Source organism: Roseovarius sp. B-10 (genome assembly GCF_056859295.1).
Window position 1 is genome coordinate 1 of sequence record NZ_JBSXOE010000021.1, and the last position, 56,712, is coordinate 56,712.

The 56,712-nt window shown below is 65.9% G+C and carries 53 protein-coding genes (1 of these 53 only partly in view); 22 read left to right on the forward strand and 31 right to left on the reverse strand.

All coding sequences use genetic code 11. The features are described from left to right. Window positions 1-162 precede the first annotated feature (162 nt). The 7 genes from AC13D8_RS03190 to AC13D8_RS03220 all read right to left on the reverse strand — a co-directional run bounded on the left by AC13D8_RS03190 (window position 163) and on the right by AC13D8_RS03220 (window position 7,412). Window positions 163-732: a thermonuclease family protein gene (locus tag AC13D8_RS03190; protein ID WP_482967586.1), complete on the reverse strand. Its 570-nt coding sequence runs from the start codon at window positions 730-732 to the stop codon at window positions 163-165. 426 nt (window positions 733-1,158) lie between these two features. After that, on the reverse strand, window positions 1,159-1,632 hold the full coding sequence (locus tag AC13D8_RS03195) for an Hsp20 family protein (protein WP_129434996.1): 474 nt from the start codon (window positions 1,630-1,632) through the stop codon (window positions 1,159-1,161). Between the two features lie 143 nt (window positions 1,633-1,775). Then, the gene (locus AC13D8_RS03200; protein ID WP_482967587.1) at window positions 1,776-2,597 is read right to left on the reverse strand and encodes a trypsin-like serine peptidase; all 822 of its coding nucleotides are present in this window, start codon (window positions 2,595-2,597) and stop codon (window positions 1,776-1,778) included. Next, a complete protein-coding gene (locus AC13D8_RS03205) occupies window positions 2,594-3,391 on the reverse strand; it encodes a trypsin-like serine peptidase (protein ID WP_482967588.1) in 798 nt (265 codons plus the stop codon). Before AC13D8_RS03205 ends, AC13D8_RS03200 begins: the two co-directional genes overlap by 4 nt. A 52-nt stretch (window positions 3,392-3,443) precedes the next feature. Further along, window positions 3,444-4,778 (reverse strand): glycolate oxidase subunit GlcF, encoded by a 1,335-nt coding sequence (glcF, locus tag AC13D8_RS03210; RefSeq protein WP_482967589.1) that lies wholly within the window; start codon window positions 4,776-4,778, stop codon window positions 3,444-3,446. 12 nt (window positions 4,779-4,790) lie between these two features. Then, complete coding sequence (gene glcE, locus AC13D8_RS03215; RefSeq protein WP_482967590.1) at window positions 4,791-5,918, reverse strand: glycolate oxidase subunit GlcE; 1,128 nt, start codon at window positions 5,916-5,918, stop codon at window positions 4,791-4,793. Between the two features lie 60 nt (window positions 5,919-5,978). Further along, window positions 5,979-7,412, reverse strand: a complete 1,434-nt coding sequence (locus AC13D8_RS03220; protein WP_482967591.1) for an FAD-linked oxidase C-terminal domain-containing protein — start codon at window positions 7,410-7,412, stop codon at window positions 5,979-5,981. 119 nt (window positions 7,413-7,531) lie between these two features. Between AC13D8_RS03220 and AC13D8_RS03225 the strand changes: the two genes are divergently transcribed. The 3 genes from AC13D8_RS03225 to AC13D8_RS03235 are packed head-to-tail and all read left to right on the forward strand — an operon-like array spanning window position 7,532 to window position 9,078. Further along, window positions 7,532-7,942: a CopD family protein gene (locus tag AC13D8_RS03225; RefSeq protein ID WP_482967592.1), complete on the forward strand. Its 411-nt coding sequence runs from the start codon at window positions 7,532-7,534 to the stop codon at window positions 7,940-7,942. Between the two features lie 5 nt (window positions 7,943-7,947). Continuing rightward, window positions 7,948-8,673, forward strand: a complete 726-nt coding sequence (locus AC13D8_RS03230; protein WP_482967593.1) for a DUF599 domain-containing protein — start codon at window positions 7,948-7,950, stop codon at window positions 8,671-8,673. A 36-nt stretch (window positions 8,674-8,709) separates the two neighbouring features. Beyond that, window positions 8,710-9,078, forward strand: a complete 369-nt coding sequence (locus AC13D8_RS03235) for a hypothetical protein (RefSeq protein ID WP_482967594.1) — start codon at window positions 8,710-8,712, stop codon at window positions 9,076-9,078. Between the two features lie 19 nt (window positions 9,079-9,097). Here AC13D8_RS03235 and AC13D8_RS03240 read toward each other — a convergent pair whose 3' ends face one another. Next, window positions 9,098-10,339, reverse strand: coding sequence for an META domain-containing protein (locus AC13D8_RS03240; protein WP_482967595.1), 1,242 nt, complete (start codon window positions 10,337-10,339; stop codon window positions 9,098-9,100). A 73-nt stretch (window positions 10,340-10,412) separates the two neighbouring features. Beyond that, on the reverse strand, window positions 10,413-11,885 hold the full coding sequence (locus tag AC13D8_RS03245; RefSeq protein WP_482967596.1) for an NAD-dependent succinate-semialdehyde dehydrogenase: 1,473 nt from the start codon (window positions 11,883-11,885) through the stop codon (window positions 10,413-10,415). Between the two features lie 87 nt (window positions 11,886-11,972). On the opposite strand from AC13D8_RS03245, the gene AC13D8_RS03250 reads away from it, so the two are divergent. Together AC13D8_RS03250 and AC13D8_RS03255 are read left to right on the forward strand one after the other, a co-directional pair. Next, complete coding sequence (locus AC13D8_RS03250; RefSeq protein ID WP_482967597.1) at window positions 11,973-12,758, forward strand: alpha/beta hydrolase; 786 nt, start codon at window positions 11,973-11,975, stop codon at window positions 12,756-12,758. Between the two features lie 88 nt (window positions 12,759-12,846). After that, window positions 12,847-14,133, forward strand: coding sequence for a DUF2793 domain-containing protein (locus tag AC13D8_RS03255; RefSeq protein ID WP_482967598.1), 1,287 nt, complete (start codon window positions 12,847-12,849; stop codon window positions 14,131-14,133). On the opposite strand, the gene AC13D8_RS03260 is transcribed toward AC13D8_RS03255, so the two are convergent. The 10 genes from AC13D8_RS03260 to AC13D8_RS03305 form a co-directional block, all read right to left on the reverse strand. Next, the gene (locus AC13D8_RS03260; RefSeq protein WP_482967599.1) at window positions 14,134-15,582 is read right to left on the reverse strand and encodes a mannose-1-phosphate guanylyltransferase/mannose-6-phosphate isomerase; all 1,449 of its coding nucleotides are present in this window, start codon (window positions 15,580-15,582) and stop codon (window positions 14,134-14,136) included. Window positions 15,583-15,605: 23 nt separating this feature from the next. Continuing rightward, window positions 15,606-16,574 (reverse strand): GDP-L-fucose synthase, encoded by a 969-nt coding sequence (gene fcl, locus AC13D8_RS03265; RefSeq protein WP_129434968.1) that lies wholly within the window; start codon window positions 16,572-16,574, stop codon window positions 15,606-15,608. A 5-nt stretch (window positions 16,575-16,579) separates the two neighbouring features. After that, complete coding sequence (gene gmd / locus AC13D8_RS03270; protein WP_482967600.1) at window positions 16,580-17,701, reverse strand: GDP-mannose 4,6-dehydratase; 1,122 nt, start codon at window positions 17,699-17,701, stop codon at window positions 16,580-16,582. A gap of 9 nt (window positions 17,702-17,710) precedes the next feature. Then, on the reverse strand, window positions 17,711-18,484 hold the full coding sequence (locus AC13D8_RS03275; RefSeq protein WP_482967601.1) for a glycosyltransferase family 2 protein: 774 nt from the start codon (window positions 18,482-18,484) through the stop codon (window positions 17,711-17,713). Between the two features lie 140 nt (window positions 18,485-18,624). Then, window positions 18,625-19,797, reverse strand: a complete 1,173-nt coding sequence (locus tag AC13D8_RS03280; protein ID WP_482967602.1) for a glycosyltransferase family 4 protein — start codon at window positions 19,795-19,797, stop codon at window positions 18,625-18,627. Then, complete coding sequence (locus tag AC13D8_RS03285; protein ID WP_482967603.1) at window positions 19,798-20,922, reverse strand: hypothetical protein; 1,125 nt, start codon at window positions 20,920-20,922, stop codon at window positions 19,798-19,800. It lies immediately after the preceding gene. Window positions 20,923-21,125: 203 nt separating this feature from the next. Further along, window positions 21,126-22,349, reverse strand: a complete 1,224-nt coding sequence (locus tag AC13D8_RS03290; protein ID WP_482967604.1) for a lipopolysaccharide biosynthesis protein — start codon at window positions 22,347-22,349, stop codon at window positions 21,126-21,128. Between the two features lie 95 nt (window positions 22,350-22,444). Then, window positions 22,445-23,563, reverse strand: a complete 1,119-nt coding sequence (locus AC13D8_RS03295) for a glycosyltransferase (RefSeq protein ID WP_482967605.1) — start codon at window positions 23,561-23,563, stop codon at window positions 22,445-22,447. Next, a complete protein-coding gene (locus AC13D8_RS03300) occupies window positions 23,564-24,595 on the reverse strand; it encodes an SDR family NAD(P)-dependent oxidoreductase (protein ID WP_482967606.1) in 1,032 nt (343 codons plus the stop codon). Window positions 24,596-24,600: 5 nt separating this feature from the next. After that, entirely contained in the window at window positions 24,601-25,749 is a 1,149-nt protein-coding gene (locus AC13D8_RS03305) for an NAD-dependent epimerase/dehydratase family protein (RefSeq protein WP_482967607.1), read from the reverse strand. A 418-nt stretch (window positions 25,750-26,167) separates the two neighbouring features. Between AC13D8_RS03305 and AC13D8_RS03310 the strand changes: the two genes are divergently transcribed. The 4 genes from AC13D8_RS03310 (at window position 26,168) to modC (ending at window position 29,180) form a co-directional block, all read left to right on the forward strand. Continuing rightward, window positions 26,168-26,539 carry a winged helix-turn-helix domain-containing protein gene (locus AC13D8_RS03310; protein WP_482967608.1) on the forward strand — a complete coding sequence of 124 codons (372 nt, stop codon included), beginning with the start codon at window positions 26,168-26,170 and terminating at the stop codon, window positions 26,537-26,539. Between the two features lie 68 nt (window positions 26,540-26,607). Next, entirely contained in the window at window positions 26,608-27,387 is a 780-nt protein-coding gene (gene modA / locus AC13D8_RS03315; protein WP_482967609.1) for a molybdate ABC transporter substrate-binding protein, read from the forward strand. 1 nt (window position 27,388) lies between these two features. Then, window positions 27,389-28,066, forward strand: coding sequence for a molybdate ABC transporter permease subunit (modB, locus tag AC13D8_RS03320; RefSeq protein ID WP_104020261.1), 678 nt, complete (start codon window positions 27,389-27,391; stop codon window positions 28,064-28,066). A gap of 4 nt (window positions 28,067-28,070) precedes the next feature. Beyond that, entirely contained in the window at window positions 28,071-29,180 is a 1,110-nt protein-coding gene (gene modC / locus AC13D8_RS03325; protein WP_482967610.1) for a molybdenum ABC transporter ATP-binding protein, read from the forward strand. 7 nt (window positions 29,181-29,187) lie between these two features. On the opposite strand, the gene AC13D8_RS03330 is transcribed toward modC, so the two are convergent. The 5 genes from AC13D8_RS03330 to AC13D8_RS03350 form a co-directional block, all read right to left on the reverse strand. Further along, complete coding sequence (locus AC13D8_RS03330; RefSeq protein ID WP_482967611.1) at window positions 29,188-29,973, reverse strand: hypothetical protein; 786 nt, start codon at window positions 29,971-29,973, stop codon at window positions 29,188-29,190. Beyond that, on the reverse strand, window positions 29,970-30,233 hold the full coding sequence (locus tag AC13D8_RS03335) for a spike base protein, RCAP_Rcc01079 family (protein ID WP_129434728.1): 264 nt from the start codon (window positions 30,231-30,233) through the stop codon (window positions 29,970-29,972). The genes AC13D8_RS03330 and AC13D8_RS03335 overlap by 4 nt, the downstream gene beginning before the upstream one ends. 235 nt (window positions 30,234-30,468) lie before the next feature. Further along, entirely contained in the window at window positions 30,469-33,273 is a 2,805-nt protein-coding gene (gene polA, locus AC13D8_RS03340; protein WP_482967612.1) for a DNA polymerase I, read from the reverse strand. Next, a complete protein-coding gene (locus tag AC13D8_RS03345; RefSeq protein ID WP_482967613.1) occupies window positions 33,270-34,481 on the reverse strand; it encodes an AAA family ATPase in 1,212 nt (403 codons plus the stop codon). The genes polA and AC13D8_RS03345 overlap by 4 nt, the downstream gene beginning before the upstream one ends. A 73-nt stretch (window positions 34,482-34,554) precedes the next feature. Beyond that, on the reverse strand, window positions 34,555-34,734 hold the full coding sequence (locus tag AC13D8_RS03350; protein WP_482967614.1) for a zinc-finger domain-containing protein: 180 nt from the start codon (window positions 34,732-34,734) through the stop codon (window positions 34,555-34,557). 74 nt (window positions 34,735-34,808) lie between these two features. On the opposite strand from AC13D8_RS03350, the gene AC13D8_RS03355 reads away from it, so the two are divergent. Further along, window positions 34,809-35,744 (forward strand): ABC transporter ATP-binding protein, encoded by a 936-nt coding sequence (locus tag AC13D8_RS03355; RefSeq protein WP_482967707.1) that lies wholly within the window; start codon window positions 34,809-34,811, stop codon window positions 35,742-35,744. Window positions 35,745-35,759: 15 nt separating this feature from the next. Here AC13D8_RS03355 and pyrF read toward each other — a convergent pair whose 3' ends face one another. After that, the gene (pyrF, locus tag AC13D8_RS03360) at window positions 35,760-36,461 is read right to left on the reverse strand and encodes an orotidine-5'-phosphate decarboxylase (RefSeq protein WP_482967615.1); all 702 of its coding nucleotides are present in this window, start codon (window positions 36,459-36,461) and stop codon (window positions 35,760-35,762) included. Between the two features lie 205 nt (window positions 36,462-36,666). On the opposite strand from pyrF, the gene clpB reads away from it, so the two are divergent. The 4 genes from clpB to cobD all read left to right on the forward strand — a co-directional run bounded on the left by clpB (window position 36,667) and on the right by cobD (window position 42,093). Next, entirely contained in the window at window positions 36,667-39,285 is a 2,619-nt protein-coding gene (gene clpB / locus AC13D8_RS03365; protein ID WP_482967616.1) for an ATP-dependent chaperone ClpB, read from the forward strand. 70 nt (window positions 39,286-39,355) lie between these two features. Then, a complete protein-coding gene (locus AC13D8_RS03370; protein WP_482967617.1) occupies window positions 39,356-40,174 on the forward strand; it encodes a propanediol utilization protein in 819 nt (272 codons plus the stop codon). Beyond that, a complete protein-coding gene (gene cbiB / locus AC13D8_RS03375) occupies window positions 40,171-41,109 on the forward strand; it encodes an adenosylcobinamide-phosphate synthase CbiB (RefSeq protein ID WP_482967618.1) in 939 nt (312 codons plus the stop codon). The genes AC13D8_RS03370 and cbiB overlap by 4 nt, the downstream gene beginning before the upstream one ends. Before the next feature lie 6 nt (window positions 41,110-41,115). After that, window positions 41,116-42,093: a threonine-phosphate decarboxylase CobD gene (gene cobD, locus AC13D8_RS03380; protein WP_482967619.1), complete on the forward strand. Its 978-nt coding sequence runs from the start codon at window positions 41,116-41,118 to the stop codon at window positions 42,091-42,093. 346 nt (window positions 42,094-42,439) lie between these two features. Here the strand turns inward: cobD and AC13D8_RS03385 are convergent, their stop codons facing one another. Both AC13D8_RS03385 and AC13D8_RS03390 read right to left on the reverse strand, forming a co-directional pair. Beyond that, window positions 42,440-43,210, reverse strand: coding sequence for a beta-keto acid cleavage family enzyme (locus AC13D8_RS03385; RefSeq protein WP_482967620.1), 771 nt, complete (start codon window positions 43,208-43,210; stop codon window positions 42,440-42,442). Next, window positions 43,207-44,529, reverse strand: coding sequence for an aspartate aminotransferase family protein (locus AC13D8_RS03390; RefSeq protein ID WP_482967621.1), 1,323 nt, complete (start codon window positions 44,527-44,529; stop codon window positions 43,207-43,209). The genes AC13D8_RS03385 and AC13D8_RS03390 overlap by 4 nt, the downstream gene beginning before the upstream one ends. A gap of 103 nt (window positions 44,530-44,632) precedes the next feature. Here AC13D8_RS03390 and AC13D8_RS03395 point away from each other — a divergent pair, with 103 nt between their 5' ends. The 4 genes from AC13D8_RS03395 to AC13D8_RS03410 all read left to right on the forward strand — a co-directional run bounded on the left by AC13D8_RS03395 (window position 44,633) and on the right by AC13D8_RS03410 (window position 49,680). Then, window positions 44,633-45,496 carry a MurR/RpiR family transcriptional regulator gene (locus tag AC13D8_RS03395; RefSeq protein WP_241691182.1) on the forward strand — a complete coding sequence of 288 codons (864 nt, stop codon included), beginning with the start codon at window positions 44,633-44,635 and terminating at the stop codon, window positions 45,494-45,496. Window positions 45,497-45,537: 41 nt separating this feature from the next. Then, complete coding sequence (locus tag AC13D8_RS03400) at window positions 45,538-46,506, forward strand: TAXI family TRAP transporter solute-binding subunit (protein ID WP_482967622.1); 969 nt, start codon at window positions 45,538-45,540, stop codon at window positions 46,504-46,506. 121 nt (window positions 46,507-46,627) lie between these two features. Continuing rightward, window positions 46,628-49,252, forward strand: coding sequence for a TRAP transporter permease (locus AC13D8_RS03405; protein WP_482967623.1), 2,625 nt, complete (start codon window positions 46,628-46,630; stop codon window positions 49,250-49,252). After that, window positions 49,249-49,680, forward strand: coding sequence for a universal stress protein (locus tag AC13D8_RS03410; RefSeq protein WP_129434706.1), 432 nt, complete (start codon window positions 49,249-49,251; stop codon window positions 49,678-49,680). The genes AC13D8_RS03405 and AC13D8_RS03410 overlap by 4 nt, the downstream gene beginning before the upstream one ends. Before the next feature lie 322 nt (window positions 49,681-50,002). Here the strand turns inward: AC13D8_RS03410 and AC13D8_RS03415 are convergent, their stop codons facing one another. Then, entirely contained in the window at window positions 50,003-50,656 is a 654-nt protein-coding gene (locus AC13D8_RS03415) for a peroxiredoxin (protein ID WP_482967624.1), read from the reverse strand. Window positions 50,657-50,788: 132 nt separating this feature from the next. Between AC13D8_RS03415 and AC13D8_RS03420 the strand changes: the two genes are divergently transcribed. The 4 genes from AC13D8_RS03420 to AC13D8_RS03435 are packed head-to-tail and all read left to right on the forward strand — an operon-like array spanning window position 50,789 to window position 54,925. Then, a complete protein-coding gene (locus tag AC13D8_RS03420; protein WP_482967625.1) occupies window positions 50,789-52,231 on the forward strand; it encodes an aldehyde dehydrogenase family protein in 1,443 nt (480 codons plus the stop codon). Between the two features lie 4 nt (window positions 52,232-52,235). Beyond that, window positions 52,236-52,991: a glycosyltransferase family 25 protein gene (locus AC13D8_RS03425; protein ID WP_482967626.1), complete on the forward strand. Its 756-nt coding sequence runs from the start codon at window positions 52,236-52,238 to the stop codon at window positions 52,989-52,991. After that, complete coding sequence (locus AC13D8_RS03430; protein ID WP_482967627.1) at window positions 52,910-53,830, forward strand: alpha-1,2-fucosyltransferase; 921 nt, start codon at window positions 52,910-52,912, stop codon at window positions 53,828-53,830. The genes AC13D8_RS03425 and AC13D8_RS03430 overlap by 82 nt, the downstream gene beginning before the upstream one ends. Window positions 53,831-53,878: 48 nt before the next feature. Further along, window positions 53,879-54,925 (forward strand): phosphotransferase, encoded by a 1,047-nt coding sequence (locus AC13D8_RS03435; protein WP_482967628.1) that lies wholly within the window; start codon window positions 53,879-53,881, stop codon window positions 54,923-54,925. A 62-nt stretch (window positions 54,926-54,987) separates the two neighbouring features. Here the strand turns inward: AC13D8_RS03435 and AC13D8_RS03440 are convergent, their stop codons facing one another. The 3 genes in view from AC13D8_RS03440 to AC13D8_RS03450 are tightly spaced (at most 43 nt apart) and all read right to left on the reverse strand, a layout consistent with a single transcriptional unit that may run on beyond the window. Then, entirely contained in the window at window positions 54,988-55,632 is a 645-nt protein-coding gene (locus AC13D8_RS03440; RefSeq protein ID WP_482967629.1) for an RluA family pseudouridine synthase, read from the reverse strand. 43 nt (window positions 55,633-55,675) lie between these two features. Beyond that, window positions 55,676-56,596, reverse strand: coding sequence for an alpha/beta fold hydrolase (locus AC13D8_RS03445; RefSeq protein ID WP_482967630.1), 921 nt, complete (start codon window positions 56,594-56,596; stop codon window positions 55,676-55,678). Next, on the reverse strand, window positions 56,578-56,712 hold the end of the coding sequence (locus AC13D8_RS03450; protein WP_482967631.1) for an ornithine cyclodeaminase family protein. Its footprint extends 783 nt past the window's final position; the window shows 135 of its 918 coding nt (coding positions 784-918); its start codon lies off the right edge, out of view; the stop codon is at window positions 56,578-56,580. The genes AC13D8_RS03445 and AC13D8_RS03450 overlap by 19 nt, the downstream gene beginning before the upstream one ends.

Below are 56,712 nucleotides of genomic sequence, written 5' to 3' on the forward strand. Positions count from 1 at the left end.
GACACGCTCTAACTCCTTGATTCGCATGTTCAAGGAGCTCAAAACCGGTTCCCACTTTTGAGCAACATGCTCTAAAAGCCACCCCCGGGTGGCTTTCTGCATTCAGGACCCCCGAATGAAGGCAACGAAAAGCCGGGTGAATAGCCTGGCTCCGGCGCAACACTAACGCCAGCGACGGCACAGACCTTCACCGATCATCACACTTGCAATGTCCTGCCCACTCGCCAGCCGACAGCTGCCAATCCAGCGATCATAGCTGCGTTCCCCGGTCAGGCTGCAGGTGACGCGCTCGCTAGATACCAGCGCCTTCATCCGCCGTGTCGCAATGTGTCCTGCGATGGTGCCGGACTCGCCGCAGTCCAAAGTGGCAATGCGGATTGGACGTCCGTCAACTTCGATTGTGTCACCGTCCCTGACGTAGGTCACGTGTCCGTAGGAAGCGCCGCCATTGCCCGGGCTACGTCGGCTGATGGCGAGGCCGCCACGTCTGTGCATCGCATCCCCACCGTGCAGTGCCCGCGGCCGCATGGAGGTCGGTGCGCCTTCGAAAGGGGCGCCGACGTTAGATACCCACCAGCTTTGTTCCAGAGCGGTGTGCTTTAGATAGTTGCCCAAAGCCACCACTGCGGCAAACAGGCTTAAGATCAGCAGGCGGGTGGGTAGGAAGCGGCGGACGCGTCGCCGCTTTCTAAAGGGAGTGACGGTTCCCCTGTCTTTGAGCCTTGATGCCATGAGCCGACATTAATCAAGAATCTGGCCAATTTTTGACCGGCGTCGAAGATGCCCGGCGGCTTCGATCCGTGGACGCACCATGCCCGTCAGCAAAAAGATTGCGATTCCGATAGGAGAGGGTAGTCGAGCGCAGCCCGGCTGAGTTGGGAAAACGTGACACATGATCCGAAAGTCGCCGGTTCCAATCCGTTTCCCGCAACCAAGGACATGGAAAACATCAAGACCTCACCAGAATAAGGCGCGCGGAACGCGGATCAGATCTGGTTCCATCTCAATGGCATCCGGGAGAATGGTGCGGCAAGACGCATGTTCAGCCTGGTTTCAGCCGGTTGCGCAACGGGCTCGGTATTCCGAGCCCGAGCAGACTGGCAACGAAAAGGCCCGGCGAGGCATCCCTTGCCGGGCCATCAGTGCGAGGCGCAGGCTTCAGTTCACCTTCTCGGCGTCGATCACGTCCTGTTCGCGGGCCGTGTCGGCGCTTGCGATGGCGATGCGCCGCGGCTTGAGCGCCTCGGGCACCTCGCGCACCAGATCGACATGCAGCATGCCGTCGGCGTGGCTCGCACCGGTGACGCGCACGTGATCGGCAAGCTGGAAGCGCCGCTCGAACGCGCGCGTGGCAATGCCGCGATGCAGGTAGGTGCGTTCGCTCTCGTCATCCTCGCTCTTGCGGGCCGAGACCACGAGCGCCCCGTCTTTGACCTCGACCGTCAGGTCGTCGGCCGAAAACCCCGCGACGGCGATCGAGATGCGATAGGCGTCGTCGTCGGTCTTCTCGATGTTGTAGGGCGGATAGCTCGGCTGGCTCATGTCGCTCGCCATTACGCGATCCAGAAGATCGGCAATCTGGTCGAAACCGACAGTGGCCCGGTAGAGCGGTGCAAGATCGAAATTGCGCATGGGTCATCCTCCTTTGAGCGATACCAATGTTGGCGGCCTTCCCCTTGGAGACAGGCCAGTTGCGCCCCGGCCCGTCATCCGGCCCCGGGGCATCATGGATTTGGGAAACGCCCGCGCGCCTGTCAAGAGGGGAGCGGTGCGGCTCAGGGTCGGGCGAAACGCGCGCCGGTACCGCGCCGGCCCTCGCCCGCCTGTACCCGCTTGAAGCCGGGATTGGCGGTCGCCATTCCGGCGGTGGCGGCGCGCAGGTCGCGCTTGAGACCGGTGACGAGATCGGGCAGGTCCATGCCATAGGACAGGCGTTTGCCCTCGACGCGGCTGCCGCCGCTCACCAGCGACAGGATACGCGGGCGGCCGCCATGTGGGGCCAAGACCGGCGCGCCGGAGGAGCCGAAGATCACGTCGCAGTCTAAGGCCATGATTCCCTCGGCGCGCCACAGCATGTTGCACCGGCGTTGCCATGACGGGGCGCTGTCGCGGTCGCGCCCGTAGGAGACGACGCTAATCTGCGCGCCGTCGCGGGGCCGGTCATGGATGGCGAAAGGGGCGGCCACGGCACTGTTGATCGGGGTCGCGAGCCGCAGGAGGGCGGCGTCGTTGCGGATGTTGGCGGCGCTCATGCCGCCGCGCGGATCGTAGCCTTCTGCAGCCACGTAGCCCATCACCCCGGACTCGGCGATCGCCTTGCCGTCGCGCAGCCCGGCGCGGAACCGGATCGTATCGGCGGCCACGGGTCGCCCGGAGCGGCCAAAGACGCAATGCGCCGCCGTCAGCACCTGATCGGGCGCGATGAGCACCCCGGTGCAATAGCCCTCGCGCCCGATATCGACCCGGCCTATGGCCTCCCAGCCAAAGAGGTCGTCGCGGTCGGTGAGGCGGGTGAGCCCGCTCGACTGTGCCGCCGCCCCGCCCGCCCACAGGCAGAGCGCCGCCAAAAGTGCAAGTATTCGTCGCGGACTGCTCATGGCCGCTCGAATTTTGCGCCGGTGTCGCGCCGGGTGCCGGAGGTGAAGGTCTTGGGGGCGGCATCCTGAAACACCCCCTGTCCGGCCTCGAGCGCCGTGCGCAACGTGTCGAGCGGCGCCAGGAGCTGCGTGCCCAGCGACACCTTGCGGCCCTCGACCTCGGCCATCGCCGAGACCACCGAGACGATCCGTGCGCGCCCGCCCTCGAAGCTGAAGACCGGCGCGCCGGAGGCACCGAAATCCACATCGCAGGACATGATGAGCACGCCCTGCTGCCGCGCCATCACGTTGCACTCTTGCTGAAGCGACGGGGCCTCGGCGCGGCCCTTGGCGTAGCTCACCACGCCGATGCGCTGTCCCTTGCGGGGGCGGCGATCGGTCTCGAACGGGGTGACGCGGGTGTTGCGGATCGGGTGATGAAGCTCGAGCAGCGCCACGTCGTTGCGCACGCGGTCCGCAGTCACGTCCGCGTCAAAGCGATAGTCGGGATGCAGCACCGCACGGCGCACCGTGCGATAGGCGGCCGCGCGCCCGTTGCGCCAGCCGGCCTTGAACTCGATTCGTGCAGGGTCGATCCGTTTGCCTGTGGCGCGATCATGCAGGCAATGCGCCGCCGTCAGCACCAGATCGGGGGCCACCAACGCACCGGTGCAGAAGCCGCGCCCGGCCAGTTCGAGCCGCCCGACCGCCTCCCACGCGCGGGCGGCGTCGCCCGCGTCGAGCCGCTCGAGGCGGCTGTCCTGCGCGGCGAGCGGCGTGGCGAGCAGGGCGAGTAGTGCGAGGCTGCGCAGCATGATGTCTCCGGCGGTTCAGTCCGGTATCGGTTAACAGCCGTTTCGGGCCAGATTATGACCGGCTTGCGCGCAGGATCGGCACGCCTGCCATACCGTTTTCCGCCTGCGCCAGCGCGGGCGGCTGCGGCCCGCCGGTGGCCCAGTCCAGCAGTTCCACCGTGTGCACCACCGGAATGCCGGTGCCCGAGCCGATCTGCATCATGCAGCCGATATTACCCGCGGCGATGACGTCCGGGCGCTTGGCCTCGAGCGTGCGGACCTTGCGGTCCTTGAGCTGCTTGGAAATCTCCGGCTGCATCAGGTTGTAGGTGCCCGCCGAGCCGCAGCACAGGTGGCTGTCGGCGGGTTCCACCACCTTGAACCCGGCGCGCTTCAGCAAGTCCTTGGGGAAGGTCTTGATCTGTTGGCCGTGTTGCAGCGAACAGGCGGCGTGATAGGCGATTGTAAGGCCCTTTTCCTCGCCCTCTGGAAGGTCTAGCTGCATCAGCAATTCGCTCACGTCCACTGCGATCTCGCTCACCCGCGCGGCATCGTCGGCCAATGCTTCGTGGCGGAACATGTGGCCGTAATCCTTGACGGTGGTGCCGCAGCCCGAGGTGTTGATGACGATGGCGTCCAGCCCCTCGCCATTCATCTCGCGCGCCCAGGCTCGGATGTTCTTCGCGGCCGTCGCGTGGCTCTCTTCGGTCTTGCCCATGTGATGCGTCAGTGCCCCGCAACAGCCCGCCCCCTCGGCCACCACCACCTCGCAGCCCAGCCGGGTGAGCAGCCGGATGGTGGCGTCGTTGATATCGGTGTTGAGCGCGCGCTGCGCGCAGCCCGTCATCAGCGCCACGCGCTTCTTGCGTGCGCCTTGCGCGGGGAAGGTTTGCGGATCGTCGTTGCGGCTGACGGGCGGCACCTGTTTGGGTGCCATCTCCAGCATCGCGCGCAGCCGCGCATCGGGCATCAGCCGGGCAAAGGGCCGCCCGATCCTGGCCCCGAGAAGCGCCACGCGAAACCGCATCGGATAGGGGAGGATGCGCGCCAGGATCCAGCGCAGCATCCGGTCGCCCAGGGGGCGCTGATAGCGCGCCTCGATATATTCGCGCGCCTGATCGACCAGGTGCATGTAATGCACGCCCGAGGGGCAAGTCGTCATGCAGGCGAGGCACGACAGGCAGCGGTCGATATGCCTGACCGTCTTCTCATCGGGCACGCGGTCGTTCTCGAGCATGTCCTTGATGAGGTAGATGCGACCGCGCGGGCTGTCGAGTTCGTCCCCCAGCACCTGATAGGTCGGGCAGGTCGCGGTGCAGAACCCGCAATGCACGCAGGAGCGCAGGATCTCGTTGGCGCGGGCGATTTTCGGGTCGGCCAGTTGCTCGGGCGTGAACTCGGTCTTCATTCCGTCGCTCTCCTACGCCTCGGCCATCAGGCCGGGATTGAGGATGCCGCGCGGATCGAAACGCCGCCGCAGCCCGGTCTGAAGCGCGGCCACCGGCGCGGGCAGCGGCGGAAACGCGTCCGTCCCCGCACCGCGCACCCGTGTTGCATGGCCGCCGCGCTTCGCCACGGCCTGCCGTATCGCCGTCTTGCCCGTGTCTTCGGGCACCAGCAGCCAGACGAGCCCGCCGCCCCAGTCATAGAGCGCCTCGGCACCCGGCAGGGCGGCGACGATCCCCGGCGCGTCGGTGGGCTTGACCGAGAGCCGCCAGACGTCTCCCGCGCGCCCGTGGAACGGCGCGACGTCGCGGATATGCCGCCAGCCGGCGGCGGTGCGGTCCGGGTCGGTCTCGAGCGTGAAGGTGCCGGAATCGCCCAGCAGCTTTTGCATCTCCCTAGCCCGATAGGCAACCGAGTCCGCGAACCCTTCGAGCCGGATCATCGTCATCGGCGCGCCATCAAGACCGTGTTGCAGATGCGCGGCACCGCTCGCCTCGTAGGGCGAGCCCAGAGCGCGACACAGCACCTGAATGGCGGTGGCGTCGTCCAGCCCCTCGCAGAGCAGCACACCGGTGGCGCGGGGACGCGGGAGCACCTTGAGCGCCACCTCGGTCAGCACGCCCAATGTGCCGTAGCTGCCCGCCATCAGCTTGACCATGTCGTAGCCGGTCACGTTCTTCATCACCCGGCCGCCATTGCGGACGATGCGCCCCTGCCCGTCAACGAACCGCACCCCCAGCAGGAAATCGCGGCAGGCCCCGGCCTGAACGCGGCGCGGTCCGCTGACATTGGCGGCCACCACGCCGCCGATGGTGGGCGTGCCCTCGGTGCCCAGCAACCCGCGATGGTCCATCGGCTCGAAGGCGAGCCGCTGCCCCTCGGCCTCGAGCGTGGCCTCGATCTCGGCAAGCGGTGTGCCCGTCCGCACCACGAGGGTGAGCGCGCCGGGTTCGTAAAGCTCGATCCCTGTCATCGCCGATGTCGAGAGCCGCGCACCGTTCGATGCGCCGCCGATGGGCCGCGTGCCGCCGCCCTCGACGCGCAGCGGGCCATCGGCCTCCTTGATGATCGTGGCAAGCTCTGCCTCTGTCTCGGGTGTCATGCGGTTTCTTCTTGGTAAAATACTCTGGTGGTCCGGGGGAACCCCTCGGCCTGCGAAGGGTCAGGCGGCGCGCCGCGTGCCCGAGACGTCGAGTGGAAACACCTTGGCCGGGTTCAAGAGCCATTTCGGGTCGAACACGTCCTTTACGTCCATTTGCGCGGAAAGGTCGTCGGCCCCGTACTGATGCGCCATCAGGTCGCGCTTCTCGATCCCCACGCCATGCTCGCCGGTGAGGCAGCCGCCGACTTCGACGCAGAGCTTGAGGATTTCCGCCCCGAAGGCCTCGCAGGTTTCCAGGTCTCCTGGCTTGTTGGCATCGTACAGGATCAGCGGGTGCATGTTGCCGTCGCCTGCGTGGAACACATTGGCCACGTCGAGGCCGAACTCTTGGCTCATCTCGCCAATCCGGCCCAGTACGTGGGGCAGGGCGCTCACCGGGATGGTGCCGTCGAGGCACATGTAATCGCCAAGTTGCCCCATCGCGCCGAAGGCGGATTTGCGCCCCTTCCAGATCGCCGCGCTCTCTTCGGCCGAACGGCTCTGGCGCAATTCCACCGGGTCGTGGCGGCGGGCGATGTCCTCAATCAGCGCGAGCTGCTCGTCGATTTCGGGGTCCGAGCCTTCGACCTCCACGATCAAAAGCGCTTCGCAATCGGGGTATCCGGCATGGGCGAAATCCTCTGTCGCGCGGATGCAGGGGCGGTCCATGAACTCGATCGCCACGGGCAGCACGCCCGCCTTGATGATGTCGCTCACGCAGGCGCCCGCGACCTCGCTCGAATCGAAACCGATCAGCACCGGGCGCGCGCCCTCAGGCTTGCGCAGGATGCGCAGCGTGGCCTCGGTTACCACGCCAAGCTGACCCTCCGAGCCGCAGACGAGACCCAGCAGATCATAGCCGCCGGCGTCGAGATGTGCGCCGCCGAGTTCCACCACCGTGCCGTCCATCAGCACCATGGTCACGCCCATAAGGTTGTTGGTGGTCACCCCGTATTTGAGGCAATGCGCGCCGCCTGAATTCATCGCGATATTGCCCGCGATGGCGCAGGCAAGCTGTGAGGACGGGTCGGGCGCGTAGAAAAACCCCTCTTCCTCCACCGCGCCGGTGACGCTGAGATTGGTGCGCCCGGTCTGTACCCGGATGAAGCGATTGTCGTAATCGGTTTCCAGAACCTCGTTCATCCGCGCCACGCCGACGATAACACTGTCGGCGGTGGGCAGCGCGCCGCCGGCAAGCGAGGTGCCCGCACCGCGCGGCACCACCGGCACGCCCATTTCGTGGCAGATGGCCAGTGCGTCGGAGACCTCTCGCGTCGAGGCAGGCAGGAGCACGGCGAGAGGCGGACATTTATAGGCGGTCAGCGCGTCGCATTCATAGGCGCGTGTTTCCACCGGATCCTCGATCACGGCATCGCGCGGCAGAACCTTGCGCAGGCGCGCCACCAGTTCCGCCTTGCGGGCGAGAATGTCGGGGTTCGGCTCGGGCATTTGCATGGGGTGCTCCTAAAATTGGTAAAACTATATAACCAATTTGGCCTGTCCGCGAGTCCTTTTTTGCCGCGGGCCGCGCGGCAGACCTTGCGCAGGCACACCACCTCGGGCAGTCATCGCACATGGAGTGGGTCAAGATCATCCATATTCTTTGTGTCATGGGGTGGATGACCTCCATCTTTGCCGTGCCGCGCGCGCTCATCTACTGGCGCCGCGAGTGGGACCGGCTGGGCGAATTCGGGCCGCTGGGCGATCTGACCATCCGGCTCTACCGGTTCTCGCTGGGTCTTGGCGTGATCGCCATCGCCACGGGCCTCTATCTCGCGCACTGGCTGGGCTGGCCGGGCTGGACGCATCTCAAGCTGGCGCTGGTACTGGCGCTGGCGGCGCATTACGGCTGGACCGGGCGGCTGGTGCTGCGCGCGCGTAACGGCACGTTTACCGAGAGCGACCGCTTCCTGCGTATCTTCAACGAAGTCAGCGTCTTGGGCGCAATCGCGGTTCTCTGGGCCGTGGTCGTGCGACCGTTTTGAGCGCCATGACGGATATCCTCAACGACGCGCTCGGGCATTTCGCGCCGCTCGATCTTGCCGCCTTCCTGATGCTCGTAATTGCATGGTCGGGGGTGACGCTGCTGATCGAGCACCCGCCACGCCGGCTTCCCTCGACCTCGAACCTCATGGCACAGTATCGCCGCGAATGGATGGTGCAATTCGTCGCCCGAGACCCGCGCATCTTCGATTCGCAGATCATCGGGCAGCTGCGTCAGGGCACCTCGTTCTTTGCCTCGGCGACGCTCATCGCCATCGGTGGCACGCTGGCGCTGCTGGGCGAGGTGGAGCGGCTGATCGGGTTGGCCGACGACCTGTTGACCGGTACGGCGCCAGTGATCGTGTGGGAGGTCAAGATCCTCGTGATCGTCGCCTTTCTCGCCAACGCCTTTCTCAAGTTCGTCTGGGCAAATCGACTGTTCGGCTATTGCGCCGTGATGATGGCGGCGGTGCCGAACGATCCCGCCGACCCGGCGGCGCAGCCGCGCGCGCAGAAGGCGGCCGAGATCAACATTACCGCCGCGCGGGGCTTCAACCGCGGGTTGCGCGCGCTCTATTTCGCGCTGGCTGCGGCGGCGTGGCTGTTCGGGGCGGTGGCGCTGCTGCTCGCGGTGGCGGTCACGCTCATGGTGCTGTTGCGGCGCGAATTCGCCTCGCACTCGCGCGCTGTGCTGATGCGCCCCGAGGGCGATGGGAAAGACACACGGACGTGAGTGCATTCGCGGCACGGACCGCGTATGATGCCGCGTATGAGACAGATCGCGTTCCCCCTCGCCGCGGCGGTGGCCGTTTCCGTTGCCGTCCCCGCGCTCGCGCACGAGCCTGATATCCTCGAGGCGGTGGCCATCAAGTCGGGCATGTCGTGGCGCGTGGATGTCACGCTGGAGCATCCCGATACCGGCTGGGATCACTATGCCGACGGCTGGGAAGTGCTTGATGCCGATGGCAAGCGGATCGGTTACCGGCTGCTGCATCATCCGCACGTGAACGAGCAGCCGTTCACTCGCTCGCTCACCAATCTCGATCTGCCCGACGGCACGCGTAGGATCCATATCCGCGCGCATTGCTCGGTCGATGGATGGGGCGATAAAACCTTTCGAGTCGATATCGACCCGTAATATGGGCGCGCACTCTTGTTCAGGGTCGCGCGGCATCGATCAGGACGGTCTGGCGATCCTCGGCCAAGAGCCGCAGCCGTCCGCGTATGTCCACATCGAACGCCATGACCTGTTCAAGTGCGTCAAGCATCCGCCGTTCCTGTTCCATCAGCGGCTCGGGGCAGGCCATCATGGTGCTGGCCATCGGCCCGAAATGCAGACCCTCGCCCGACAGGCTGAACCCACCGGCGATGCGGTTGCAGCCACCGCTGCCCGCCACGCGCCCGGCATCGAGAAAGTTCAGAGACAGGCGGTCCGGCTCGATCAGTGCGGCATCGCCGAGGGCGGTAATCTGCCACGCGCCGCCGGTAAGCAGATCGGCAGGATCGCCACCGCAGCCGCGCAGTTCCCGGTCGCCGAGCGCAAGGTACGCGGTATCGGGATAGGGCATGCCGGTGGCGTCGTCGTGACACAGATGCTCTTCGACGCGCAGGCGGGCATCGGCCCCGGACAGGTCGAATTCATACCCGCCGGGCATGGCACGCGCCTCGGGGCGGGGTGTCTCTCGCGTGATTTCGCCGTAGTCAGCCACGATCTCGGCGGTTTGTCCGTCAAGCGAGACGTACCAGCCCGGTTCGTTTCCGCGCACGCGGTACGGGCGTTCGGCGGGCGGCCGCACCTTGTCGCACTCGGGCAGGTCGCGACCGTTGAGCCGGACCATTGCCGCGTCACCCTTGCTCCAGAAGCTCGTGCCGGGCTCGTCCACGGCGTCATAGCGCCCCCCCGAGGCCGTCTCGACCTGAACCAAGGGAATGTCGCGGCCCTCGGCGCGCAGCGCCACCTCGTCGCCCAGCATGCCCATCGACACACTTACGTCACCGCAGATGAAATCCGTGGCGAAGGAGAGAGGACTCACGGGATTGAGGAACAACTCGCCCAGCGCCACCGGCTCCGCGCCCGCGGCGAAGGGCACGCCCTTGATGATCCACCTCGGCGCGCCGTTCACCTCGATCAGCGCCCGCACCGTCCCCGAGAGCCCAAGCGGCACTTCGACAGTGAAGCGGCGCGGCATTTCTAGCCCGTCGCCCGCAAACTCGGTCTCGCCCAGCGTTACGCCAAACCGGCCCTCAGCGCGCACCATCGCCCGCGCGCCGGGTGGCAGGGCGATCTTTTGCTGGTACGTGAGCGCGCCGGTCACGACGCGTGATTCCGCCGCCTCTTCCGCAGACGACGCGGCCACGCAGATCGTCAGGCCAAGGGCTAGGGAAAGGAACCGAATCATGACCGCTTCTTTCGAGATGACGCCACGCGCACAGCGTAGCGTCACTCCGGGTCCGGCCAAAGCGACGATTTTTCTACACGCTCATACAGACATATTTCATTTCGAGGAATTCATCGATGCCGTGGTGGCTGCCTTCGCGGCCCAGGCCCGACTGCTTGACCCCGCCGAACGGGGCTACCTCGGTCGAGATGATGCCGGTATTGACGCCAACGATCCCGTATTCCAGTGCCTCTGCCACCTTGGTGACGCGGCCCAGATCCTTGGCGTAGAAATACGAGGCGAGGCCAAATATCGTGTCATTGGCCATGGCGATCACGTCATCCTCGTCCTCGAAGCGGAAGAGTGGCGCGAGGGGGCCGAAGGTCTCGTCGGTGGCAATCAGCATGTCCTGCGTCACATCCGCGAGGATCGTGGGCGGCAGGAAATGACCCGGCCCCTGCGCGGGCGTGCCGCCACCCATCACCACCTTTGCGCCCTTGGCGGTGGCGTCTGCGACGTGCTCCTGCACTTTCTCGATGGCGTCGGCATTGATGAGCGGTCCCAGCGTCGTGCCGTCCTCGAACCCGTCGCCCATCTTGAGCTTTTCCACCGCCGCCTGGAGCTTGGCGGCGAACGCGTCGTAGACGCCCGATTGCACGTAGATGCGGTTGGCGCAGACGCAGGTCTGGCCGTTGTTGCGGAACTTGCACAGGATCGCGCCCTCGACCGCCGCATCGAGATCGGCATCGTCGAAGACGATGAAGGGCGCGTTGCCGCCCAGCTCCATCGAGCATTTCATCACCTGGTCGGCGGCCTGCCGCAGCAGGATGCGCCCCACCTCCGTGCTGCCGGTGAACGTGAGCTTGCGCACGCCCGGGTTCTCGCAGAACTCCTTGCCTACGTCGCTCGCACTTGACGACGGCACGATGTTGAACACGCCCGCCGGGATGCCTGCGCGCTCGGCCAGAACGCCCATCGCCGTGGCCGAAAGCGGCGTTTCCGTCGCGGGCCGCCCGATAAAGGCACAGCCGGCGGCAAGCGCGGGGGCGGCCTTGCGGGTGATCATCGCGTTGGGGAAATTCCACGGCGTGATCGAGGCGGCGACGCCGATAGGTTGCTTGATGACGGTGATGCGCTTGTCGCGCTGGTGGCCGGGTATGGTCTCGCCATAGATGCGCTTGGCCTCTTCGCCAAAGAACTCGATGAACGAGGCGCCATAGGCGATCTCGCCCTTGGCCTCGGCCAGCGGCTTGCCCTGCTCGGCGGTCAGGATCACGCCGAGATCGTGCTGGTTCTCCATCATCAGGTCAAAGAACTTGCGCAGTACCGCCGCGCGTTCCTTGCCGGTCCATTTGGCCCATTCCTTCTGCGCCGCCTCGGCGGTGGCGATGGCATGGGCCACTTGTGCGCGGCTCAGATCGGCGACGTTGGCGATCACGTCGCCACGGGCAGGGTTGGTGACCTGAAATGTGCCGTTGTCGCCATCCACCCACTGCCCCCCGATATAGGCCTTCTCCGCCAGCAGGGCGGGATCGTTCAGCATGGATTTCAGGTCGGTCGTGGTCATGGCGCGGTCCTCTTGCGATGTCGAATGCTCTCGCAAAGCCAAAGCAGCTTGGGCTAGGAATGTCTAGGGCCAGAGAGGGGCAAAGGGATGAGCGAACTGGACAACGCCTATGCGAACGTGCCGAACATCCCGGGCGGCGCGCAGTATCCCGCGCGCTGGACCGTGGCGGCAGAGGCGTTTCGCGTGCGGCATGCGGGGCAGGCGGAACTTGGCTTGCCTTATGGCAAGAGCGAGCGGCAGGCGCTCGACCTCTTCCACCCCGTGGGCACGGCGCGGGGGCTGTGTGTCTTTGTGCATGGCGGCTACTGGTTGCGCTTCGACCGCTCGTTCTGGTCGCATCTCGCGGCTGGGCCGCTTGCGCGCGGCTGGGCGGTGGCGATGCCGTCCTACGATCTCTGCCCCGAGGTGCGCATCGCCGACATCACCCGCCAGATCGCGCAGGCGGTGACGATGGCAGCAGACCGCGTGGCAGGGCCGATTGCGCTTGCCGGGCATTCGGCGGGCGGGCATCTCGTGGCGCGCATGGCGGTGCCCGGCGTGCTGCCAGCCGAGGTGGCGGCGCGGCTCCGTCACGTCGCACCAATCTCGCCGGTCTCGGACCTGCGCCCCCTCTTGCGCACCTCGATGAACGAACAGCTCCGGCTCGATGAGCCCGCGGCAGAGGCCGAGAGCCCGGTGGTCATGCGCCCCCTTCCGGTGCCGGTCTCGGTCTGGGTCGGTGGCGATGAATTGCCCGCCTTCCTCGACCAGGCGCGCTGGCTGTCCGAGGCGTGGGGCGCGCCGCTTGAGGTCGCGAGAGGCAAGCACCATTTCGACGTGATCGAAGCGCTGGGCGATCCGGCAAGCGCGATGGTGGCGCGGCTCTCGGGCTGAGCAGCGCGCGCGGCGTTCACGGACTGGCAAGATATCGCTCCAAGATTGGGCGCGTCCCGAGAGATGCCCCAAAACCCGGAGTGCCCCAATGCCAGATACCTCACCGCGCCTGTCGCTGCCCTTCATCCTGCCCTCGCAGGCGCAGAAACACGTCACCCATAACGAGGCGCTGACCCGGCTCGATATCGCGGTGCAACTGGCGGTCGAAGGAATCGGCGCGGCCACGCCCCCGGCCCTGCCCGGGGCCGGGCAGGTCTGGGCGCTCGGGCCTTCGCCTTCCGGGGTTTGGGCCGGGCAGGCGGGGATGCTCGCCGCCTTCGTCAACGAAAGCTGGCTGTTCGTCGCGCCGGGCGAGGGGTGGCTTGCCATCGACAAGAGCGACGGGCGGCTCTTTCGCCATGCGGGCGCCGAGTGGGTGCCGCTGTCTTCGCCGGGTCTGGAGAACCTTGACGGGGTGGGCATCAATGCCGGCTTTGACACCACCAACCGGTTCACCGTCTCGGCACCCGCCACGCTTCTCAACCACGAGGGGGCGGGGCATCAACTCAAGATCAACAAGGCCAGCGCTGCCGACACCGCAAGCCTCTTGTTCCAGACGGGATTTGGCGGGCGCGCCGAGATGGGGACCAGCGGCAACGACGATTTTGCCATCAAGGTGAGCGCGGACGGGGCGGCCTGGGTGACGGCGCTGAGCCTTGACGCCGCCACCGGCCTCGCCACCGGCGCGGCGGTGCAGGCGGACGCGGGCGACGCGGTGCCGGGGCGACTTCTGACCACTGGTGCCTTTGGCTGGGGGCAGGACGGGGCAGGGGCGGTGCCGGTGATGGCCGATCTCGACGACCCGGCGCAGCCCGCAGGCAGCTTTGCCGTGGATGGCACCACCCTCGGCCCGCGCCCCGCGGGGGCGACAGCAGGGCTGTGCCTGTCGATGCGGCTCGGTGCGGACGACCTCGCGCAGATATTCATCGGCGCCGATGGCGCGGCGCTGGCGTTTCGCACCCGTTCGGGCGGGGCGTGGGGTGCGTGGCAGGCGGTGCATGGTGCGCACAACGTCAACCGCAGCACCGGACCAGATGGCGAGGCGCTGCGCTATCCTGACGGCACGCAGATCTGTCGCCACACGCTCACCCTTGATGCCCCCGACACCGCGCACGGCGCGCTCTTTGCCGGGGCGGCGGAAACGGCATGGAGCTATCCCGCCCCCTTCGCGCCGGGCACGCGGCCCACGGTTTCGGCCAGTGCCACCACCGCATCCGGTGTCTGGATCGCCACGCGGGCGGGGGACGAGACGGCGGGGCATTTGCGCGCGATGGCGGCGCTAAGCCAGCCGGGCGCGCCAGAGGTCACTGTGACGGCGATCGGGCGCTGGGCCTGATTACCCCTTGGCCCCTTGCCCGCGGGCATAGACATCCTCGTATCGGATGATGTCGTCCTCGCCCAGGTAAGTGCCGGTCTGCACCTCGATCAGCACCATCGGCACCTTGCCGGGGTTTTCCATCCGGTGGACCGCGCCCAGCGGGATGTAGACCGACTGGTTCTCGCTCACGAGCGTTACCGTGTCGTCGATGGTTACGCGGGCGGTGCCCTCGACGACGATCCAGTGCTCGGACCGGTGGTGATGGCTTTGCAAGCTAAGCGCCGCACCGGGATTGACATGGATGCGCTTGACCTGGAACCGTCCGCCCACGGAAAGGCTCTCGAACCACCCCCAGGGGCGGTAGTCGCGCGGCAGGGTCTCGGCCTGCTTGGCCCCTTGCGCCTTCAACGCGGCGACGGCCTGTTTCACGTCCTGCGCACGGTCCTTGTGGGCCACCAGCACCGCGTCGGGCATGGCCACGGCGATCACGTCGCTCAGGCCGATACCCACCAGTGCCTGCTGTTCATCCTCGGCGCGCAACAGCGTATCGGTGCAGTCGATGGCGGTGGCCGGGCCCGAGGTCACCACGCCGCCCGCGTCCGGCCCGCTCTCGCGCCACACGGCGTCCCAGCCGCCGAGGTCCGACCACGCGCCGCCAAAGGGGACAACGGTAAGGTTCTCGGCCTTCTCCATCACCGCGTAATCCACGGAGATGTCATCGCATTCCGACCAGGGTGCAGGCGCGAGCCGCAGGAAATGCAGGTCGCGTTCGGCCTCATCGAAGGCGCGCGTCACGGCGGCGAGCAGCCCGGGTTGATGGCTCTCGAAGGCAGACAGGATCGTGCCGGTGGCAAACAGGAAGATGCCCGCGTTCCACAGGTGCATCCCGCCCGATAGCAGCGCCTCGGCGGTTGCCGCGTCGGGTTTCTCGGCAAAGCCCTTGAGCGGCTGCGGCACCGGGGCAAAGCCGTTTTTTGGCGCTTCGCTCAGTGCGAGCCACCCATAGCCCGTCTCTGCCCTGTCGGGGCGGATACCGAATGTCACGATCTGTCCCGCCTCGGCCGATGGGACCGCCGCCATGACAGAGGCGCGAAACGCCTCCGCGTCCGGGATCACGTGATCCGAGGGTGCGACCAGCATCAGTGCGCCCGGCGCGCGCGCATGCAGCTCCAGTGCCGCGGCCAGAATCGCGGGGGCGGTGTTGCGTCCCTCGGGCTCGATCAGCGTGGCGGCGGCGGCGACCTCGACGGCGGCCAACTGCTCGGTCACGACAAAGCGGTAATCCGACCCGGTGACGATCGCGGGTGCGGCAAAGCCGGGGCCCGACAGACGCCGCGCCGAGGCCTGAAACAGGCTTTCCTCGCCCGTGAGCCGGGTGAACTGCTTCGGATAGCTCTTGCGCGACAGCGGCCAGAGCCGCGTGCCCGATCCGCCGCAGAGCAGAAGCGGGTGAATATCCTGTGTCATCCTTGCGTCCTCCCTGCCGCGTCTCAGCCGCGAAACCTGTCGAGGTTTTCCAGAAACCACCGATACGTGTCCGCGACGCCCTGTTCCAGCCCGATCCTTGCGCGCCAGCCCATATCCGCCAACCGGCTCACATCCATCAGCTTGCGCATGGTGCCGTCGGGTTTCGTGGGGTCGGTGGTGATCCGCCCGTCGAAGCACGTCACACGCGCCACCATCTTCGCGAGGTCGAGGATGGCAATATCCTCGCCGGTGCCCACGTTGATGTGGCTCAGCATCGGCTGCGTGTTGGCGTCATAGCGGTCCCTGTCGAGGTCCAGCACGAAGAGCGATGCCTCTGCCATGTCATCGACGTGCAGGAATTCGCGCCGTGGCCGCCCGGTGCCCCAGATCGTGACCTCCTCGCGGCCCGCCTCCGCCGCCTCGTGAAAGCGACGGATGAGGGCGGGCAGGACGTGGGAATTCTCGGGGTGGAAATTGTCGCCGGGGCCGTAAAGGTTGGTTGGCATGACCGAGCGGTAATCGGTGCCATGCTGCCGGTTGTAGCTCTCGCAAAGCTTGATGCCCGCGATCTTGGCGATGGCGTAGGGCTCGTTGGTGGGCTCCAGCGGGCCGGTGAGCAGCGCATCCTCGCGCATCGGCTGCGGAGCCTCGCGCGGGTAGATGCAGGACGACCCAAGCTGCAACAGCCGACGCACACCTGCCGCGTATGCCTGATGGATCACGTTGCATTCGATCATCAGGTTTTCGTAGATGAAATCGGCGGGGTAGGTGTTGTTGGCATGGATGCCACCCACCTTCGCGGCGGCGAGGATCACCACGTCGGGGCGCTGATCGGCCATGAACGCCGCGACCTGCGCCTGATCGGTCAGGTCAAGCTCGGCATGGGTGGCGGTGATCAGGTTGATCTCCTCCCCCGCCGCGCGCCGCGCCTCCAGCCGCCGCAGTATCGCGCCGCCCACCATGCCCCTGTGCCCTGCCACGTAGACGCGCATCGCGATCACCCGTTCTCGAAACTGACCGGCATGTCCATGCCGTGTTCCCTGAGCAGCGCGTGCCGCCGTGCGGTGCGCAGGTCCTCTTCAACCATTTCGGCGCACATTTCGCGCGCCGTGATCTCGGGTACCCAGCCGAGTCTTTCCTTGGCCTTTGTGGGATCGCCCAGCAACGTCTCCACCTCGGCGGGACGGAAATAGCGCGGGTCTATGCGCAGGATCACGTCCCCGGGCTTGACCGCCGGGGCCTTGTCACCCGCGATGTCCGTGACGGTGGCGATCTCGTCCACCCCCTCGCCCGAGAAGCTGAGTGAAATGCCCAGCTCCTCCGCAGTCCAGCGGATGAACTCGCGCACCGAATACTGCTTGCCGGTGGCGATCACGAAATCCTCGGGCGCGTCCTGTTGCAGCATCATCCACTGCATCCGCACGTAATCTTGTGCATGGCCCCAGTCGCGCAGCGCGTCGATATTGCCCATGTAGAGACAGTCCTCCAGTCCCTGCGCAATATTGGCCATGCCGCGCGTGATTTTGCGGGTAACGAAGGTCTCGCCGCGGCGCGGGCTCTCGTGGTTGAACAGGATGCCGTTGCAGGCATACATCCCGTAAGCCTCGCGATAGTTGACGCAGATCCAGTAGGCGTAGAGCTTGGCCACGGCGTAGGGCGAGCGCGGGTGGAACGGTGTCGTCTCGCGCTGCGGGGTCTCCTGCACAAGCCCGTAAAGCTCGGATGTCGAGGCCTGGTAGAAACGCGTCGTCTTCTCCATGCCGAGGAAGCGGATCGCCTCGAGCAGGCGCAGCGTGCCGATGGCGTCCACGTCGGCGGTGTATTCCGGCGACTCGAAGCTCACCGCCACGTGGCTTTGCGCCCCGAGGTTATAGACCTCGTCGGGCTGCACCTCGCTCAGGATGCGGGTGAGGTTGGAGCTGTCGGTGAGATCGCCGTAATGCAGCCTCAGCCGTTGATGGTTGGAATGCGGATCCTGGTAGATGTGGTCGATCCGCGCGGTGTTGAACAGCGAGGCGCGGCGCTTGATGCCGTGCACCTCGTAGCCCTTTTCCAGCAGAAACTCTGCCAGATACGATCCGTCCTGTCCGGTGATGCCGGTGATGAGTGCCTTTTTCATGGGATTATCTTACCTTGCCTGAACATCTTTGCCACGGTCGCGCCGCATGAATTGTGATACCTTGCCGACGTTCTTGGCCGCCAGTACCCCTATACCCCCGATCCCGTGCCGACGGATGGCGCACAGGTCCTCGCGGCTCTTGCGAAGGATGCGGCCCAGCGAACGATTGCTCTCGCCGCCGACGCGCATCCGCACCAGGACGTCCGGTATGTAAGCCAATTCCAGTTCGGCCCTGACCAGCCAGCGCAGGATGGCTTCGTAATCGGCAGCGATACGAAATCCGGTGTCATAGGCATCGTGCTTGTCGAAGACCTCACGACGCAGAAACAAGGTCGGATGCGGTGGCATCCACCCCTTCCTCAACAGGACCGGTCGGTAGGCACCCGAACGCCAATAGCGGATCACGCGATCGGGATTGGTGCGGGCGACATATTCCAGATCGCCGTACACACCATCCATGCCGCCACTGTCGAAGATACTTGCCACCCGCGACAGCACGTCGTGCCGCGCAAAAAGGTCGTCCGTGTGCAACACCCCGACGACAGAGCCATCCGCCCGCGCGATCCCCTTGTTCAGGGCGTCATAGATGCCCTCGTCGCGTTCGCTGAACACTCTGATCGCCGGGCTGTCAAAGCCTTTGGCGATGGCGCAGGTATCGTCATTCGAGGCGCCGTCGATGACGACAAGTTCCTTGTCGGAATGGTCCTGCGCGAGGAAAGACCCGATGGCCCGGCCGATGGTGGCCTGCGAGTTGTAAGCGGCCATGATGATGGAGATTTTCACGTCCGCCCCTTTCCTGTTTCACTGCGTCGTTTGAATCAGCACATACCGCCCCGGAGCGAGCACGTCCATGTCCGTGCGGTCGAAACAGGCGGTCGTGCGGTCGATATCATCCTCAACGTAACGAACATCCGCCCGAGCCCTCACGATCCCGTTCCATCCGTTGCCGATGCGCCATTCTCCCTAACACGCTGATAAATCCCAAGCGTCAGCCCGGCAATCTCCTGCGGTTGGAATGCCATTGCCGTCTCGCGCCCATCCGCGCCCATCCGGGCCCGCCGGTCCGGGTCGTCGAGCAGCCGCGCGATGCGGTCGGCCATCGCCGCATCGTCGCCCACGGGCACGATGAACCCGGCCTCGCCATCGCGGACATGGCGGGCCACGTCGCCGACATCGGTGCTGACCACGGGGCGCGCCATTGCCATCGCCTCCCAAAGCGCCATACCCCAGCTTTCGGATAGCGAAGGGCAGACATAGACATCGGCGCGTGCCAGGAATGGCCGCACATCCGAGCGGCCGCCGACGAAATGGATGCTGTCGAGGCCAAGGTTCCGGGCCAGCGCCATCAGCCTGCGGTGATACGCGCGCTGGCGATCGAAGATCGGGCCGACGATCACCGCCTGGACCCCATGCCCGAGGCTGCGCAATCGCGCCGCGGCACGGATAAATGTCTCAAACCCCTTGATCGGGTTGACGTTGCCGACCGTAACCATGACCGGACCGTCACCGAACCGGGCAATCGCTTGCTCATCTCCGGGGCAGGGTGCGTCGGGGTGAAATTCATGAACGTCAACCGGTGGCGGAACAAAGGCAAATGGCCTGTCCGCGCCCACGTATCGGCCATAATACGCCCTGACCCTTCGGGATGTGTAGATGAATCCCCCCGCCCAGGGAGCGACCCTCCGGAACAGCGCGTGCACCCAGCCGGGCATCAAGCTGTCATTGAGGTGCCAGACCGAGGGGATGCCAGCCAGCCGCGCCGCGATCACCGCCTTCACCTGCCAGCTACCGCCCGACGCGTGCACGAGATCGACCCTCTCGCGGCGGAAAAGCTGCACGAGGCGCCACACCTCCCAAGGCGAGAACAGGGCATAAGCCAGCGCCGCGCGCCATTCCCTGGTGATCCGGGTGAGCGGGAGGACACGATAAGGCACACCATGACGCGCGCACATCTCGCGAAACGGGGTGGAATTGGCCCGTGGCATGACGATCAGCGTCTCGGCCCGGTCATTGAGCGCCGCCGCCACCCGCACCATTCGCACCTGCGGCCCACCAAGTTTGCCTTCCTCAATGACGTTGGCGATGCGCAGATTCATTCAACGAACGCCTGACATAAACCGGAACCTCGTTGAAAAACGTATGGCCTCATACACAAGTATTGCCGGATAAAGTGCGAGCATCGCTGTGCTCAGGTCTCCCCGAAAAAACATCGGTGTCATTCCGGTGAACAAGACGCCATACATGAAGCGACGGTTCCGGAACGATGCCAACTCGAATGCAGGATTTAGGTTCTTGGCGAGAATTCCAAAAAGCATGCTAAATAAGAAAAGCCCGACGAATCCAAAATCAGCATAGGAATTGAAGAATGAATTCAAACCTACATTATTGTAAACATATCCAGATCTCTCTGCCGTATAAATACCGATGGATTCAGCCTTCCCAGGCCAAATGGCGCGCGGCACAATGATGAAAAGATGTGAGAATAGGTAATTTCCTTGGGAAAAACTGTCCAGCTTCAGTGCGTCCAGGAATATAGAGTAGGAAGAAAACTCAAGTGACTGAAGGCTCTGGAATGCTCTTGTCAGGTCGACCTTTTGAATGCCAGAGCGCATGGCTGACGTGATCCCAAGCAGCGTTATTGCATACGCCGGTGCAAATGCAAGTAACCATGCAAGAACACTCAGTCTTGAGGACTTTATCGAGTACGTGAGGATGACCACGAAAAGGCCGAACAGAGAAAGAAAGCGACTCGTATTCACAGGGTTTGACACGATCAGGAGGCACGATGCGAGGAGGATAAAAATTGCAACTCTTGTATTCTTCTTCAGCCCGTTGTCTGCTTCCAATATGAAGTAGGCAACAAGAAATGCAGGTAGAATCTTTGCAATATTCCTCAGCAGAATGACGTAATTTTGCGCCTCTCCTGTTTCCTGTTCCACCCTTGGTAACATGATTGTCTCGAACCCAACGAAAGCCATTAGAGCCACAAGCAGCGCCAAGATGAAGGCAACGCCCACGAGGGAAAATCCAAGCTCTGGAGTCCCTTTGTGTGACAGGGATATCCTCTTGAACTGAAATCCAGCAAGAATGCCCATGAAATGCGTCATGACGAACAACAATGCCATCGGTCCGAAATCCGGCACGTCCCCGCGCCATGTATAATACCCAACACCTATTCTATCCTGAAGAAACGGCACAACGATCCAGTAGAGCAGGATCATGGAAAAGTAGACAATAAGCGGAAGGATATAACGCGAATAACTTGCGTATAGTCCCATTGAGAGTGCACCAAAGAAGATCAAGTGCGGGATTGTAAGGCCACCAAATGGCCACAGCCCAATAATGCACAGGATTACAACAACCCAGTAGGTACGCAGGAGTCTGAGACGTGGCACACTCGGTGACCTGTCAATTCTCAAGCGGCTCACTTGATGCCTCCCGAACCAGGAGGTTCAATTGGCCCGGCCAAAAGGGTTGCCCCCCCGATCAGCCCCAGCCGCGTCATAATGATCGCCGCATAAGCCAGGGCGAACCCGAACGCGCCATGGGTCAGTGACAAGCCCGGGACAAGCACGGCTGCCACTGCCAGCGTGGCGAGATTGGCCCACATCGACACACGTTCGCGCCCGGTCATGTGCAGTATCATCGCCAGCGGCCCCAAGAGCGCGGCTGCGAACTGTGCGAGCGCCATGATCCGCAAATACCCGGTTGCCGTGCCGAACTCTGCCCCCAGCAGCGCCAGCGCGCGTTCGGGCCAGATCAGGAGTGGCAGCAGCACGCAGGCCGCGATCCCGGCGCTGACAAGCATTGCCTGAAAGGTCAGCCGACGTAGTGTGTTCGCGTCTCCGCCACGTGACAGCCGCACGATCCCGGGCGCGATCATCGGGTTGATGACAAGCGTGCAAAAACTGACCAAAAGCGCCAGCCTCTCGGCGCCCCGCAACAGGCCGATTTCGATCTCGTTCAGGAATGGAGCAGCCAGCAGGAACGACCCCGACTGAAGAAGGAAACCGGCCAGGGCAATCAGCGTGAACGGAACCTGACCGCGGCTCAATTCCTCTCTCAGGCGCGCCTCGGGAAAGAGCATCTCGCGGTTCACGGGATGATTTGCCCGCGTGATCGCACCCGCTATCAATGCCAGGAGTAGCATCGACAGCAGGAAACCGGACATCACGCCCGTTGACGTCAGGTTGCTGCCCCGAACAAGCGATGGCATGAGCAGCAGCACTGTCAGACACGAAATCCCGCCGAGCTCGAACAGCGGGGCGAGCCATGGACGCGCACTGCCGCGCGCGTATGCCGCGAACAATGCGAGAGAAGTGACCAGGAACAGCATGACGGGGAGGGCGTGAACGGCCCCGGGAAACGGTGCCCCCAGGATCCCGCTCGACAGGATCGCAGAGCCAGTCAGGCCAAGCACAATGCTGGACAGGACGATCCGGCGAACAGCCAGCAGAAGCAGGGAAATGGACGCGCGCGCTCCTTTTTCATGAACTGCCCACGCCACCGACCGCGTCAGCAGGCTGCCCTGACCGCGCCGCGCGATCATGCCCAGCACTCCGAGCAGGCTGAGCATGATGGTGAACATGCCCAGCCGTTCCGGTCCGCCGGTGCGCGCGATGACGACGGCAAGCAGCAGACCGCCCACGGCCGCGAGAACCTGTGTCGCACCGGTTGCGCAAAACCGGGCCAGCCCTCCGAATTGGCTGTCATCGCGATGTGATTTGGAACAAGACGAGGCTTTCATTCGCGCCCCCTCCAGCCGGTCGAAATGTCCGCGACGAGGTCTTCGGAAACGTGCTCGGGATAGTAGGCAGAGACACTATCGAGAGCGGTGGCCCCCATCTTTTCCAGGTCGAGGTCACCGCGCATCACCCTGAGGAGAATAGCCTTCAAAGGCTCACTCTGACCCGGGGGCAACAAGAAACCGTTCTCGCCAGGTCGGACAATATCCCTGCCTGCCATGACTCCGTCTGTTGTAATCACCGGCAAGCCGGCAGCCATCGCTTCGGGAACGACCATGCCCCAGCCGTCATGCATGGATGGGAGCACGAATAGGTCCGCTCCGGCATAGATTTCAGATTGCTTCTCGGGCCCGGCGTATCCGTGGAACGTGATCCTGCCGCGCAAGTTCTCCTTGACGCCATTTTCCAGTTCCGGCCGCATCGCACCATCGCCGATGATGTCCAGGCGCCAGTCGGGGTAGTCATCGGCAAGGTCGGAAAAAACCCGGACAAGCTGGTCGATCTTCTTTGATGGCACGAGACGTGCCGTTGTCACGATGACCTTGTTGTCATGCGTGGTTTCCGGCGACTGGTAGACCGAGAAATCCTTGGTATACGGCAGGCTTCGCAACAGCCTTTCCGGCACCCCGTGCTCGGCATAGCTTTTGACGCCAGCCTGGCCAACGGCGTAAACACGGCGCGACCTCGAGATCGCAGAAATGACCGCGCGCTTTACCAGGAACCGTATCGGGTGTGACTTCGGGGATTTCTTTATGCGCTCTCCCCAGAATGCCCAATCCGCGCCTGGCCGCAGGAAAGACATTGCCAGGATCAACAGGAAATTCGTCGGGTTGCTGTAGCCTTGTATGATGATCCTGGCCCGACGTTCCTTGAATAGCAGCCGAAGCAACAGCCCTGGACAGAATGCCGTATTAACCCGAGACGGGAATGGACTCAGGTTGCGACTTTCCAGAATGTCGTGATCCGTTGGAAATGAGGGATCCTGCCATTTCGCATTTCGCCTGGAGAGATAGGCGACCGAAACCTCTGTATCGTGACGACGATGCAGCGCGTTGTAGAGCTCAACGGTATTCGGACTCGGAGAGTTGGCAACAAAAATCAGGCGCATCTCACTCATTCACCCCAACACCCCCTTCTCGGCGAAATAACCGGCCAACGCTTCGCGGCTCAGTGCCGCCTCATGAGCCGAGTTGTAGGGCCGGTCGGTCCGCGGGGCGCCGCGCAGATGGGCGTAGCCGGGGGCGGTGGCATCGGCAAAGGCCGAGAGCGACACAAAGAAATCGCCATATTCCCAGGTTCGGCGCACCTCTTCGTCGTTCATCAGCTCTTCGTACATCTTCTCGCCGGGCTTGGGGCCGATCTCGGTGATCTCGACGCCGCCTTCGGGGGCGAGCGTGTCGCGCATGACATGGGCGATGTCCTCGATCCGGGCGACCGGCATCTTGGTGACCATCACCTCGCCGCCGCAGGCCAGCCAGACCGAGTCGAGCACCAGCCGCACGGCCTCTTCCAGCGTCATGATAAAGCGTGTCATGTCGCGATGGGTCAGCGTGATCGGCCCGCCCGCCGCGATCTGGCGGCGAAACAGCGGCACCACCGACCCGCGCGATCCCAGCACGTTGCCGAACCGCGTCGAGGCAAGGACCGTGCCCGCGTTGCGCGCGCGGATGTGGTGCCCGTTGGCCGTGGTCTCGGCCGCCGCGGTCATCAGCCGCTCGCCCATCAGCTTGGAGGTGCCCATCACGTTGGTGGGGTTCACCGCCTTGTCGGACGAGGTGAAGATCACGCGCTCGACACCGTTCTTCTGCGCTGCGTCGATGACGTTCTGCGTGCCCTGGATGTTGGTGGCGATCGCTTGTGCGGGGCTGTCCTCGCATAGTCCCACATGCTTGAGCGCGGCGGCGTGCAGCACGATATCTACGCCGCGCATCCGCAGCTTCAGCGCCTCGCGGTCGCGTATGTCGGCGAGGTGGCCCGAAACCTTGCCGGTCGCGCGGTAGTGCTCGATCTGGAAGAAGAGTTCGGTCTCGTTGTTGTCGATGCACACGATATGGGCGGCGGCGCTTGGCGCAAGCTGGCGAACGAGCTCGGCGCCGACGGTGCCGCAGGCGCCGGTGACGAGGACCGTCTTGTCCCTGAATCTGTCCATGCCCGTCAGCTCCAGCGCACGCGCGGCATGATACGGTCGGTCACGATACGGTCGCGGTTCTCGATGATGCGTTCCAGCATCGCGCCCAGCACGGCCTCTGACATGTAATGCGGTTTCAGCCCCAGCTCGGCCAGCCCGCTATGCGCGGGGTTGTAATAGTGTTCCTCTTTTTCCTTGCGGGGATTGGGGATCGACCTGATCTCGACGTCGAGGCCCATCTGGCTTCCGGCCTGCCGGACCCGCTCGGCCAGGTCGTTAACGGTGAAGGTTTCGGTCAACTGGTTGAAAATGCGCAACTCGCCGGGCTCAGCGGGGTGTTCGGCGGCGAGGCGCACGCATTGCAGCGTGTCGCGCAGGTTGAGATAGCCGCGCGTTTGCCCGCCGCCGCCATAGACGGTGAGCGGCACCCCCGCGACGGCCTGAACGAGGAACCGGTTCACCACGGTGCCAAAGATGTCGTCATAATGGAAATTGGGGCACAGGCGCGGGTCGAGATCGGCCTCGTCGGTTGAAATTCCGTAAACCGGCCCCTGCATCAGGTCGGTCACCCGTAGCCCGCAGGCGCGCACATAGAACCAGAGCAGGTCGGTATCGAGCACCTTGGTGGTGTGATAGAGCGAGCCCGCCGCGCGGGGATAGAGGAACGTGTCCTTGCGGCCCTTGTGCTCGATCTCGATCCATCCTTCCTCGATGTCGATATCGGGCGTGCCGTATTCACCCATGGTGCCGAGCTTGACAATATGTGCGTCAGGGGCGTGCTCCTTGACCGCCCAGATGCAGTTGAACGTGACATCGAGATTGTTGCGGAAGGTCTCGCGCGCCTCGCGAAAGCCCCGCATGGAGTAGGGGGCCGAGGGCTGTTCGGCATAGTGCACGACGGTGTCGGGCTGCATCTCGCGCACCAGGCCAAACATCACCTCGGGGTCCGACAGATCGCCGATGCGCACCTTGATCGGCTTGCCGCCGACCGCCTCGAAGATGGCAGCGCGCTCACTGAGGCAGGGGGCGCCGATCAGCGCGTCACTGTCCGTCGCCTCGGCAATATTCCGCCGCATGTAGTTGTCCGCGACCATCACCTCGTGGCCGGCGGCCGCGAAATCCATTGCCGTGGGCCAGCCGAGATAGCCATCTCCCCCCAGAATGAGTACACGCATGTTTTCCTCCAGAACCCGGACACGGGACGTGATGCCGTCATGGTTGAATTGAAATGCCTTGCCGCGCTCCACCACTCGCCATTCGGCCAGGCGCTCGTCTGAAAGTGGCCGACATCGAGGCGCAATTCAACTCATTAGATAGTTACAGATGATTCACTCTCCTGAAAAGTGTAGTCTGATACTTGGTATGACAGCGATCGTTCGCCGCGCGTTCTTTGATCCAGCGCCGCCGCTGTTGGCTGCAAGAGCGGGCCACGCACCCGTGGCGACCACACTGACAGTCGCCGGATACCAGGCGGTAATTCGGTTTCTGCGGGCAGGGCGATCGTTTCAGTGGCGCGGCATCGCAGCCGAAAACCCCCGTCAGCGTTGGTTCAAACCGCTTGAATTCGCGCCCCCGAGGGAGGATGTTACCGATATGGCATCCCGGAAACATCCGCCCCGTTTGCGCATCCGCATCGTCTTTGGCGATGACGAGATGATTGGGCCCGGCAAGGCGGATTTGCTGGAACGGATCGACCGCTGCGGGTCAATCGCCGCCGCGGGCCGCGAGATGCGCATGAGCTACAAGCGCGCCTGGGAGTTGATCGGAACGCTGAACGCAATGTTTCGTGGTCCGTTGGTCGAGAGCACACGCGGCGGCCCCGGCGGTGGCGGCGCGGTGCTGACCGATCTCGGGAGAGAGGTGCTGTCGCTCTACCGTGCTTTCGAAACCGACGCGGCCGAGGGTGGGGCCGCGCGTCTTGCCGCGTTGCAATCGCTTCTCGGCGATATTCCCGGAGAAAAATAACGATTGACAGTTCAGAAATACGCTTGCGATATGTTTTGTTAAATATATCCAATCGGAGCCACCGCACGATGCCACGGATCCTGTCTCGCCGCGCGATGCTCGCCGTGCTCGTCTTCGCCACATCGCTGGCGGGTCCGCTTGCCGCGCGTGCCGACAGCGCGCTGGCAGCCGTCGCCGCCAACTTTGCCGAGACGGCAGGGGCGCTCCTGCCCGCGTTTCGCGAGACGACGGGACACGACGTGCAGCTGACCACCGGCTCGACCGGCAAGCTCTATGCCCAGATCGGTGCCGGCGCGCCGTTCGATCTGCTGCTGTCCGCCGACGCGGCCACCCCCGCGCGCCTGCTGGAGGACGGCAAAGCGGTCGCGGGAACGGATTTCACCTATGCCGTGGGGCGACTGACGCTGTGGAGTACCGATCCCGACCGCATCGGCGCGGATGGCCGCGCGGCACTCAAAGACCCCGACCTGCGCTTCGTGGCCATCGCCAACCCGGACCTCGCCCCCTACGGCGTGGCCGCGCGCGAGACCTTGCAATCCCTCGGGCTCTGGGAGGTGCTTCAGCCCAGGATCGTCATGGGGCAGAATATTGGTCAGACCAACTCGATGGTCGCCACCGGCGCCGCCGAACTGGGCTTCGTCGCGCTTTCCGCCGTGCTGAGCCCGCGCACCGGGACCAAGGGCAGCCGCTGGGATGTGCCGCAGGAGCTGTTCGCGCCGATCCGGCAGGACGCGGTGTTGCTGCGCCACGGCGCGGACAACGCGGCGGCGCAGGCGTTTCTGGATTACCTGCGCACGCCCGGGGCCGCGGCGGTGATCGAGCGCTTCGGCTACGGCACGGACGGCTGATATGGATGTGCCCGACCTCGGCCCCCTCTGGCTTACGTTCCGGCTTGCGGCGATTACCACGCTGCTGCTGCTGCTTGTCGGCACGCCGGTCGCATGGTGGCTGGCCCATACCCGGTCTCGTCTGAAATCCGTTGTCGAAGCGGTCACTGCGCTTCCGCTCGTGCTGCCGCCCACGGTGCTGGGCTTCTACCTGTTGGTGTTTCTCAGCCCGGAGTCGGTCCTTGGCGGCCTGTGGCTGTCGGCGACGGGGTCCACGCTGACCTTTTCGTTTACGGGCCTGATCGTTGCCTCGGCGCTCTATTCGCTGCCTTTCATGGTGCAGCCCCTGCAGGGCGCGTTCGAAGCGGTCGGGCACGCGCCGCTCGAGGCTGCGGCCTCGCTGCGGGCGTCTCCGCGCGACGCATTCTTCAGCGTGGCGGCGCCAATGGCGGTACGCGGCTACCTGACAGCGACGGTGCTGACCTTTGCGCATACGATCGGCGAATTCGGCGTGGTTCTGATGGTCGGTGGCAACATTCCCGGCAGGACCAAGGTCGTCTCGATCCAGATCTACGAAGAAGTCGAAACGATCAACTACGCCGCCGCCCACAGCCTCGCGGCAATCCTGCTGGTGTTCTCGTTCTCCGTCCTGCTCGCGGTCTATAGCCTGAACCGCCGCTTTCCTGTCCATGTCGGGTGAGGCCATGACCGATCTGTCAACCGATGTCCGCGTCCGCTACCCCGCGTTCACGCTGGAAGTCGCGCATGTTTTCCCCGGCCAAGGGATCACGGCGCTGTTCGGTCCCTCGGGCTGTGGCAAATCCACCCTCTTGCGCGTCATCGCGGGATTCGAGCGCGGCGCGAAGGGGCGGATCGCCTACGGCGACGAGGTCTGGCAGGGCGCGCGCGCCTATCTGCCACCCCATCGCCGTGGCGTGGGCTACGTCTTTCAGGACGCGCGGTTATTTCCGCACCTGACCGCGCGCGGCAACCTGGACTACGCGCACAGGCGCGCCGCGGGCGTTTCCGCCCGGTACTCGTTTGACGACGTGGTCGATGTCCTCGATCTCGCCCCCTTGTTCGAGCGCCGCGTAAACCAGCTCTCCGGTGGAGAAAAGCAGCGCGTGGCCATCGGCCGGACGCTTCTGGCGCGGCCGCGGCTCTTGCTCATGGATGAGCCTCTCGCCGCGCTCGACACGCGCCGCAAGGGCGAGATCATGCCCTATATCGGGCGCCTGCCGAACGCCTTCGGCCTCCCCGTCATCTATGTCACCCACGCGCTGGAAGAGGTGACGCAGCTTTGCGATCGCATCGTGGCACTCGCCGAGGGGCGCATCGCGGCGACCGGAGGTGTGGCCGAGACACTCGAGCGGCTCGATCTCTCGAGTGTTCAGGGCAGGTTCGAGGCGGGTGTGATGCTGACCGGACGGATCGCCGCGCAGGACATGGCCCTGCATCTGAGCCGCGTCGATATCGGCTCCGCCTGGCTCGAGGTTCCGCAGATCGCGCTTGCACCGGGACAAGAGGTCCGGCTCCGGGTGCGGGCGCGCGACGTTTCCCTGGCGCTGAGCCGCCCCGAGGGCCTGAGCATCCGCAACGCGCTTGACGCGCGCGTGCTGAGCATCGAGCCGGAGGCGGCAACCGCATTTGCCGAGGTGCTTATGGATGTGGGCGGCCAACACCTGCGCGCGCGGGTCACCCGCGCGGCCGTCGCGGATCTCGGGCTGGGCGAGGGGCAGCCCGTCGTCGCATTGATCAAGGCCGTCTCTTTCGATCGTCAGGCACTGCCCCGCGATAACCGCGGCGACGCATAACCCGGTGTCACAGCGCGACTCCCGCCTTGTTCGCGAGGTACGCCAGCACGTCCCCCCGGTCTCTGCTCCTCAGAAGCCCCTCTCGGACAAGGGTACCATAAAGGCGCATATCGGCATAAAAGGGGGCTTGGCCGCCGATCTGGAAGTTTCGCGCGCCGGTGCTGTCGCCGTGACCGGCCAGATCGACCCGCGCCGCCGACAACACCCCGTTGCGATAGCTGCGCGCCTCGGTCCCGAACTCGATTTCCGCAATGTGAACGGCACGATCCGCAAGGCCCGCGGCATCCCCGATGGATGCGACAACCAGCGATACGCCGTCATCGTATTCGATCTGAAGCCGCTGTTCGGCTGACCGCACCCCCCAGCCCGGGGCGCTCGCGCCGAACCCCCTCTTGCTCAGAAAGGCCGTCGTGCCGGTGTCCGGCACCTGCACGCCGAACGCGGCGGTGCGGTCACTGGCGCCAAGATCGAGCACGTCGCCTGCGCTGAGGAAATCGTCCACTCCGTCGAAATCGAGATAATACCGCCCCCCCGCGTCCTGTTGCAGGATGGGCCGCGCGGCGGCGGTCGCCTGCGTGGCATGGTATCCGTTGCCGGACTTGTCGCCCATGTAGCCGACCGGATCGCCCGGGGCCGTGACCGGCACGGTTCCCGCCGCATCCTGGAAAAGCGAGCCGAGGTCGCCCGGATCATACCACGCGCCGTCCTCGGAGCTTGCGAAGAGCCGCGCCGGGCTGAAGGCCCGATACACCCGGTGGGCGCTGGTCACGCTGATATCGGTGACGGTCTTCATGCAACGACCAGGGCGTGGATACCGCTGGCGGTGGTGCCGCTGGCGTTCACCCGGCGCACGCCCACGGGCAGGATAGAGAAATCGGCGACCGTGACGGTGCGCGTCTCGCCGCTCACGGTCACGATACTGATCGCGCCGCCGGCTTCGGTATAGAGACCGACCGCCACGTGCGGCAGGTCGATGGTATCGTCCGGCACCACCGGCAGGGTGTCGGTGGCCGGGCCTGACAGCGACAGGGAACGGTTGGCAAATGGGTTCATGGCAGCTCCTGCGTTCTTGGCATGCGCGGTAACGCGACACCGGTTGAAACGCGGCCCGTTCTCGGGAACCCGGGTTGAAATTCTCTGTCGCGACCGCGCGTGGCGGAAAGCCCTTGTTAAGGACGCGCGGGTTCCCATCGAACCACCGGCGTATTCACACGGGCCGGGGCCACATGTGACCGCAGGCGGCTTCTGATTCCCAAACGGGGACAAAATCCCGTGGCGGTTCAATCCTTCAATGCGCCTCGGCCCAGTTTCCGCCTTGTCCCGCGTCCACCACCAGCGGCACGTCGAGATGGACCGCCGGGTCGGCAGCGCCCTGCATGACCTCGCCCGCCACCCCGATCAGGCGGTCAACACCATCCTTCGCCACTTCGAAGATCAATTCATCATGCACCTGCAAGAGCATCTTGCAGGGCAGATCACGGATCGCGTCGGGCATCCGGATCATCGCGCGGCGGATGATGTCTGCCGCCGTGCCCTGTATCGGCGCGTTGATCGCGGCGCGGCGGGCAAATCCCGCGCGCGGGCCGCGCGCCCCGATCTCGGGCGTGTGAATCTTGCGCCCGAACAGCGTCTGAACAAACCCGTGTTCCTTGGCAAAGGATACGGTTTCATCCATGTAATCCCTGATGCCCGGGAAGCGCTCGAAGTAGCGGTCGATGAAGCCCTGCGCCTCGGAGCGCGGAATACGCAGGTTGCGCGCAAGGCCGAAACCCGAAATGCCGTAGATCACCCCGAAATTGATCGCCTTGGCCTGACGGCGGACCTCGGGCGTCATCTCGTCCATCGGCACGCCGAACATCTCGCTTGCCGTCATGGCGTGGATGTCGTGCCCCTCGCGAAACGCCTGCTTCAGCGTGTCGATCCCCGCCACATGGGCAAGGATGCGCAGCTCGATCTGGGAATAATCCAGGCTGACCAGCAGGTTGCCCTCTTCTGCAACAAACGCCTCGCGGATGCGGCGGCCTTCCTCGCTGCGCACCGGGATGTTCTGCAGGTTCGGATCGGTCGAGGCGAGCCGCCCGGTGTTGGCCCCGGTCTGCACATAGGAGGTGTGCACGCGCCCGGTGTCGGGGTCGATATGATCCTGAAGCGCGTCGGTGTAGGTCGATTTGAGCTTCGATAGCTGCCGCCAGTCGAGCACGCGCGCCGGCAGCTCGTGCTCGGTCGCCAAATCCTCCAGCACGTCCGCGCCGGTGGCATAGGCCCCGGTCTTGCCCTTCTTGCCGCCCTCCAGCCCCATCTCGTCGAACAGGATCTCACCCAGTTGCTTGGGGCTTCCGACGTTGAAGGATCGCCCCGCAAGCGCGTGTATCTCCGCTTCCAGTTCCCCCATCTTCTGCGCGAACTTGCCCGACATGGCGCGCAGCGTGTCGCGGTCCACCTTGACGCCGTGCCGCTCCATCTCTGCCAGCACCGGCACCAGCGGCCGCTCCAGCGTTTCGTACACGGTGGTGACGCGCGCGCGGTGCAATTGCGGTTTGAAGGTCAGCCACAGCCGCAGCGTGATATCGGCATCCTCGGCGGCGTATTTCACCGCCTCCTCCACCGGCACCCGGTCAAAGGTGATCGCGGATTTGCCCGAGCCCAGCAGCGCCTTGATCGGGATCGGCTCGTGGCTCAGGTAGCGTTCGCTGAGCGTGTCCATCCCGTGCCCGTGCTCGCCCGCGTGCAGCGCGTAGGACATCAGCATCGTGTCGTCGATGGGGGTCACCGTGATGCCGTGACCCGCGAGGATCTTGGCATCGTATTTCATGTTCTGCCCGATCTTGAGGATCGCGTCGTCCTCCAGCACCGGCTTCAGCGCGGCGAGCGCGTCGGCCATCGGCACCTGCCCCTCGGCCAGATCCTCTGAGCCGAACAGATCGTCCGCCGCCCCCCCCTTGTGCGCCAGCGGGATGTAACAGGCGCGCCCCGGCGCGGTGGCCAGCGATACGCCCACCAGATCGGCCTGCATCTCGTTGAGCGACGTGGTCTCGGTGTCGAGCGCCACGTAGCCCTGTGCCCGGATCGCCTCGATCCACCGCCCGAGCGCGTCCATGTCGCTGATATGCTCGTAGGAATCAGGCTCTATCGCGGGCCATTCGGGCGCCTTTGGCGCATCCTCTGCCGTCTCTGGCGCAGCAGGCTCGGGAATCACCGGCGCCTCCCGGCCCAGCGCCTCGGCGATGCGCTTCGACAGGGTGCGAAACTCCATCTCCGCCAGAAACCCCAGCAGCGTGTCGGGATCGGGGTCGCGCACCTCCAGATCGTCGAGCGTGAACTCCAGCGGCGTGTCGCAGTCGAGCTGCACCAGCCGCTTCGACATCTCGATCTGCTCGCGCTTGTCGATCAGCGTCTCGCGCCGCTTGGGCTGCTTGATCTCACCGGCACGCTCCAGCAATTCCTCCAGCGAGCCGAACTCGTTGATCAGCAGCGCGGCGGTCTTGATGCCGATGCCGGGCGCGCCGGGGATGTTGTCCACGCTGTCACCCGCCAGCGCCTGCACATCGACCACGCGCTCCGGGTCCACCCCGAATTTCTCGCGCACGCCGTCCACGTCGATGCGCCGGTTCTTCATGGCATCCAGCATTTCCACGCCGCCGCCGACAAGCTGCATCAGGTCCTTGTCGGAACTGATGATCGTCACCCGCCCGCCCAGGTCGCGCGCCTTGCAGGCCAACGTCGCGATGATGTCGTCGGCCTCAAACCCCTCGATCTCCTCGCAGGCGATGTTGAACGCGCGCGTCGCCTCGCGCGTCAGCGGGATCTGCGGGCGCAGGTCCTCGGGCATCTCCTCGCGGTTGGCCTTGTAGGCATCATAGAGATCGTTGCGAAAGGTGTGGCTGCCCTTGTCGAAGATCACCGCCACATGGGTGGGCGCGTCGGGGCCGTGATTGCCCTCCACATAGCGTTGCAGCATGTTGCAAAACCCCGCCACTGCCCCGATCGGCAGCCCGTCGGATTTCCGCGTCAGCGGCGGCAGCGCGTGATACGCGCGAAAGATGAAGGACGACCCGTCGATCAGGTGCAGGTGACAGCCTTTGCCAAAACTCATTTTCTTGTCCCTTTTCTCGCCGAATACGGCACGAGACGCGGCATCGCCCGCAGCATGAACCGGTCAAAGAGAGGAACCGTGAACGCAGTCTCCCCATGCCTTTGGGAATATATCATCCCTGCCTTGATAAGCTTGCTACGCGTCGCGGCAACCTGGCTGCTTGTCGTGCCGAGCGCATTTGCGATATCTCCCGTTCGGTGCGGGCCCTGACCGAGTTCGGCCATCGCTCGCAGATATTTCTGTTCCAGTTCCGAACATCTGTCAAAGCGCACGCGGAAGAAATTCATGTCAAGGTGGGTAAGAATTGCGGGGGCTGCGTCGGTCAGGTCCGATTCCGTTATCCTGTCGTCATTCGCTTCATCCCAGGCGAACTTTCCCCAAGTCTGGAGAAAATAGGCATAGCCTTGTGTCTCTTGAATGATCATTTGAAGCGCGTTGTCGTCTATTCTCGCCCCGGAGCGTTCTATCGGCTCGCGCAGCGCCCGACATGCGGCGTCTTCGTTCAGCGGGCCGACCTCGGGAAACAGTAACAGCCGCTCGGCATAAGATTTCGCGTCGCCCACAAGCGCTGCGATCTGCGGCAGACCAGCACCGATCACGATCAGACGGAAGCCCGATTGCGCCGCCTCGTGCAAGGCACGTGCAAGCGCGGACAGTTCGGCTTTCGAAAGATATTGGATTTCGTCGATGAAAATTCCGATGGCGCTGTTGCGGGCCGCCGCCGCCTCGGCCACCAGCCGCAGCAACTCGGGGAGGTCGGCTTCCAGATCGCCGCTACCTGCGTCCGGTGTCGCAGGCGTCGCGCCGATGCCGAATCCTTCGTACTCGATCCTGAAAATCGCCGCGAAATTTCGCAGGGCTGCGGTCGCAAGGCCCAGTTTTTGTTCCATGTTCGCGATGCGGTCCAGGCGGCGCAGGATGACCGACAGGCCCGGCACGAGGCCCTTCACCAGATGACCGCCCGAGTCGTCCGGAACTTCCAGCTTGATGGTCTCGAATCCCTTGGCCTTCGCATCCTCATGAAGCGCGTTGAGCAGCACCGTCTTGCCAACGCCGCGCAGTCCGAGCAGAAACATCGAGTTCGCGTGAAGCCCTGTCTTGATGCGGTCGAAGGCTATCGAGGTCTGCTCTACGAGGCACTCGCGTCCCGCGAATTCAGGCGGGCGAACGCCAGCACTGGGGACGAATGGATTGCGCCTCGGGTCCATGTCTTATCCATGTTATCAAGGATTAGCGGATTCAGATAATATTGGCTAATCTGGATAAGACAAGCCGGGCCGCTCAGACCTTGCCCTCGAAATCGCGATGGACGAGCTTGGCGTCGCAATAGGGGCATTCCACATAGCCCGTCTCGCGCGGAATCTGGAGCCATACGCGGGGATGGCCAAGCGCCCCATCGCCGCCGTCGCAGGCCACGCGATAATTGTCGACGATACGGGTTTCCGGGGCCTGCGTTACCATCGGGGCGTTTCCTTTTGCGGTGCATTGGACTAGGTCGGACTATGCTGGAACAAGAGGCGGGGGGCAAGAGCGGCATGGCGGCAAGTGCCATCGAAATCCGGGGTCTGGTAAAGACCTACGCGGGCGGGCGCCACGGCCCGGAAAAACACGCGCTCAAGGGCATCGACCTCGACATTCCGCAGGGCTCGGTCTTCGGCCTCCTCGGCCCCAACGGCGCGGGCAAATCGACGCTCATCAACATCCTCGCCGGTTTGGTGGTGAAAACCGCCGGGCAGGTCACGATCTGGGGCTTCGACCAGGACCGCAACCCGAGGCAAAGCCGCGCCTCCATCGGGGTGATGCCGCAGGAATTGAACCTCGACCCGTTCTTCACTCCGCGCGAGGCGCTCGAAGTGCAGGCCGGACTCTACGGCGTGCCGCGTCGCGAGCGGCGCAGCGATGCGATATTGCGGCTCGTCGGGCTCGAGGACAAGGCCGAGGCCTACGCGCGCACGCTGTCTGGCGGCATGCGACGCAGGCTTCTTTTGGCCAAGGCGCTGGTCCATCACCCCCACATCCTCGTGCTCGATGAGCCGACTGCGGGCGTCGACATCGAGTTGCGCGCGATGCTCTGGGAAAACATCCGCCGCCTCAACCGCGAGGGGATGACGATCATCCTGACCACCCATTACCTCGAAGAGGCCGAGGAGATGTGCGACGAGATCGCCATCATCAACGAGGGCGCGGTGGTGGCGCGCGACAGCACTGCGCGGCTTCTGGACCGGCTCGACGGGCGGCGCATGATCCTCACCCCCGACGCGCCCGTTACCGCGTTGCCGGAGGGGCGCGGGATCGAGGCCGCTCACCACGCCGATGGCACAATCGAGATCACCTACCGCGCCCGCGAGACCCCTGCCGAGTCGGTGCTCGAAGCGGTGCGCGCTGCCGGGATCAAGATCCGTGACCTGCGCATCGAACAGGCGGATTTGCAGGATGTCTTCCTCGACCTCACGCGCAGCCGGGCGGGATAACAGCGACCTGCGGAATCAGGCCCTGCGGATATCGTCGAGGATCGCGCTCACGGCGTTGCGGGGATCATCGGATGCCCAGACCGGGCGTCCCACCACGATGTGATCGGCGCCGTCCGCGATCGCCTGCGCGGGCGTGGCCACGCGCTTCTGATCGCCAAGGGCGCTGCCCGCCGGGCGCACGCCCGGGGTGACGATGAGGCGGCCCGCCGCCTCGGGCAGCGCACGGATCATCGCCGCCTCCCGCGGGCTGGCGATCACCCCGTCGGCCCCGGCATCGAACGCGCGGCCCGCGCGCTCGGCCACGAGGTCCGGCACCGCGCCCGGCTTCATCATTCCATCATCCAGATCGCCCCGGTCGAGCGAGGTGAGGATGGTGACGGCGAGGATGCGCAAGGGCGTGCCCGCGGCCCCCTCCCGTGCCGCGCGCACCACGTGCGGATCGCCATGCACCGTCAGGAAATCGAGATCGAACCGCGCCAGCCCCCGCACCGCCGCCTCGACCGTGGCCCCGATGTCGAAAAGCTTCATGTCGAGGAACACGCGCTTTCCGTGCTCGTGCTTGAGCTCGTTTGCCAGCGCCAGCCCGCCGCCGGTCAGCATCCCCAGCCCGATCTTGTAGAAGCTCACGGCGTCGCCCAGCGCCTCGGCCATTTCCAGCCCCGCATGGGCGTCGGGCAGGTCGAGGGCGACGATCAGGCGGTCATCTGCGGCGGTCATGGGCGCGTCTCCGGGGCAAGTCGTGGCTCTTGTCGCGGCGGGCAGGGTGCACGTCAAGCCCCGGGAGAAGTCGGAGGCAGGATTTCCACCCGTCCTGACTTGAACCGCCCTCCCGGCTTCCCCATCTCACTAACCGAGGTTCCGGCTGGTGCATGCCGCTCGAGGGTGCGCCACGAGGGAACGCTTGCGAAAGGAGAAAAAATTCATGGACTTCAACAAGTTCACCGAGCGGTCGCGTGGTTTCATCCAGGCCGCGCAGACGATCGCGATGCGCGAAAGCCATCAGAAACTCGCCCCCGAACACCTGCTCAAGGCGCTTCTGGACGACCCCGAGGGCCTTGCCGCCAATCTCATCAAGCGCGCGGGCGGCGATGCCGCGCGGGTGACGCAGGCCAACGACCTCGCACTGGCAAAAATCCCGCAGGTCTCTGGCGATGCCGGGCAGACCTACATGGACCAGCAGACCGGCAAGGTGCTGGCCGAGGCCGAGAAGCTCGCGCAGAAGGCTGGCGACAGTTTCGTGCCGGTGGAGCGGATGCTCACCGCCCTGGCCGTTGTGAAAAGCCCCGCCAAGCAGGCGCTCGACGCCGGTGGCGTGAGCGCGCAGCAGATCAACGAGGCGATCAACGACCTGCGCAAGGGCCGCACCGCCGACACGGCAAGCGCCGAGGACACCTACGAGGCGCTGGAGAAATACGCACAGGATCTCACCAAGCGGGCCAGCGAGGGCAAGATCGACCCGATCATCGGCCGTGACGACGAGATCCGCCGCGCCATGCAAATCCTGAGCCGCCGGACCAAGAACAACCCCGTCCTGATCGGTGAGCCGGGCGTCGGCAAGACCGCTATCGCAGAGGGTCTCGCTCTGCGCATCGTCAACGGCGACGTGCCTGAGTCCTTGCGCAACAAGCGCCTGCTCGCGCTCGACATGGGCGCGCTCATCGCTGGCGCGAAATATCGCGGCGATTTCGAGGAGCGGCTCAAGGGCGTTCTCAACGAGGTGACGCAGGCCGCCGGTGAAATCATCCTCTTCATCGACGAGATGCACACCCTTGTGGGCGCGGGCAAGACCGATGGCGCGATGGACGCCGCCAACCTCATCAAGCCGGCGCTGGCGCGCGGCGAATTGCACTGCATCGGCGCCACCACGCTCGATGAATACCGCAAGCACGTGGAAAAGGACGCAGCCCTTGCCCGCCGGTTCCAGCCGCTCACCGTCGAGGAGCCGACGGTCGAGGACACGATCTCGATCCTGCGCGGCATCAAGGAGAAGTACGAGCTGCACCACGGCGTGCGCATCTCCGACTCGGCGCTTGTTGCGGCGGCGACCCTCTCGCACCGCTACATTACCGACAGGTTTTTGCCCGATAAGGCCATCGACCTGATGGACGAGGCGGCAAGCCGCCTACGCATGGAAGTGGACAGCAAACCCGAGGAGCTTGACGCGCTCGACCGCGACATCCTGCAAAAGCAGATCGAATGCGAGGCGCTGCGCAAGGAAGACGATGCCGCCTCCAGGGACAGGCTCGCCAAGCTGGAGCGGGAACTGGCCGAGTTGCAGGAGAAATCCTCCGAGATGACCGCGCAATGGCAGGCCGAGCGTGACAAGCTGGCCAGCGCCCGCGACCTCAAGGAGCAACTTGACCGCGCCCGCGCCGAACTCGACATCGCCAAGCGCGAGGGCAATCTCGCCAAGGCGGGCGAGCTCAGCTACGGCGTGATCCCGCAGCTTGAAAAGCGACTGGTCGAGGCCGAGCAACAAGGCGATGACGATATCATGGTCGAAGAGGCCGTGCGCCCCGAACAGATCGCGCAGGTCGTCGAACGCTGGACCGGCATCCCGACCGCCAAGATGCTCGAGGGTGAGCGCGAGAAGCTGCTGGGCATGGAGGAGAACCTCCACCGCCGCGTGATCGGGCAGGACACCGCCGTCAAGGCCGTGGCCAACGCCGTGCGCCGCGCCCGCGCGGGCCTCAACGACGAGAACCGGCCGCTGGGCAGCTTCCTGTTCCTTGGCCCCACCGGCGTGGGCAAGACCGAGCTGACCAAGGCCGTGGCAGAGTTCCTCTTCGACGACGATTCGGCAATGGTCCGCATCGACATGTCCGAGTTCATGGAGAAACACTCCGTCGCCCGCCTGATCGGCGCACCGCCGGGCTACGTGGGCTACGAGGAAGGCGGCGTGCTGACCGAGGCCGTCCGTCGCCGCCCCTACCAGGTGGTGCTGTTCGACGAGGTCGAAAAGGCGCACCCGGAGGTGTTCAACGTGCTGTTGCAGGTGCTCGACGATGGCGTGCTGACCGACGGGCATGGCCGGACGGTGGACTTCAAGCAGACGACCATCGTGCTCACGTCCAACCTTGGCAGCCAGGCGCTCAGCCAGTTGCCCGAGGGGGCCGATGCCGAGGCCGCCAAGCGCGACGTGATGGAGGCGGTGCGCTCGCATTTCCGTCCCGAGTTCCTCAACCGGCTGGACGAGATCGTGGTCTTCGACCGGATCACCCGCGAGCAGATGACCAGCATCGTGGACATCCAGATGCGCCGCCTGCTCAAGCGGCTGGCCACCCGCAAGATCCGGCTCGAGCTGGACGACAGCGCGCGGCAGTGGCTCGCCGACGAGGGCTATGACCCGGTCTATGGCGCGCGCCCATTGAAGCGCGTGATCCAGAAGGCGTTGCAGGATCCGCTGGCCGAGGCGCTTCTGTCGGGCGAGATCCTCGACGGCAGCACCGTGCCGGTGACCGCCGGCCCCGACGGGCTCATCATCGGCGAGCGCGTGGGCACCGCGACACAGGAGCCGCCCGCCGACGCCGTGGTGCACTAGGCCCGCGTTTCGGCCTCGACTTTTCGTTATCCTCGCGTGACAACACGAGAGGATGACGGGAGCGGCAAAGATGGCTGACACAACGACCCCGATGGCCCGGCCCGCTACGCGCGTGCCGGGCCATTTCGGTGAATGGATACAGGGGCGGCTCGGCCCCGATGGGCCGGTCGCGCTGGTGACGCTGGCCTGCCCGGCGCTGGCGGTGGCGGCACCGGGGCAGGGGCCGGGTATCGACCGTCTGTTCCCGCCCCGCGCCGTGGCCGGTTTCGCACGGGCGCTGGGCCTTGGCCCCGTCGCATGGCCGGGGCTCGACCCCGACATGCCGATGGGCGCGGGCGCCGGGGCCTCGACCGCCTGCCTCGTGGCGAGCGCACGGGCGGCGGGATGGCAGGGCGACCCGCAGGCGCTGGCCCGTGCCTGCCTCTCGGTGGAGGGCGCGACCGATCCGCTGATGCATCCCGCCCCGGACCGGCTGCTCTGGGCCTCGCGCGAGGCGCGCAACCTCGAGGACCTCGCCCCGCCGCCCCGCTGCGAGATCGTGGGCGGCTATCTGGGCACGCCCCAACGCACCGACCCCGAAGATCATGATTTCCCCGATATCTCGGACCTCGTGTCGTTCTGGCGCGGGGCCGTGGCGCGCGATGATCTCGCGGCCGTGGCCGGTATCGCCACCGAATCCGCGCGGCGCTGCACCGCCCTGCGCGGCCCCGACGATCCGATCGACGCGCTGGCGCGCGATCTGGGCGCGCTGGGCCATGCGCGGGCGCATACCGGCACCGCTCGGGCGCTGATCTTCGCTCCGGGCAAGGTGCCGGACGCGGTGGCGGCGGCCCTGCGCGACGCGGGGCTGTCGGGTGTATTCGGGTTTGCAACCGGCGGTGCGGAATGAGCTTTGCCGGAATGATGCTGGTCGGGCTGGCGCTCGACCTCGCATTTGGCTGGCCCGGTTGGCTCCATGCCCGGATCGGGCATCCGGTGACGTGGCTCGGCGCGGTGGTCGCGGCGCTCGAGGCGCGCTGGAATACCGGGGCACGCGACCGGCGGCTGATCGCCGGGGCGATCACCGCGCTGGCCGTGGTGGCGCTCGCCGCGCTCCCCGCGCTGGCGGTGCAGTGGATGCTGCCCGCCGGACCCCTGGGCGCCGTTCTGGGTGGCGTGCTGGCCTGGCCGCTGATTGCGCTTCGGTCGATGCACGATCACGTCGCCGCCGTCGCCGCGCCGCTGGCGGCGGGCGACCTGCCCGGCGCGCGCGCGGCGGTGGCGATGATCGTGGGCCGCGACCCGGCGCGCCTCGACGCGGCGGGCGTGGCCCGCGCCGGGATAGAGAGCCTTGCCGAGAATACCGGCGACGGGATAGTGGCCCCGGTTTTCTGGGGCGCGGTGGCGGGCCTGCCCGGCATCGCCGCCTATAAGGCCATCAACACGCTCGATTCGATGATTGGCCACCGCAACGACCGCTTTGATGCCTTTGGCAAGCTGGCCGCCCGCCTCGATGACGTTGCCAATTTCATCCCCGCACGGCTGACCGGGCTGCTTTTCGCGCTGGCTGCGCCGCGCCGCGCCGCCCGCGCCCTTCGGGTGATGCTGCGCGATGCCCGCAACCACCGCTCGCCCAACGCGGGCTGGCCCGAGGCGGCGATGGCGGGGGCGCTGGGCGTGCGGCTCTCGGGGCCGCGTCGCTACGACACGCATGTCAGCGAAGAGCCGTGGCTCAACCCCGGCGCGCCCGATCCCGGGGCGGCGCGGATGCGCCGCGCGCTGACGCTCTATGCCCGCGCGATGACGCTTCTCGCGCTTGCGCTTCTGGTCCTCTGGCTGGTCTAAGACGGCATGGACAACGCCCCCCGCGATCACGGCGGCGATCTCGACGCCGCGCAGCGCCGCTTCGGCGGCGACGCGGACGATTGGCTTGACCTCTCGACGGGCATCAACCCGGTGCCCTACCCGCTGCCCGCCCTTCCGCCACGCGCCTTCGCCGCGCTGCCCACCCGCGCCGACATGGCCCGCCTGCGCGCGGCGGCGGCAGAGGCCTACGGCACCCGCGCCCACATCACCCCGCTGGCCGGCGCGCAGGCGGCGATCCAGGCGGTGCCACAACTCGTCGCGCCGGGCCGCGCCCGGGTGCTCGTGCCCACCTATAACGAGCACGCCGCCGCCCTGCGCGCCGGGGGCTGGGCGGTGGACGAGGCGTTGAGCCTTGACGCCCTCGCCGGGGCCGATTGCGCCGTGGTGGTGAACCCCAACAACCCCGACGGCGCCCGCCACGATCCCGACCGCCTGATGGCGCTTGCCGACCGGGTCAGGCTCCTGGTCGTGGACGAGAGCTTCGCCGATCCCGAACCACGCCTGTCGCTCGCCCCGCGCCTGCACGACGGGCCGGAAAACATCCTCGTCCTGCGGTCATTCGGCAAGTTCTACGGGTTGGCCGGTCTGCGCCTGGGTTTCGCCCTCTCGTCCCCGGAAATCGCCCGCCATCTTGCCGGGATGGCGGGGCCCTGGCCCGTTTCCGGCCCGGCAATCGCGGTGGGGGCGCAGGCCCTCCGCGACACCGCGTGGCAGGCCGAAACCGTCGCCCGCCTCACCCGCGATGCTGCGCGACTCGATGCACTTAGCCTCCGTGCGGGCTGGTCGCTCGTCGGCGGCACGCCGCTCTTTCGCACCTACGCCACCCCCGATGCGGCGGCGGCGCAAGAGCATCTCGCGCGCCATCGCATCTGGTCGCGCATCTTCCCCTATTCGCGGCACTGGCTGCGCCTCGGTCTCGCCGCGACAGCAGCCGAGTGGCAGCGCCTCCACACCGCCCTGTGAGGGGCGCGATTGGCCTGTAGCGGTCTTTCAGGTCTTGGTGCCAATGCGCGGATTCGAGGCGTGCTTGCACGCCGCCGCGCATCGCCGGGCCGCCCCCGGCACGGCGATATGGCTGCAACCTGCGCACCGCTCAGGCCCTTTTAGGATTCGGCAGCCATAAGGCACGGCAGAACCGCCGTTGGATCGCCGCGCCGCGGCCCGTCGATGCGCGGCCAATGCGAACGACGGCTCAGCCCATATGCCGACTGCCCCGATCCGGTGGAATGCACAAGCTCAGGTCCAGGCCGTCATCTGGCCGTTTCGCTCCCAGAACCTGAACCCGCGTCCATCGCATCCCTTCGGCCGGTCACGGCGAGTCCAACCCGCAGGCCGCAACCACCGCCCGCACCCGTTCGGCATTGTCACGCGCCACCCGGCCATCTTCGTGCCACAGGCTGTTCTCGAACCCCACGCGCATCTTCCCCCCCGCCGCGTGCGCGGCGCGCAGGCACGCGGTCTCGGCCCGGCCAAAGGCGCAGGCGGCCCAGTCGGCGGACCCCTCCCGCGCCGCCAGCCGGTCAAGGAACGGGCCTAGGTCGCGCGCATCGCTCTCCTGCCCGGCGCTGTAGCGCCCCAGCACGAAGATCAGTTGCAATTCTGCGATATCGCGCAACCCCTCCGGCACCAGCCGCGTCAGCAGGTCGAAATCCCCCGCGTCATAAAGGATATGCTGCACCGCGATGCCCCGCTCGGCGCAGGCGGCATAAAACCCCGGCGCATCCGCCTCTTCCGCCGCCATCTCGCGCAACGCGACCGAAACCAGATCGGCCCCCGCCGCCAGCGCCACCGCCCGCTGATGGGGCGGCGCATAGGCGCCTGCCGCCTCGGTCGTGACCTGCACCGCCATCTCGGGCACCGCGTCGCGCAACTCCACCAGCGCCTCGCGATAGGCCCCGGCGTCCAGCAGGTGCCGCCCCTCGGCGTCGCGCAGGTGCAGGTGCAGCCCGTCCGCCCCCGCCTCGTGGCACGCGCGCGCGGTTTCCACGATCTCGGGCAGGGTAACGGGCAGGGCCGGGTGATCCGCCTTGCCGCGCCGCGCCCCGGTGGGCGCGACCATCAGCCGGGGCAGCGCCCTCACGCCAGCGCCACCTCGAGCGCGGTGGCCAGCTTGTCGGTCAGCTCGCCCACCTGATCCTCGGTCAGGATAAAGGGCGGCGCGAGCAGCACGTGATCGCCCCGCCGCCCATCAATCGTGCCGCCCATCGGGTAACAGATCAGCCCCGCCTCGAACGCCGCCGCCTTGATCCGCTTGTTGATCCCGCGCGCCGGGTCAAAGGGTGTCTTGCTCTCCCGGTCCTCGACCAGTTCCAGCCCGCGAAACATGCCGCGCCCGCGAATGTCGCCAATATGCGGATGCTGCCCGAACCGCTCGCGCAACGCTGCGCCCAGCACCTCGCCCATCCGCGCCGCGCGGTCGGTCATCCCGCCCGCCGTCAGCTTGCCGACCACGACATCGGCGGCGGCACAGGCGACGGGATGGCCGATATAGGTATGCCCATGCTGGAAAAATCCCGATCCGCCCTCGATGGCGGCATATATCTCGCCCGAACACAGCATCGCGCCGATCGGCTGATAGCCCGCGCCCAGCCCCTTGGCGATGGTCACGATATCGGGGCGCACGTCGTCCTGCTCGCAGGCAAACAGCGTGCCGGTCCGCCCCATCCCGCACATCACCTCGTCGAGGATCAGCAGGATGCCGTGCCGGTCGCAGATCTCGCGGATGCGCCGGAAATATCCCGGCACGGGCGGCACCGCGCCCAGCGTCGCCCCCACCACCGGTTCGGCGACGAAGCCGATCACGTTCTCCGGCCCGACGCGGCGCAGTTCCCCCTCAAGCTCATCGGCTACGCGCAATCCATAGTCCTCGGGCGTCTCGCCATCCTCGCGCCCGCGATATTCATAGCAGGGCGCGATATGCGAGGTCTCGACCATCAGCGGCGCGAACGGCTCGCGCCGCCACATGTTGCCGCCGGTGCCCAGCGCACCCAGCGTGTTGCCGTGATAGCTCTGCCTGCGCGCGATGAACCGGGTGCGCGATGGCTCGCCCTTCTCCAGGAAATACTGCCGCGCGAGTTTCAGCGCCGCCTCCACCGCCTCGGACCCGCCCGAGACGAAATAGACCCGCTCGATCCCCTCCGGCGCGTGGGCGATCAAGCGGTCTGCCAGCCGCTCGGCCGGCTCGGACGTGAAAAATCCGGTGTGGGCAAAGGCGATTCGGTCGGCCTGATCCTTGATCGCCTGTGTCACTTCCGGGTTGGAATGCCCGAGGCACGAGACCGCCGCGCCGCCCGATCCGTCGAGGTATCTCTTTCCCGATTCGTCGATGATATAGGCGCCATCGCCGCGTGCGGCGCGGGGCGGGCGGGCCTTGGTGTGGCGGGGAAAGACGTGGGTCATGGCGCGAGTCCTTGCTGGTTCGCACGAATGAAACAAATGAATCACATATTGACAAGAGGTGAAACAGATGGAACGAATTATCTAAAATTCAGGGAGGGACCGTTTGAACGCCTCGTTCGAACAGAGACTGTCGCGAAACTTCGACGGCCTCAGCGACAAGCTGCGGCAGGCGGGCGAATACGTGGCGGCCCATCCCGTCGATACCGCAACGCGGTCCCTGCGCACCGTCGCCAGTGACAGCGGGCTGGCCCCCGCCACGTTCTCGCGCTTCGCCCGCGCAATCGGCTACCAGAGCTTCGAGGACCTGCGCGAGGCGATGCGCGAGAAGATCGGCGCGCGGGTCAACAGCTTTGCCGAGCGCGCCGAGCGGTTGCAGGCCGCGCACGAGGCGGGAGAGACCGGCTTCTTCGAGGCGCATGTCAGCGCCTGCCAGAGCAATCTCGAATCGCTCCGGCGCGATATCGACCGCGCGCTTCTGGAACAGGTGGTGGACCGGCTTCACGGCGCGCGCAACGTGCTGGTGTTCGGCGCGCTGGGCTCCACGGGAATCGTCGAATATCTCGCCTACATGGCGCATTTCTGCACCGGCAAATGGACCATCGGCGGTCGGATGGGGGCCTCGCTCGGGGCCGCGCTCGCGGGGCTCGACGCGCGCGACGCGCTGCTCGTCATCACCAAGCCGCCGTTCTCAACCCGCTCGATCGAGGCCGCTCATCTCGCGGCGGCGCAGGGCGCCTATGTCGTGGTCATCACCGACAGCCACGCCTGCCCGGCCCTGCGCCACGCCTCGGCGGGCTTTGTCGTGCCCTCCGACAGCCCGCATTTCTATTCCTCCTATGTGGCCACCCTCGTCCTCGCCGAAGCAATGGTCGGGATGCTGGTGAGCCGCGCAGGTCCGGCGGCGCGCGCGCGCATCGCCCGGGTCGAAGAGAGCAGCCGCCGCCTTGGTGAAACCTGGGACGGCTGACACGAAAACCGAAAAACATCAGCAAAAAAAGGGAGATCATGATGTTTGCCAAGTTCAAATTCACCGTTGCGGGGGCCGCGCTCGCCGCGATGATGGCCCCGGCGGCAATGGCCGAGGAATTCATCACCATCGGCACCGGCGGCGTCACCGGCGTCTACTATCCCACGGGCGGCGCGATCTGCCGCCTCGTGAACAAGGGCCGCAAGGATCACGGCATCCGCTGCTCGGTCGAATCCACCGGCGGCTCGATCTACAACATCAAGACCATCCGCGCGGGTGAGCTTGAGTTCGGCGTGGCGCAGTCCGACTGGCAGTATCACGCCTATCACGGCTCCTCGCGCTTCGAGGAGGACGGCGCGTTCGAGGGGCTGCGCGCGGTGTTCTCGGTCCACCCCGAGCCGTTCACCGTGGTGGCCCGCGCCGATAGCGGCATCACCACCTTCGACGATCTCAAGGGCAAGCGCGTCAATATCGGCAACCCCGGCTCCGGTCAGCGCGGCACGATGGAAGTGCTGATGAACGCCAAGGGCTGGACCACCGACGATTTCGCGCTCGCAACCGAGCTCAAGGCCGCCGAGCAGTCCGCTGCTCTGTGCGACAACCAGATCGACGCGATGGTCTACACCGTCGGCCACCCCTCCGGCTCGATCCAGGAGGCAACCACCGCCTGCGACAGCGTGCTGGTCGAGGTTTCGGGTGACGCCGTCGACGGGCTCGTCAACGACAACCCCTACTACCGCACCGCCACAATCCCCGGCGGCATGTATCGCGGCAATGACGCCGACACGCAGACCTTCGGCGTCGGCGCCACCTTCGTCAGTTCCGACGCGGTCAGCGAGGACGCGGTCTACACGGTCGTGAAATCGGTGTTCGAGAACTTCGACGATTTCCGCGGCCTGCACCCCGCCTTCGCCAATCTCGACCCGCAGGAAATGGCGACCGCCGGTCTTTCCGCTCCGCTGCACGCGGGCGCGGCCAAGTATTACAAGGAACAGGGCTGGATCGAATAACGACTCCACCCACACGGCAGGGGCGGCACGCCGCCCTTGCCTTTTTCGTTCGTGTCATTCCACTATCAAGCGATAATCAACGACCGCGCCCCGATCGCGGCGTGTCAGGGAGACGGGACATATGGCCGAGGACAGGCAGGGCAAGGGCCCGCTCAGCGAGGGCGAACTCCAGGAAATGGTCGCCTCCAGCGATGGCGGCGCGCGCAACCCCACGGGCGCGGTGGCGATGCTCATCGCGGTGGTGGCCGTGGTCTGGTCGCTCTACCAGGTGCTGCTGGCCTCGCCGCTGGCCAACTACGTCCTGCCCGGCGACCTGATCAACAACTCGCGCCAGATCCACCTCGCCTTCGCGATTTTCCTGGCGTTCATGGCCTACCCGATGCTGAATTCCAGCCCGCGCAGCTACGTGCCCATCTATGACTGGGTGCTGGGCCTCGCAGGGACATTCTTCGCGCTCTACGGCTATTTCTTCTACGAAAAGATCGTCAATAACGGCGGGCTGGCCGACCACACAGACAAGTGGGCCGCGCTCGCCGGCCTCATCATCCTGTTCGAGGGCGCGCGCCGCGCGCTCGGCCCGGCGATGGCGATCATCGCCACGATTTTCCTCGGCTATGTCTTCTTCGGGGCCTCCGACTGGATACCCGAGGTCATCCGCTGGAAGGGCGCCAGCCTGCAAAAGGCGATGAGCCACATGTGGATCACGTCCGAGGGCGTGTTCGGCATCGCGCTGGGCGTCTCGGCCAAGTTCGTCTTTCTCTTCGTCCTGTTCGGTGCGCTCTTGGACAAGGCGGGCGCCGGCAACTACTTCATCAAGATGGCCTTCGGCGCGCTCGGCCACCTGCGCGGCGGCCCGGCCAAGGCCGCCGTGGTCGGCTCTGCCGCCACCGGCCTCATCTCCGGCTCTTCCATCGCCAACGTGGTCACCACCGGCACCTTCACCATTCCGCTGATGAAACGCGTGGGCTTCACCTCCGAAAAGGCGGGCGCGGTCGAGGTGGCAAGCTCGGTCAATGGCCAGATCATGCCCCCGGTGATGGGCGCGGCGGCCTTCCTCATGGTGGAATACGTGGGCATTTCCTATGTCGAGGTGATCACCCACGCCTTCCTGCCCGCCGCCATCAGCTATATTGCGCTCGTCTACATCGTCCATCTCGAGGCGGTGAAACAGAATATGCCGACCCTGGGCGACCGCGTGGTCAGCCTCGGGCGCACCATCGGCGGCATGTTCGTCTTTTTCGCGGGCTTCGCGGGGCTGTGCTACGGGGTGCAATACCCGGTTGGCTGGATCGTGGCGATGGTGCCCGAGGGCTCGGGCCTGATCCTGTCGGGTCTGCTGATCCTCGCCTATCTGGCCCTTCTGTGGCTCGCCTCGGGCGTGCCCGATCTGGAACCGGACGACCCCAATTCAGAAGACGTGCGCCTGCCGGTGGTGGGCGAGATCTACAAGGCCGGGCTCTACTTCCTGCTGCCCATCGTGGTGCTGGTCTACTTCCTGATGATCGAACAGAAATCGCCCGGCCTCTCGGCGTTCTGGGCGACGTCGCTTCTGTTCGTGATCCTGCTCACACAGCGCCCGCTCAAGGCGATCTTCCGCGGCCAGAGCGATACCGCCAACGCCATGCGCGCCGGGCTTCAGGATCTGCTCGACGGGCTGATCGCGGGGGCGCGCAACATGATCGGCATCGGTCTTGCCACCGCCACCGCGGGGGTGATCGTGGGCACCGTGACGCTGACCGGGGTGGGACAGGTGATGGCCGACCTGGTCGAGTTCGTCTCGGGCGGCAACCTCGTGCTGATGCTGGTCTTCGTGGGGCTTCTCAGCCTGATCCTCGGGATGGGCCTGCCGACCACGGCCAACTACATCGTGGTGTCGTCGCTGATGGCCGGGGTCGTGGTCGAGCTTGGCGCGCAATCGGGGCTGATCGTGCCGCTGATCGCGGTGCACCTCTTCGTGTTCTATTTCGGCATCATGGCCGACGTGACGCCGCCGGTGGGGCTGGCCAGCTTCGCCGCCGCCGCCGTCTCCGGCGGCGACGCGATCCGCACCGGCTTCACCGCCTTCTTCTACAGCTTGCGCACCGTGGCGCTGCCCTTCGTGTTCATCTTCAACACCAACCTCCTGCTGATCGACGTGACGGTGACGCAAGGCATCATCACCTTCATCGTGGCCTCGATCGCGATCCTCGTCTTTACCGCCGGCACGATGGGTTGGTTCCTCACCAAGAGCCGCATTTACGAGAGCGTGGCGCTGGTTCTGGTTGCCTTCGCCCTGTTCCGGCCCGATTATTTCATGAACCGCATCCAGCCCCCCTTCGAGATGATCGAGCCCGCCAATCTCGAACAGGCGCTCGGTAACGCCACGCCGGGGCAGGATCTCCGCGTGGTCGTCTCCGGGCCCGATTTCATCAGCGGCGAGCCCAAGGAGACGACCCTCGTGCTGTCGGTGACCGAGGACAAGGACGGCGCGGCGCTGTTGCAGGAGTATGGCCTTACCCTTATCCCCGAGGGTGACCGCGTTCTGCTCGAAGAGCCGATGTTCGGCACGCCCTTCTCCGAGACGATGCAGGGCTATGATTTCTACGGCGACGAACCGGTGACCGTCACCACCGCCAAGGCCCCGGTAGATCAATGGCCGCAGGAACTTCTGTTCATCCCCGCCTTCCTTCTGCTGGGGCTGATCGCGCTGCTGCAGCGCGCCCGCATGGAGCGCGAGTCGAACACCAAGGAAGGAGTCACCGCATGACCGGTCCCGTTCTCTGCGCCGTCGATGTCAGTAACCCGCATCGCGACGATAACGTGCTGCGCATGGCGGCGCGGCTTGCCGCCCTCGACGACGCGCAACTCGACGTGATCACCGTGGTCCCCGACTACGGGATGAGCGTGGTCGGCACCTATTTCGACAAGGATCACCATCCACGTATCGAGGAAGATGCGCGGCAGCGGCTCCATGACCTCGTGGCAGAGGTTCTCGGACATGAGGCCAACGAAAAGGTCCGTCACGTCGTGGTGACCGGCAATGCCTACGAGGAAATCCTGCGCGTGGCGCGGGCGGATGGCGCCGCCCTGATTGTGATCGGCGCGCACAAACCAGATTTCCGCGACTTCCTGCTCGGCCCCAACGCGGCGCGCGTGGTGCGCCACGCCGATTGCTCAGTGATGGTGGTGCGGTAGGGGGGGGCGTTCGGTCCATTTGGCCTATTCTTGCCGTTCGGTTCTTGCCCCTGGCGCGGAATCGAGGGCGAAGCCCGCCGCGCCATCGCCAGGCCGCCCCCGGACTGGCGATTTGTCTAAGCTGGCGCACCGATTACAGGTTTTTCGGATTCGGCGGGCATAAAGCGCCCTGAAAATCCGTCGGATCGCCAGCCCGCGACCTAGCGATGGCGCGGCTCACGGCAATGTCCGCAACAGGCCAATCTCGCCCCACAACTAGGCTTCATTACTCGGTGATACTGCTTCGACGGTAAACGGGGCCGGTCGCCCGGCCCCGCATCCCTCAGCCCGGCAGTTTCACCCGCCGCAGATAGGGCAGGTCGGCATCGAAATCGCCGAATTTCTCCCGCGCCGCCGCGTCATCGACCGAGGGTGGCACGATCACGTCCTGTCCGACGGTCCAGTCGGCAGGTGTGGCCACACCATGCTTCACCGTGGTCTGAAGCGCATCCAGCGCGCGCAGCACCTCGGCGAAATTGCGGCCCACGGTCATCGGGTAGGTCATCATCAGCTTTACCTGCTTGTCCGGTGCGATGATGAACACGCTGCGCACCGTGGCGCTGTCGGCGGGGGTGCGCCCCTCGGGCAGATAGGCCTCGGCTGGCAGCATCCCGAACGCCTTGGATACCTCCAGCCCGGCATCGGCGATGATCGGGAATTCCGGTGCTGCGCGTCCGACCTTCTCGATATCGGCCTTCCACTTGCGATGGTCCTCGGCGCTGTCCACCGAGACGCCGATCACCTTGCAGCCGCGTTTCTCCCACTCGTCGGCAAGCTGCGCGACAGCGCCGAACTCGGTGGTGCAAACGGGCGTAAAGTCCTTGGGATGCGAGAACAGGATTGCCCAGTCATCGCCGATCCAGTCATGCAGTGAAAAGCGGCCGAGATCGGTCTCGACGGTGAGGTCGGGGATGGTGTCGTTGATGCGTAACGTCATTGTGATCTCCTTTCGTGATCTTCGCGGCTGCGTATGGCGGGGTCTGATCAAACGCCGCCCAACCCGGTCGATACGGGCTTGTAGCCCGCCGGTGGCCCTGACAGAGTGTCGTTAAATTTACGGAGGTCAACCATGATCGAGAAACGCCAGTTCTACATCGACGGGGCATGGGTGGAGGCGCGCGAGGGCCGCGATCACCCGGTAATCGACCCCTCGACCGAAGAACCCTGCGCGGTGATTGCGCTCGGCGGACAGGCCGATACAGATGCCGCCGTCGCCGCTGCGCGCGCCGCTTTTCCGGCATGGATGGCCACCCCACCCGCCGAGCGCATCGCCCATGTCGAGAAGATCCTCGAGATTTACGAGACCCGCGCCGAGGACCTCGCACAGGCGATCAGCATGGAAATGGGCGCGCCCATCGACATGGCCCGCTCCAGCCAGGTGCCTGCCGGAAGCTGGCACACCGCCAATTTCCTCAAGGCCGCACGCGAATTCGCCTTTGACGCGCCCTTGGGCGACCACGCCCCCAACGACCGCATCATCCACGAGCCGGTGGGCGTCGTGGGCATGATCACGCCCTGGAACTGGCCGATGAACCAGATCACGCTCAAGGTGATCGCCGCGCTGGTGGCGGGCTGCACGATGGTGCTCAAACCTTCGGAGGAATCCCCGCTCGACGCCCTGATCTTCGCCGAGATCATCGACGCGGCGGGCCTGCCCAGGGGCGTGTTCAACCTCGTCAACGGCGACGGCGCGGGGGTGGGCAGCCAGCTCTCGGCGCACGCGGACGTCGACATGATCTCCTTCACCGGCTCGGCGCGCGCCGGGCGGCTCATCTCCAGATCCGCCGCCGACACGCTCAAGCGTGTCAGCCTGGAGCTGGGCGGCAAGGGCGCCAACCTGATCTTCGACGATGCCGATGAAAAGGCCGTCAAGCGCGGCGTGCTGCACTGCATGAACAACACCGGCCAGTCCTGCAACGCCCCCACGCGCATGCTGGTGCAGCGCGACCGCTACGACCGCACCGTGGAAGAGGCCGCAGCCATCGCCGGGTCGCTAAAGGTCGGCCCCGCGTCCGAGCCGGGCCGCCACATCGGCCCGGTGGTCAACGCCACGCAGTTCCAGAAGGTGCAGGATCTGATTCAGACCGGCATCGACGAGGGCGCGCGGCTGGTGGCGGGCGGCACCGGGCGGCCCGAGGGCTTCAACAAGGGGTTCTACGTCCGTCCCACCGTCTTTGCCGACGTGACCAACGACATGACCATCGCGCAGGAGGAAATCTTTGGCCCGGTGCTGTCGATCATCCCCTTCGACACCGAGGAAGAGGGCATCGCGATCGCCAATGACACGCCCTATGGCCTGACCAATTATGTCCAGACCGGCGATCCGGCGCGCGCCAACCGGCTTGCGCGTGCCTTGCGCTCCGGCATGGTCGAGATGAACGGCAAGTCGCGCGGTGCCGGCGCGCCCTTCGGAGGAATGAAGCAGTCGGGCCACGGGCGCGAAGGCGGCAAATGGGGCATCGAGGATTTCCTCGAGGTCAAGGCCGTGTCGGGCTGGACGCCCGGCGTCTGAGACGGTGAGCGAGCACGCCTTTGTCCTCCATCTCGTGCGCGCCTCGGCGCGTCGCGAGAACGCGCAGGCGCTGCTCGCGGGCTGCGGGATGACGGGCGAGGTCTGGGCCGCCGTTGACGGGCGCGCCATGTCCTCGACGGACCTCGCGGCCTGTGTCGGCGCGCGGCTTTTCGCACCCGTCTACCCGTTCGGGCTCAAGACCGGCGAGATCGGCTGCTTTCTCAGCCACCGGCAGATATGGGCCGAGATCGTGCGCCGCGACCTGGCCTCGGCGTTCATCATCGAGGACGACGCCGAGATCGCACCCGAGCCCTATGCCGCCGCGCTGGCGCTGGCGCGCGATCATGTGGCCGAACTGGGCTATATACAATTCCAGACGCGCCCGTCGCACGGCCCGGCCACCGTGGTGGACACCAATGGCCCGGCGACGCTTTCGGTGCCACGTATGGCCGGGCTGCGCACCACCGCGCAGATGGTGAGCCGGGCGGCCGCCGAGCGGCTCCTGCATCTCTCCGAGGCGTTCGACCGGCCCGTGGACACCTTTGTTCAGAGCCACTGGCACACCGGGATACGTCCTGCCGCGATCTACCCTTCGGGCATCACCGATATCGCCGATCGGCTCGATGGCTCGACCATACAGGGTGGCGTGCGCACGCCATTCCAACAGGTCGGACGGGAATGGGCGCGGCTGCGCTATCGCTGGGCGGTGATGCAGGCGTCGCGGCACAGCCCAGCCCCGGCGCAGGGCGGCCTTGCATGATCGTGGCGCGGCTGTTCGGGGGCTTGGGCAACCAGCTTTTCCAGTATGCCGCCGGGCGCGCGCTCGCCGACCATCTTGGCTGCGGGCTGGCGCTAGATCCCCGTTATCTCGGCAACGCCAGGGCCTGCGGAATGGGTCATTTCGCGCAGGCCCGTTACCTCTCCGACGTCCCCTTGCCACCCGCCAAATCCGACGGGCTGCTGCGCTACGGGTTGTGGCGGCTCTTCGGGCGCGATCCGCACTTTCACCGTGAGCGCGGGCTCGGCTTTGATCCGGATTTCTTCGACCTGCCCGACGGCACCTACCTGCACGGTTACTGGCAGTCCGAGCGATACTTTGCCGCCATTGCCGACCGGCTGCGCGACGATCTTGCCTTCACCACCCCGCTCAATCCCGCCAATGCCGACATGGCGGCGCGGATCGACGCCGCACCCTGTGCCGTTTCGGTGCACGTCCGGCGCGGCGATTACCTCGCCTCGGGCAGCTACGCCGCCTGCCCGCCGGATTATTACCGGCAGGCCATCGACCGGCTGACCGGCGATCTCGACGCCCCGCTCACCTGCTTCGTCTTTTCCAACGATCCCGCCTGGGCGCGCGACAACCTCGACCTCGGGGCCGAACAGGTGGTGGTGGACATCAACGACGAGAGGCGCGGCGCGTTCGACATGCACCTGATGTCGCGCTGCGCGCATCACGTCATCGCCAATTCCACCTTTTCGTGGTGGGGGGCGTGGCTCGATCCGGGGCCGGACAAGCGGGTGATCGCACCGGCCAACTGGTTCGGCACGACCAAGCTCTCGAATCCCGACCTGATTCCCCCGGGCTGGGCCCGGCTCTGAGGCGCGCGGGGCTTCCCCCGCTAGGTGAAACCAACTAGACCCGGCGCCATGACATCATTGCCAGACCTTTCCACCGCGCGCTTCCTGCCCGAGACCGTGCACAAGCGCGACGCCTTTTCCGAGACGGTTTCGGGCCGTCTCGACGGGGTGGCGGATTTCCCGGTCGTGCTGCGCAAGCTCGACGGTGTTCCGCTCTGGGCGCGCCCGGCGGCATGGTGGCTGGCGCGCAAGGAGGTGCGCGCGCTGCGTGCGGTGGCGGGCATCGAGGGTTGCCCGCTGCTCATCCGCGCCGATCGCACCGGCCTCTTGCGAAGCTGGACGCAGGGCACCCCCCTGCACCTCGCCCGGCCCGCCGACGCCGCGTGGTATCGCGACGCCCGCCGCCTCCTGCGCGAGATGCGGCGCCGGGGGGTCACCCATAACGACATCGCCAAGCCGCAGAACTGGCTGATGACACCCGAGGGCCGCGCGGCGGTGATCGACTTTCAGCTTGCCTCGCTCCACCCCCGGCGCGGGCCACTCTTTCGCCTCATGGCGCGCGAGGACCTGCGCCACCTGCTCAAGCAAAAGCGTGCCTACGCCCCCGGTCTGCTCACGCCGTCCGAGTACCGGATGCTGGCGCGCAAGGCCTGGCCCGCGCGGTTGTGGATGGCCACCGGCAAGCGCGCCTACAATTTCATTACCCGCCGGCTGATGAACTGGTCCGACGGCGAGGGCACCGAGGACCGGGTGGACCGTGACGGCCCCGGCCTGCGCGCGGCGCTCATGGCCGACGCCAACGTGCGCGAGGTGGCGCTGTGTACCTACGCCTTGCCCGCGCACGGGGTGGGGCTCTACGCCTTTGTCGAGACAGCGCTCGATACCGCCGCCCTCCGCCGCCTGGCCCCCGCGCCACAGCCTGAACTGATCCAGCCGGTGGCCGCGCTGCCCCGGCACGCCGACGGCACCCCGCGTCTCGACGCGCTCAGCCTGATCGCCACCAACCGGCTGGACGAGCTGGCCGAGATGATGGACCGCGAACCGGAACTGACCGAGGTGCTGCGCCCGATCATCGCTGGGCGGCTTAACCTCACCGACCGCGTGCTGAAGCGCTAGCCCGCGGCACCGACGCGATACCGACGAAATACCGACAGGGTACAGCCCCCGGTTTCACGGCCTCAGAACGGCGCCTTGGCGCGGAACTTCACCCCCGCCCCGCCATCCGGGTGGCGCAGCCGCAACTCCTCGGAATGCAGCATCAGCCGCGGATAATCCCGCGCCTTTCCCGTGGCATAGAGCGGATCGCCCAGGATCGGGTGCCCCAGGCTCAGCATGTGCACGCGCAACTGATGGCTGCGCCCCGTCCGCGGCATCAGCCGCACCCGGCTCTCGCCGTCCCCCTGCCGCAGCACCCGCCACTCCGTCACCGCCCCCCGCCCGGTCTCGTGGCACACCTTCTGGCGGGGGCGGTTGGGCCAGTCCACGGCGATGGGCAGATCGACCGTGCCCGTCTTGGGCGACAACTTCCCAAATACCCGTGCCACATAGGTTTTCTTCACCTGGCGCTTCTCGAATTGCAGCCCCAGGTGCCGCTGCGCATGGGGGCTCAGGCCAAAGACCATCACGCCGGACGTGTCCCGGTCCAGCCGGTGCACCAAGAGCGCGGTGGGAAACGCCTCCTGCACCCGCGAGAGCAGGCAATCGGCAAGCTCCGCGCCCTTGCCCGGCACGCTGAGCAGGCCCGCGGGCTTGTTGACGACGAGCAATTCGTGGTCGTCATGCAGGATGTCGAGCGGCGTGTTGGGCGGGTGATAATCGGACATGGGGCGCGGCATATACCAACGCGCGCCCGGGCACCACCGCCGCTCACTCCATGATCGCGGCCAGCACCCGGTCGGTATGGGTATAGGTCAGCCCGTGCCCCGCGCCCTCGATAACATACTGATATGCATCGGGGTTCATCTCCGTCAGCCGTGCCTTTCGCGATAGCGGGATCACCCGATCCTCGGCCCCCCAGACCGCCCGCACCGGCACGCCACTGCGCGCGATCGCGGCGTGGGTCGCGTCCTGCGCCTCGGCCAGTATCCCCGCGACCGACCGCGCCACTGCCGGAATGAACCCACGCCAGCGCAGTTCCGCCTGTTGCCGGTCCACGATCCCCGGCACCGTCGTGGGCAGCCCCCGCTCGGCCTCGCAGCCCCGGCGAAAGCTCATCGGAAAGACTGCGAGCATCAGCCACCGCCCCACCGCGCCGCCCCGCGCCACCAGCCGCGCCACTGGCCCCAGATCATGTCCCAGCCCGGCGGGCGCGATCAGCACCAGTTCGCGTAGCCGGTCAGGATATCGCGCGGCATAAGCGGCGGCGATGGCCCCGCCCATCGAATAGCCGACGAGCGTCACCGGCCCTTCAACCCCTTGATCGGCCAGCAATTCCTCCAGTTGCGTCACGAAGAAATCCCAGTCCTGCGCGCCGCCGGGTCGGTCGGAATACCCCCGCCCGTAGAGATCGTAGGTCAGCACCCGGTGCCCCTTGGCCACGAGCCCCGGCACCAGCCCCTCCCAGACGAACGAGGGCGTGGTCAGCCCGTGCACGCAGACGGTCACCGGCCCGCCCTCCGGCCCGTGCCAGCGGTAATGCGTCCGCCCGCGCGACAGCGCGGCGAAATCCCCGGGTACGTTGTCCCGCGCCCTGTCGATCCGGGGTCGGGCCACCTCGCGCAGAACCGGTGCGACCCCCGCCAGCGCCCCGAGCGCCAGCGTAACCCAGATCACCGCGCCGATTGCCATGCGTCGAGGATGTAGCGGCTGGTCATCAGGTCCAGATGCGCGCCGCCGCCGTTCTTGAACAGCGTGATCTCGTCGTTCGAGAGGCGCTGAAACGCGCGCGGATCGTAGAAATCGGC

Bases quoted from the DNA above. Each gene is read 5' to 3' on its own strand.
- AC13D8_RS03430 (WP_482967627.1), top strand. From the start codon at position 52,910: ATGGGCGCGGCTGCGCTATCGCTGGGCGGTGATGCAGGCGTCGCGGCA.
- AC13D8_RS03405 (WP_482967623.1), top strand. From the start codon at position 46,628: ATGGCCGAGGACAGGCAGGGCAAGGGCCCGCTCAGCGAGGGCGAACTC.
- AC13D8_RS03260 (WP_482967599.1), bottom strand. From the start codon at position 15,582: ATGACACAGGATATTCACCCGCTTCTGCTCTGCGGCGGATCGGGCACG.
- AC13D8_RS03445 (WP_482967630.1), bottom strand. From the start codon at position 56,596: ATGGCAATCGGCGCGGTGATCTGGGTTACGCTGGCGCTCGGGGCGCTG.
- AC13D8_RS03345 (WP_482967613.1), bottom strand. From the start codon at position 34,481: ATGGACCCGAGGCGCAATCCATTCGTCCCCAGTGCTGGCGTTCGCCCG.
- glcE (WP_482967590.1), bottom strand. From the start codon at position 5,918: ATGACACCCGAGACAGAGGCAGAGCTTGCCACGATCATCAAGGAGGCC.
- AC13D8_RS03350 (WP_482967614.1), bottom strand. From the start codon at position 34,734: ATGGTAACGCAGGCCCCGGAAACCCGTATCGTCGACAATTATCGCGTG.
- AC13D8_RS03390 (WP_482967621.1), bottom strand. From the start codon at position 44,529: ATGACCCACGTCTTTCCCCGCCACACCAAGGCCCGCCCGCCCCGCGCC.
- AC13D8_RS03410 (WP_129434706.1), top strand. From the start codon at position 49,249: ATGACCGGTCCCGTTCTCTGCGCCGTCGATGTCAGTAACCCGCATCGC.
- AC13D8_RS03415 (WP_482967624.1), bottom strand. From the start codon at position 50,656: ATGACGTTACGCATCAACGACACCATCCCCGACCTCACCGTCGAGACC.
- AC13D8_RS03240 (WP_482967595.1), bottom strand. From the start codon at position 10,339: ATGATTCGGTTCCTTTCCCTAGCCCTTGGCCTGACGATCTGCGTGGCC.
- AC13D8_RS03330 (WP_482967611.1), bottom strand. From the start codon at position 29,973: ATGAAGACCGTCACCGATATCAGCGTGACCAGCGCCCACCGGGTGTAT.
- AC13D8_RS03250 (WP_482967597.1), top strand. From the start codon at position 11,973: ATGAGCGAACTGGACAACGCCTATGCGAACGTGCCGAACATCCCGGGC.
- AC13D8_RS03420 (WP_482967625.1), top strand. From the start codon at position 50,789: ATGATCGAGAAACGCCAGTTCTACATCGACGGGGCATGGGTGGAGGCG.
- gmd (WP_482967600.1), bottom strand. From the start codon at position 17,701: ATGAAAAAGGCACTCATCACCGGCATCACCGGACAGGACGGATCGTAT.
- modA (WP_482967609.1), top strand. From the start codon at position 26,608: ATGCCACGGATCCTGTCTCGCCGCGCGATGCTCGCCGTGCTCGTCTTC.
- AC13D8_RS03440 (WP_482967629.1), bottom strand. From the start codon at position 55,632: ATGTCCGATTATCACCCGCCCAACACGCCGCTCGACATCCTGCATGAC.
- AC13D8_RS03205 (WP_482967588.1), bottom strand. From the start codon at position 3,391: ATGCTGCGCAGCCTCGCACTACTCGCCCTGCTCGCCACGCCGCTCGCC.
- AC13D8_RS03285 (WP_482967603.1), bottom strand. From the start codon at position 20,922: ATGATCCTGCTCTACTGGATCGTTGTGCCGTTTCTTCAGGATAGAATA.
- fcl (WP_129434968.1), bottom strand. From the start codon at position 16,574: ATGCGCGTCTACGTGGCAGGGCACAGGGGCATGGTGGGCGGCGCGATA.
- cbiB (WP_482967618.1), top strand. From the start codon at position 40,171: ATGAGCTTTGCCGGAATGATGCTGGTCGGGCTGGCGCTCGACCTCGCA.
- AC13D8_RS03300 (WP_482967606.1), bottom strand. From the start codon at position 24,595: ATGGACAGATTCAGGGACAAGACGGTCCTCGTCACCGGCGCCTGCGGC.
- AC13D8_RS03245 (WP_482967596.1), bottom strand. From the start codon at position 11,885: ATGACCACGACCGACCTGAAATCCATGCTGAACGATCCCGCCCTGCTG.
- AC13D8_RS03335 (WP_129434728.1), bottom strand. From the start codon at position 30,233: ATGAACCCATTTGCCAACCGTTCCCTGTCGCTGTCAGGCCCGGCCACC.
- AC13D8_RS03255 (WP_482967598.1), top strand. From the start codon at position 12,847: ATGCCAGATACCTCACCGCGCCTGTCGCTGCCCTTCATCCTGCCCTCG.
- pyrF (WP_482967615.1), bottom strand. From the start codon at position 36,461: ATGACCGCCGCAGATGACCGCCTGATCGTCGCCCTCGACCTGCCCGAC.
- polA (WP_482967612.1), bottom strand. From the start codon at position 33,273: ATGAGTTTTGGCAAAGGCTGTCACCTGCACCTGATCGACGGGTCGTCC.
- AC13D8_RS03435 (WP_482967628.1), top strand. From the start codon at position 53,879: ATGACATCATTGCCAGACCTTTCCACCGCGCGCTTCCTGCCCGAGACC.
- AC13D8_RS03305 (WP_482967607.1), bottom strand. From the start codon at position 25,749: ATGCGTGTACTCATTCTGGGGGGAGATGGCTATCTCGGCTGGCCCACG.
- modB (WP_104020261.1), top strand. From the start codon at position 27,389: ATGGATGTGCCCGACCTCGGCCCCCTCTGGCTTACGTTCCGGCTTGCG.
- AC13D8_RS03295 (WP_482967605.1), bottom strand. From the start codon at position 23,563: ATGAGTGAGATGCGCCTGATTTTTGTTGCCAACTCTCCGAGTCCGAAT.
- AC13D8_RS03280 (WP_482967602.1), bottom strand. From the start codon at position 19,797: ATGAATCTGCGCATCGCCAACGTCATTGAGGAAGGCAAACTTGGTGGG.
- AC13D8_RS03190 (WP_482967586.1), bottom strand. From the start codon at position 732: ATGGCATCAAGGCTCAAAGACAGGGGAACCGTCACTCCCTTTAGAAAG.
- glcF (WP_482967589.1), bottom strand. From the start codon at position 4,778: ATGAAGACCGAGTTCACGCCCGAGCAACTGGCCGACCCGAAAATCGCC.
- AC13D8_RS03310 (WP_482967608.1), top strand. From the start codon at position 26,168: ATGGCATCCCGGAAACATCCGCCCCGTTTGCGCATCCGCATCGTCTTT.
- AC13D8_RS03200 (WP_482967587.1), bottom strand. From the start codon at position 2,597: ATGAGCAGTCCGCGACGAATACTTGCACTTTTGGCGGCGCTCTGCCTG.
- AC13D8_RS03400 (WP_482967622.1), top strand. From the start codon at position 45,538: ATGTTTGCCAAGTTCAAATTCACCGTTGCGGGGGCCGCGCTCGCCGCG.
- AC13D8_RS03195 (WP_129434996.1), bottom strand. From the start codon at position 1,632: ATGCGCAATTTCGATCTTGCACCGCTCTACCGGGCCACTGTCGGTTTC.
- AC13D8_RS03370 (WP_482967617.1), top strand. From the start codon at position 39,356: ATGGCTGACACAACGACCCCGATGGCCCGGCCCGCTACGCGCGTGCCG.
- modC (WP_482967610.1), top strand. From the start codon at position 28,071: ATGACCGATCTGTCAACCGATGTCCGCGTCCGCTACCCCGCGTTCACG.
- AC13D8_RS03230 (WP_482967593.1), top strand. From the start codon at position 7,948: ATGACGGATATCCTCAACGACGCGCTCGGGCATTTCGCGCCGCTCGAT.
- AC13D8_RS03220 (WP_482967591.1), bottom strand. From the start codon at position 7,412: ATGCAAATGCCCGAGCCGAACCCCGACATTCTCGCCCGCAAGGCGGAA.
- AC13D8_RS03355 (WP_482967707.1), top strand. From the start codon at position 34,809: ATGGCGGCAAGTGCCATCGAAATCCGGGGTCTGGTAAAGACCTACGCG.
- clpB (WP_482967616.1), top strand. From the start codon at position 36,667: ATGGACTTCAACAAGTTCACCGAGCGGTCGCGTGGTTTCATCCAGGCC.
- AC13D8_RS03225 (WP_482967592.1), top strand. From the start codon at position 7,532: ATGGAGTGGGTCAAGATCATCCATATTCTTTGTGTCATGGGGTGGATG.
- AC13D8_RS03235 (WP_482967594.1), top strand. From the start codon at position 8,710: ATGAGACAGATCGCGTTCCCCCTCGCCGCGGCGGTGGCCGTTTCCGTT.
- cobD (WP_482967619.1), top strand. From the start codon at position 41,116: ATGGACAACGCCCCCCGCGATCACGGCGGCGATCTCGACGCCGCGCAG.